General features: G+C 58.1%; 71 protein-coding genes (2 of these 71 running past the window's edge). 18 read left to right on the top strand and 53 right to left on the bottom strand.

Features of this window, described 5'->3' with window-relative positions; genetic code table 11:
* The 6 genes from HKK54_RS28570 to pstS all read right to left on the bottom strand — a co-directional run.
* Positions 1 to 271, bottom strand: partial view of a hypothetical protein gene (locus HKK54_RS28570; RefSeq protein WP_169388637.1) — the start only. It extends 374 nt beyond the left edge of the window; 271 of the gene's 645 nt are visible here — the first part of the coding sequence; it begins with the start codon at positions 269 to 271; its stop codon lies off the left edge, out of view.
* A complete protein-coding gene (locus tag HKK54_RS28575) occupies positions 271 to 969 on the bottom strand; it encodes a hypothetical protein (RefSeq protein ID WP_169388638.1) in 699 nt (232 codons plus the stop codon). Before HKK54_RS28575 ends, HKK54_RS28570 begins: the two co-directional genes overlap by 1 nt.
* A gap of 31 nt (positions 970 to 1000) precedes the next feature.
* Positions 1001 to 1762, bottom strand: a complete 762-nt coding sequence (gene pstB, locus HKK54_RS28580; RefSeq protein ID WP_010171496.1) for a phosphate ABC transporter ATP-binding protein PstB — start codon at positions 1760 to 1762, stop codon at positions 1001 to 1003.
* 76 nt (positions 1763 to 1838) lie between these two features.
* The gene (gene pstA, locus HKK54_RS28585) at positions 1839 to 2732 is read right to left on the bottom strand and encodes a phosphate ABC transporter permease PstA (protein WP_010171499.1); all 894 of its coding nucleotides are present in this window, start codon (positions 2730 to 2732) and stop codon (positions 1839 to 1841) included.
* On the bottom strand, positions 2729 to 3697 hold the full coding sequence (pstC, locus tag HKK54_RS28590) for a phosphate ABC transporter permease subunit PstC (protein ID WP_169388639.1): 969 nt from the start codon (positions 3695 to 3697) through the stop codon (positions 2729 to 2731). Before pstC ends, pstA begins: the two co-directional genes overlap by 4 nt.
* A gap of 74 nt (positions 3698 to 3771) precedes the next feature.
* Complete coding sequence (pstS, locus tag HKK54_RS28595) at positions 3772 to 4803, bottom strand: phosphate ABC transporter substrate-binding protein PstS (protein ID WP_029615931.1); 1032 nt, start codon at positions 4801 to 4803, stop codon at positions 3772 to 3774.
* 188 nt (positions 4804 to 4991) lie between these two features.
* Between pstS and ppk2 the strand changes: the two genes are divergently transcribed.
* The 5 genes from ppk2 (at position 4992) to HKK54_RS28620 (ending at position 8504) form a co-directional block, all read left to right on the top strand.
* Positions 4992 to 5909, top strand: coding sequence for a polyphosphate kinase 2 (ppk2, locus tag HKK54_RS28600; RefSeq protein ID WP_169388640.1), 918 nt, complete (start codon positions 4992 to 4994; stop codon positions 5907 to 5909).
* A 131-nt stretch (positions 5910 to 6040) separates the two neighbouring features.
* On the top strand, positions 6041 to 6586 hold the full coding sequence (locus HKK54_RS28605; RefSeq protein ID WP_237151011.1) for a phospholipase D family nuclease: 546 nt from the start codon (positions 6041 to 6043) through the stop codon (positions 6584 to 6586).
* Between the two features lie 543 nt (positions 6587 to 7129).
* Entirely contained in the window at positions 7130 to 7339 is a 210-nt protein-coding gene (locus HKK54_RS28610; protein WP_046383000.1) for a hypothetical protein, read from the top strand.
* A 93-nt stretch (positions 7340 to 7432) separates the two neighbouring features.
* A complete protein-coding gene (locus HKK54_RS28615) occupies positions 7433 to 7795 on the top strand; it encodes a hypothetical protein (RefSeq protein WP_169385835.1) in 363 nt (120 codons plus the stop codon).
* A gap of 28 nt (positions 7796 to 7823) precedes the next feature.
* Positions 7824 to 8504 (top strand): SOS response-associated peptidase, encoded by a 681-nt coding sequence (locus tag HKK54_RS28620; protein ID WP_169388641.1) that lies wholly within the window; start codon positions 7824 to 7826, stop codon positions 8502 to 8504.
* Here HKK54_RS28620 and HKK54_RS28625 read toward each other — a convergent pair.
* From HKK54_RS28625 to HKK54_RS28675, 11 genes are all read right to left on the bottom strand, one after another.
* Complete coding sequence (locus tag HKK54_RS28625; protein ID WP_169388642.1) at positions 8501 to 9295, bottom strand: DNA adenine methylase; 795 nt, start codon at positions 9293 to 9295, stop codon at positions 8501 to 8503. The two genes, HKK54_RS28620 and HKK54_RS28625, sit on opposite strands and share 4 nt — an antisense overlap.
* A 68-nt stretch (positions 9296 to 9363) precedes the next feature.
* On the bottom strand, positions 9364 to 9870 hold the full coding sequence (locus HKK54_RS28630) for a lysis system i-spanin subunit Rz (protein WP_169388643.1): 507 nt from the start codon (positions 9868 to 9870) through the stop codon (positions 9364 to 9366).
* On the bottom strand, positions 9867 to 10298 hold the full coding sequence (locus HKK54_RS28635; protein ID WP_169388644.1) for a lysozyme: 432 nt from the start codon (positions 10296 to 10298) through the stop codon (positions 9867 to 9869). Before HKK54_RS28635 ends, HKK54_RS28630 begins: the two co-directional genes overlap by 4 nt.
* A 41-nt stretch (positions 10299 to 10339) precedes the next feature.
* Positions 10340 to 11506 (bottom strand): pyocin knob domain-containing protein, encoded by a 1167-nt coding sequence (locus HKK54_RS28640; protein WP_237151012.1) that lies wholly within the window; start codon positions 11504 to 11506, stop codon positions 10340 to 10342.
* Positions 11507 to 11888: 382 nt separating this feature from the next.
* A complete protein-coding gene (locus tag HKK54_RS28645; protein ID WP_169388645.1) occupies positions 11889 to 12269 on the bottom strand; it encodes a hypothetical protein in 381 nt (126 codons plus the stop codon).
* Between the two features lie 327 nt (positions 12270 to 12596).
* Complete coding sequence (locus HKK54_RS28650) at positions 12597 to 16469, bottom strand: phage tail protein (RefSeq protein WP_169388646.1); 3873 nt, start codon at positions 16467 to 16469, stop codon at positions 12597 to 12599.
* A 59-nt stretch (positions 16470 to 16528) separates the two neighbouring features.
* On the bottom strand, positions 16529 to 17140 hold the full coding sequence (locus tag HKK54_RS28655) for a tail assembly protein (protein WP_169388647.1): 612 nt from the start codon (positions 17138 to 17140) through the stop codon (positions 16529 to 16531).
* Positions 17141 to 17202: 62 nt separating this feature from the next.
* Positions 17203 to 17553 carry a hypothetical protein gene (locus tag HKK54_RS28660; protein ID WP_169388648.1) on the bottom strand — a complete coding sequence of 117 codons (351 nt, stop codon included), beginning with the start codon at positions 17551 to 17553 and terminating at the stop codon, positions 17203 to 17205.
* Between the two features lie 108 nt (positions 17554 to 17661).
* Positions 17662 to 18435, bottom strand: a complete 774-nt coding sequence (locus tag HKK54_RS28665; RefSeq protein ID WP_169388649.1) for an NYN domain-containing protein — start codon at positions 18433 to 18435, stop codon at positions 17662 to 17664.
* Between the two features lie 91 nt (positions 18436 to 18526).
* The gene (locus HKK54_RS28670) at positions 18527 to 18682 is read right to left on the bottom strand and encodes a hypothetical protein (protein ID WP_166742166.1); all 156 of its coding nucleotides are present in this window, start codon (positions 18680 to 18682) and stop codon (positions 18527 to 18529) included.
* A 359-nt stretch (positions 18683 to 19041) separates the two neighbouring features.
* Positions 19042 to 19296, bottom strand: a complete 255-nt coding sequence (locus HKK54_RS28675; RefSeq protein ID WP_169388650.1) for a hypothetical protein — start codon at positions 19294 to 19296, stop codon at positions 19042 to 19044.
* A gap of 71 nt (positions 19297 to 19367) precedes the next feature.
* Here HKK54_RS28675 and HKK54_RS28680 point away from each other — a divergent pair, with 71 nt between their 5' ends.
* Positions 19368 to 19754, top strand: a complete 387-nt coding sequence (locus tag HKK54_RS28680) for an Imm41 family immunity protein (RefSeq protein ID WP_169388651.1) — start codon at positions 19368 to 19370, stop codon at positions 19752 to 19754.
* Here the strand turns inward: HKK54_RS28680 and HKK54_RS28685 are convergent.
* The 14 genes from HKK54_RS28685 to HKK54_RS28750 form a co-directional block, all read right to left on the bottom strand.
* Positions 19741 to 20541, bottom strand: a complete 801-nt coding sequence (locus HKK54_RS28685; RefSeq protein WP_169388652.1) for a C40 family peptidase — start codon at positions 20539 to 20541, stop codon at positions 19741 to 19743. The two genes, HKK54_RS28680 and HKK54_RS28685, sit on opposite strands and share 14 nt — an antisense overlap.
* Positions 20542 to 20543: 2 nt before the next feature.
* Positions 20544 to 21296: a phage minor tail protein L gene (locus HKK54_RS28690; RefSeq protein ID WP_169388653.1), complete on the bottom strand. Its 753-nt coding sequence runs from the start codon at positions 21294 to 21296 to the stop codon at positions 20544 to 20546.
* A gap of 11 nt (positions 21297 to 21307) precedes the next feature.
* Positions 21308 to 21646, bottom strand: a complete 339-nt coding sequence (locus tag HKK54_RS28695) for a phage tail protein (protein ID WP_169388654.1) — start codon at positions 21644 to 21646, stop codon at positions 21308 to 21310.
* Between the two features lie 3 nt (positions 21647 to 21649).
* Positions 21650 to 24691, bottom strand: coding sequence for a phage tail tape measure protein (locus tag HKK54_RS28700; RefSeq protein WP_169388655.1), 3042 nt, complete (start codon positions 24689 to 24691; stop codon positions 21650 to 21652).
* A 27-nt stretch (positions 24692 to 24718) separates the two neighbouring features.
* Positions 24719 to 24991 carry a DUF1799 domain-containing protein gene (locus HKK54_RS28705; RefSeq protein WP_169388656.1) on the bottom strand — a complete coding sequence of 91 codons (273 nt, stop codon included), beginning with the start codon at positions 24989 to 24991 and terminating at the stop codon, positions 24719 to 24721.
* A gap of 47 nt (positions 24992 to 25038) precedes the next feature.
* Positions 25039 to 25419, bottom strand: a complete 381-nt coding sequence (locus HKK54_RS28710; protein WP_169366786.1) for a phage tail assembly chaperone — start codon at positions 25417 to 25419, stop codon at positions 25039 to 25041.
* A 3-nt stretch (positions 25420 to 25422) separates the two neighbouring features.
* Complete coding sequence (locus tag HKK54_RS28715) at positions 25423 to 26079, bottom strand: phage tail protein (RefSeq protein WP_169388657.1); 657 nt, start codon at positions 26077 to 26079, stop codon at positions 25423 to 25425.
* Between the two features lie 72 nt (positions 26080 to 26151).
* Positions 26152 to 26568: a phage tail terminator-like protein gene (locus HKK54_RS28720; protein WP_169388658.1), complete on the bottom strand. Its 417-nt coding sequence runs from the start codon at positions 26566 to 26568 to the stop codon at positions 26152 to 26154.
* On the bottom strand, positions 26565 to 27149 hold the full coding sequence (locus HKK54_RS28725; protein ID WP_169388659.1) for a hypothetical protein: 585 nt from the start codon (positions 27147 to 27149) through the stop codon (positions 26565 to 26567). The genes HKK54_RS28720 and HKK54_RS28725 overlap by 4 nt, the downstream gene beginning before the upstream one ends.
* 1 nt (position 27150) lies before the next feature.
* Complete coding sequence (locus tag HKK54_RS28730; RefSeq protein ID WP_169388660.1) at positions 27151 to 27543, bottom strand: hypothetical protein; 393 nt, start codon at positions 27541 to 27543, stop codon at positions 27151 to 27153.
* 2 nt (positions 27544 to 27545) lie between these two features.
* A complete protein-coding gene (locus HKK54_RS28735; protein ID WP_169388661.1) occupies positions 27546 to 27923 on the bottom strand; it encodes a hypothetical protein in 378 nt (125 codons plus the stop codon).
* Between the two features lie 10 nt (positions 27924 to 27933).
* On the bottom strand, positions 27934 to 28239 hold the full coding sequence (locus tag HKK54_RS28740) for a HeH/LEM domain-containing protein (protein WP_169388662.1): 306 nt from the start codon (positions 28237 to 28239) through the stop codon (positions 27934 to 27936).
* A 55-nt stretch (positions 28240 to 28294) separates the two neighbouring features.
* A complete protein-coding gene (locus HKK54_RS28745) occupies positions 28295 to 29272 on the bottom strand; it encodes a major capsid protein (RefSeq protein WP_169388663.1) in 978 nt (325 codons plus the stop codon).
* 3 nt (positions 29273 to 29275) lie between these two features.
* The gene (locus HKK54_RS28750) at positions 29276 to 30013 is read right to left on the bottom strand and encodes a hypothetical protein (RefSeq protein WP_169388664.1); all 738 of its coding nucleotides are present in this window, start codon (positions 30011 to 30013) and stop codon (positions 29276 to 29278) included.
* A 122-nt stretch (positions 30014 to 30135) separates the two neighbouring features.
* Between HKK54_RS28750 and HKK54_RS28755 the strand changes: the two genes are divergently transcribed.
* Complete coding sequence (locus tag HKK54_RS28755) at positions 30136 to 30627, top strand: hypothetical protein (RefSeq protein ID WP_169388665.1); 492 nt, start codon at positions 30136 to 30138, stop codon at positions 30625 to 30627.
* Here HKK54_RS28755 and HKK54_RS28760 read toward each other — a convergent pair.
* From HKK54_RS28760 to HKK54_RS28780, 5 genes are read right to left on the bottom strand one after another with little or no spacing between them, the layout of a single operon-like run.
* Positions 30599 to 31096: a DnaT-like ssDNA-binding protein gene (locus HKK54_RS28760; protein WP_169388666.1), complete on the bottom strand. Its 498-nt coding sequence runs from the start codon at positions 31094 to 31096 to the stop codon at positions 30599 to 30601. The two genes, HKK54_RS28755 and HKK54_RS28760, sit on opposite strands and share 29 nt — an antisense overlap.
* Before the next feature lie 8 nt (positions 31097 to 31104).
* On the bottom strand, positions 31105 to 32217 hold the full coding sequence (locus HKK54_RS28765) for a minor capsid protein (protein WP_178121005.1): 1113 nt from the start codon (positions 32215 to 32217) through the stop codon (positions 31105 to 31107).
* The gene (locus tag HKK54_RS28770) at positions 32135 to 33595 is read right to left on the bottom strand and encodes a DUF4055 domain-containing protein (RefSeq protein ID WP_169388667.1); all 1461 of its coding nucleotides are present in this window, start codon (positions 33593 to 33595) and stop codon (positions 32135 to 32137) included. Before HKK54_RS28770 ends, HKK54_RS28765 begins: the two co-directional genes overlap by 83 nt.
* Entirely contained in the window at positions 33595 to 35085 is a 1491-nt protein-coding gene (locus HKK54_RS28775) for a terminase (RefSeq protein WP_169388668.1), read from the bottom strand. The genes HKK54_RS28770 and HKK54_RS28775 overlap by 1 nt, the downstream gene beginning before the upstream one ends.
* Before the next feature lies 1 nt (position 35086).
* Positions 35087 to 35608 carry a hypothetical protein gene (locus HKK54_RS28780; RefSeq protein ID WP_169388669.1) on the bottom strand — a complete coding sequence of 174 codons (522 nt, stop codon included), beginning with the start codon at positions 35606 to 35608 and terminating at the stop codon, positions 35087 to 35089.
* Between the two features lie 87 nt (positions 35609 to 35695).
* Here HKK54_RS28780 and HKK54_RS28785 point away from each other — a divergent pair, with 87 nt between their 5' ends.
* The 3 genes from HKK54_RS28785 to HKK54_RS28795 are packed head-to-tail and all read left to right on the top strand — an operon-like array spanning position 35696 to position 36711.
* Positions 35696 to 35905 carry a hypothetical protein gene (locus HKK54_RS28785; protein WP_169388670.1) on the top strand — a complete coding sequence of 70 codons (210 nt, stop codon included), beginning with the start codon at positions 35696 to 35698 and terminating at the stop codon, positions 35903 to 35905.
* Between the two features lie 58 nt (positions 35906 to 35963).
* Positions 35964 to 36164 carry a hypothetical protein gene (locus HKK54_RS28790; RefSeq protein WP_169388671.1) on the top strand — a complete coding sequence of 67 codons (201 nt, stop codon included), beginning with the start codon at positions 35964 to 35966 and terminating at the stop codon, positions 36162 to 36164.
* Between the two features lie 58 nt (positions 36165 to 36222).
* Positions 36223 to 36711, top strand: a complete 489-nt coding sequence (locus HKK54_RS28795; RefSeq protein WP_169388672.1) for a DUF6530 family protein — start codon at positions 36223 to 36225, stop codon at positions 36709 to 36711.
* Between the two features lie 64 nt (positions 36712 to 36775).
* On the opposite strand, the gene HKK54_RS28800 is transcribed toward HKK54_RS28795, so the two are convergent.
* The 15 genes from HKK54_RS28800 to HKK54_RS28870 all read right to left on the bottom strand — a co-directional run bounded on the left by HKK54_RS28800 (position 36776) and on the right by HKK54_RS28870 (position 44540).
* Positions 36776 to 37120: a hypothetical protein gene (locus HKK54_RS28800; protein WP_169388673.1), complete on the bottom strand. Its 345-nt coding sequence runs from the start codon at positions 37118 to 37120 to the stop codon at positions 36776 to 36778.
* Positions 37117 to 37455: a hypothetical protein gene (locus HKK54_RS28805; protein ID WP_003218335.1), complete on the bottom strand. Its 339-nt coding sequence runs from the start codon at positions 37453 to 37455 to the stop codon at positions 37117 to 37119. Before HKK54_RS28805 ends, HKK54_RS28800 begins: the two co-directional genes overlap by 4 nt.
* 196 nt (positions 37456 to 37651) lie before the next feature.
* Entirely contained in the window at positions 37652 to 37981 is a 330-nt protein-coding gene (locus HKK54_RS28810) for a hypothetical protein (protein WP_169388674.1), read from the bottom strand.
* A 143-nt stretch (positions 37982 to 38124) separates the two neighbouring features.
* Complete coding sequence (locus tag HKK54_RS28815) at positions 38125 to 38997, bottom strand: putidacin L1 family lectin-like bacteriocin (protein ID WP_169388675.1); 873 nt, start codon at positions 38995 to 38997, stop codon at positions 38125 to 38127.
* Positions 38985 to 39197, bottom strand: coding sequence for a Com family DNA-binding transcriptional regulator (locus HKK54_RS28820; protein WP_169388676.1), 213 nt, complete (start codon positions 39195 to 39197; stop codon positions 38985 to 38987). Before HKK54_RS28820 ends, HKK54_RS28815 begins: the two co-directional genes overlap by 13 nt.
* An 81-nt stretch (positions 39198 to 39278) precedes the next feature.
* Positions 39279 to 39635: a hypothetical protein gene (locus tag HKK54_RS28825; protein ID WP_169388677.1), complete on the bottom strand. Its 357-nt coding sequence runs from the start codon at positions 39633 to 39635 to the stop codon at positions 39279 to 39281.
* 120 nt (positions 39636 to 39755) lie between these two features.
* Positions 39756 to 40301, bottom strand: a complete 546-nt coding sequence (locus HKK54_RS28830; RefSeq protein WP_169388678.1) for a hypothetical protein — start codon at positions 40299 to 40301, stop codon at positions 39756 to 39758.
* A complete protein-coding gene (locus HKK54_RS28835; protein WP_169388679.1) occupies positions 40298 to 40888 on the bottom strand; it encodes a recombination protein NinG in 591 nt (196 codons plus the stop codon). Before HKK54_RS28835 ends, HKK54_RS28830 begins: the two co-directional genes overlap by 4 nt.
* Positions 40885 to 41355, bottom strand: a complete 471-nt coding sequence (locus HKK54_RS28840) for a hypothetical protein (RefSeq protein ID WP_169388680.1) — start codon at positions 41353 to 41355, stop codon at positions 40885 to 40887. The genes HKK54_RS28835 and HKK54_RS28840 overlap by 4 nt, the downstream gene beginning before the upstream one ends.
* Positions 41352 to 41702, bottom strand: coding sequence for a hypothetical protein (locus tag HKK54_RS28845; protein ID WP_169388681.1), 351 nt, complete (start codon positions 41700 to 41702; stop codon positions 41352 to 41354). The genes HKK54_RS28840 and HKK54_RS28845 overlap by 4 nt, the downstream gene beginning before the upstream one ends.
* Complete coding sequence (locus HKK54_RS28850; protein WP_169388682.1) at positions 41699 to 42136, bottom strand: hypothetical protein; 438 nt, start codon at positions 42134 to 42136, stop codon at positions 41699 to 41701. The genes HKK54_RS28845 and HKK54_RS28850 overlap by 4 nt, the downstream gene beginning before the upstream one ends.
* On the bottom strand, positions 42137 to 42943 hold the full coding sequence (locus tag HKK54_RS28855; protein WP_169388683.1) for an ATP-binding protein: 807 nt from the start codon (positions 42941 to 42943) through the stop codon (positions 42137 to 42139).
* The gene (locus HKK54_RS28860; protein ID WP_169388684.1) at positions 42933 to 43790 is read right to left on the bottom strand and encodes a replication protein; all 858 of its coding nucleotides are present in this window, start codon (positions 43788 to 43790) and stop codon (positions 42933 to 42935) included. The genes HKK54_RS28855 and HKK54_RS28860 overlap by 11 nt, the downstream gene beginning before the upstream one ends.
* Before the next feature lie 65 nt (positions 43791 to 43855).
* Complete coding sequence (locus tag HKK54_RS28865; protein ID WP_169388685.1) at positions 43856 to 44278, bottom strand: phage regulatory CII family protein; 423 nt, start codon at positions 44276 to 44278, stop codon at positions 43856 to 43858.
* 82 nt (positions 44279 to 44360) lie between these two features.
* Entirely contained in the window at positions 44361 to 44540 is a 180-nt protein-coding gene (locus HKK54_RS28870) for a Cro/CI family transcriptional regulator (protein WP_024075251.1), read from the bottom strand.
* 109 nt (positions 44541 to 44649) lie between these two features.
* On the opposite strand from HKK54_RS28870, the gene HKK54_RS28875 reads away from it, so the two are divergent.
* The 6 genes from HKK54_RS28875 (at position 44650) to HKK54_RS28895 (ending at position 49135) form a co-directional block, all read left to right on the top strand.
* Positions 44650 to 45306 carry a LexA family protein gene (locus HKK54_RS28875; protein ID WP_169388686.1) on the top strand — a complete coding sequence of 219 codons (657 nt, stop codon included), beginning with the start codon at positions 44650 to 44652 and terminating at the stop codon, positions 45304 to 45306.
* Between the two features lie 94 nt (positions 45307 to 45400).
* Positions 45401 to 45709 carry a hypothetical protein gene (locus tag HKK54_RS28880; protein WP_099547987.1) on the top strand — a complete coding sequence of 103 codons (309 nt, stop codon included), beginning with the start codon at positions 45401 to 45403 and terminating at the stop codon, positions 45707 to 45709.
* 22 nt (positions 45710 to 45731) lie between these two features.
* Entirely contained in the window at positions 45732 to 45953 is a 222-nt protein-coding gene (locus HKK54_RS33745) for a hypothetical protein (protein ID WP_237151100.1), read from the top strand.
* Positions 45954 to 46068: 115 nt separating this feature from the next.
* Positions 46069 to 47367 (top strand): STAS-like domain-containing protein, encoded by a 1299-nt coding sequence (locus tag HKK54_RS28885; protein ID WP_169388687.1) that lies wholly within the window; start codon positions 46069 to 46071, stop codon positions 47365 to 47367.
* Between the two features lie 666 nt (positions 47368 to 48033).
* On the top strand, positions 48034 to 48465 hold the full coding sequence (locus HKK54_RS28890) for a hypothetical protein (protein WP_169388688.1): 432 nt from the start codon (positions 48034 to 48036) through the stop codon (positions 48463 to 48465).
* A 418-nt stretch (positions 48466 to 48883) separates the two neighbouring features.
* Positions 48884 to 49135: a hypothetical protein gene (locus tag HKK54_RS28895; RefSeq protein WP_169388689.1), complete on the top strand. Its 252-nt coding sequence runs from the start codon at positions 48884 to 48886 to the stop codon at positions 49133 to 49135.
* A gap of 351 nt (positions 49136 to 49486) precedes the next feature.
* On the opposite strand, the gene HKK54_RS34090 is transcribed toward HKK54_RS28895, so the two are convergent.
* Positions 49487 to 49675 carry a DUF2188 domain-containing protein gene (locus HKK54_RS34090; protein WP_169388690.1) on the bottom strand — a complete coding sequence of 63 codons (189 nt, stop codon included), beginning with the start codon at positions 49673 to 49675 and terminating at the stop codon, positions 49487 to 49489.
* Positions 49676 to 49948: 273 nt separating this feature from the next.
* Between HKK54_RS34090 and HKK54_RS28905 the strand changes: the two genes are divergently transcribed.
* Positions 49949 to 50200 carry a DUF1654 domain-containing protein gene (locus HKK54_RS28905; RefSeq protein WP_169388691.1) on the top strand — a complete coding sequence of 84 codons (252 nt, stop codon included), beginning with the start codon at positions 49949 to 49951 and terminating at the stop codon, positions 50198 to 50200.
* Between the two features lie 663 nt (positions 50201 to 50863).
* On the opposite strand, the gene HKK54_RS28910 is transcribed toward HKK54_RS28905, so the two are convergent.
* Complete coding sequence (locus HKK54_RS28910; protein ID WP_169388692.1) at positions 50864 to 51382, bottom strand: DUF1993 domain-containing protein; 519 nt, start codon at positions 51380 to 51382, stop codon at positions 50864 to 50866.
* Between the two features lie 180 nt (positions 51383 to 51562).
* Between HKK54_RS28910 and HKK54_RS28915 the strand changes: the two genes are divergently transcribed.
* A protein-coding gene (locus tag HKK54_RS28915; protein WP_237151016.1) for a hypothetical protein crosses the window boundary here: on the top strand, positions 51563 to 51694 show its start. Its footprint extends 201 nt past the window's final position; only the first 132 of its 333 coding nucleotides appear in the window; its start codon is at positions 51563 to 51565; its stop codon lies beyond the right edge, outside the window.

The following is a 51694-nucleotide window of genomic DNA, read 5'->3' on the forward strand; positions in this document are numbered from 1 at the left end:
AGATACTGCAGCCCTGGCGGCGCAGCTCGCGGGTCAGGGAACGTGTGCCAATACGCAACGGCTCACCCAGCCAGCGGTGAACACAGTCCGGCAGCCAGCTTGGCTCGACGGCAGAATGATGGAGTTGGCAGGCCAGCGTGTCATCGATATCAAAGGAGATACGGATGCGCGGGCGCTTGAACACGCGCTTGGGCATGGCCTGCCGGACGGCTTGCAAGACGCTCCTGCCGGAGGTCCGGCATTTGCTGGCAAGCGTTGGATACCCGCTCATTAATGGCCTCCCTGATAGAGGGTCTGCGGTGCGTCGCTCAAGAAAAACACCTCGGGATCAGGAGCCTGTTCCTCCAGGAAGGCGGCGTATTTTTTCTTGATCTTGGGCAATTCATACAACGCCTTGACTCCATGTTTGGCAGAGTTGCGTATCACCGACGAGGGGTTGAAGTAGCCCTCGGCATTTTCAAGCGTCAACACGAACGGCGGCAAACCTGCGCGCATGAGCAAATAGCTGACGATCAGCGACCCGCTGCGGTTGTTGCCTTCGATGAACAATTGCGGCTTGCTGAGGATTCGTACATAGACACCGGCTGCGCGCTTCCAGACGGATTCACTGCGATACGCGCAGTACCAGTTGTACAAGTCCTTGATGCCGCCTTCAACGTTGTTGAAAAAGTGCTGCTCGGTCGCCTCCAGGTGATGACTGTACTCCTGGCGACGTGCCGGATCCGTGCCGCAGAGCACGGTGGCATTGATTTCCAGCATCAGGTCCAGGTGCTGAAGGTCAAACAGGTCGACACCCCGTGCGACATAATCGTCAATCAGCGCATAGCCCTCAAGCACGTTGAGCAGCACTTCGTCGGTAAAGGGGTCGCGCGGCTCGGTAAAGTGCCGGCTGAGCTCGGCAAAGCGGCGCTGTACCTCACGCAGTGCGCGTTCAATCGCAGGTAAATCAAGGCGACGTGGAGCAGACATTGGCAATCCTGGGAAACGGTAAAGGGGCCGGTCAGCTGAACTTGCCGCTGATGTAATCCTCGGTCATTTGTTCACGCGGGCTGCCGAAGATCTGGGTGGTCGGACCCATTTCAACCAAGTACCCGGTGCGCGTGCCCTGGGAGATGTCCACCGAGAAAAACGCGGTGGTGTCAGCCACACGAATGGCCTGCTGCATGTTGTGGGTCACCAGGGCGATCGTGTAGTCCTTCTTCAACTCGATCATCAGCTCTTCGACCCGGCGGGTCGCGATCGGGTCGAGTGCGGAACAGGGCTCATCCAGCAACAACACTTCCGGCTCGGTGGCAATGGCGCGGGCAATACACAGCCGCTGCTGCTGGCCACCGGAGAGCGACAGGCCGCTGACCTTGAGCTTGTCCTTGACCTCATCCCACAGCGCAGCGCCTTGCAAGGCGTGCTTGACGCGGTCGCCCAGGTCGCCCTTGTAGCGGTTGAGGCGCAGGCCGAAGGCGACGTTGTCGAAGATGCTCATCGAAAACGGGTTTGGCTGCTGGAACACCATGCCGATGTAGCGGCGGACGACCACCGGGTCTACACCCTTGCCATACACGTCCTGCCCGAGGAAATGCACATGGCCCTCGAAGCGAAAGCCCTTCACCAGGTCGTTCATGCGGTTGAGGCTGCGCAGCACCGTACTCTTGCCGCAGCCGGAAGGACCGATGAAGCCGGTGATCTTGTTTTTCTCGATCGGCACATGGCTGTCACGCACCGCCATGAAGTTGCCGTAGAAAATCCGGTCCAGCTTGCAGTCCATGACCACAGGTTCCTGGGTGACAAACGGAGCGGCTATTTGCGCAGTTGATACGTTCAAAATTCAGGTGCTCCCGTTCTCAATACTTGGGCTTGCCGAAAATCCGGCTCACGATATTCACGACCAGCACGATCATCACCAATACCAGCGAGGCCGCCCATGCGAGCTCGAGCTGGTTGTCGAAAGGCATGCCGGAGAAGTTGTAGATCAGCACGGCAAGGGATGCCGTCGGGTTCATGACCTCCAGGCTGCCGTCGTGGAAGATCCAGTAGTTGCTGAACAGCGCGGTAAACAGCAACGGCGCGGTTTCACCGGCAGCACGTGCCACGGCGAGCATGACGCCCGTGAGGATCGCCGGCATGCCGGTGGGCAGGATGATTTTCCAGATGACCTGCGAGCGGGTGCAGCCCATGCCGTAGGCGGCGTCCTTCATGATCTTGGGCACCATGCGCATCGACTCTTCCGCCGTCAGCACCACGATGGGCAGCATCAGTACCGCCAGGGCCACGCCACCTGCTGGCGCCGAGTAGGTGCCGGTGGTCATCACCACCAGGGCGTAGGCAAACACCCCGGCCAGGATGGAAGGCAGGCCGGTGAGCATTTTGGCGGCAAAGCGCGAGGCGTTCGCCAATTTGCTGTCCGGCCCCAGCTCAGCCAGGAAGATGGCGGCCATGATGCCGACCGGAACCGCAATGGCGGCACCGATACCGACCATCACAAAGGTGCCGGCCATGGCGTTGCCGAAACCGCCACCCGTCTCGAAGCCCGTCGGTGGCAGTTCGGTGAACACTTCCAGGCTCAGGCGCGCGCCGCCACGGGTGATCAGCATGTAGAGCACGGAAATCAGTGGCACGCTGGCCACCAGTGCGCCAAGCCACACCAGCGTGGTCAGCACCAGGCTGCGCAGGGCGCGACCTTCAAACTTGCGCTGCAGGCTGGGCACCGCGCTGAGGGGGGACGTAAGGTCAGTCATTGTTTGGTACCCCGCTGGGCGTAGAGCATGATCATCGAACCGATGACGTTCACCAGCAGCGTGATGAACATCAGCACCAGGGCGGCATACATCAACACCTCAATCTCGTTGGGCCCGGCTTCCGGGAAGTTCAGCGCCAACAAGGCGGCCAGCGTGTTGGCCGGTGCAAACAGGGAAAGCGAAATGTTGTTGGCGTTGCCCACCAACATGGCCAGCGCCATGGTTTCACCCAGTGCGCGGCCCAGGCCGAGAACCAGGGAGCCGAAAATACCGGTGGCGGCGGACGGCACCATCACTTTGAGAATGGCTTCCCAGTGGGTGGTCCCCATGCCGTAGGCAGCCTGCTTGGTTTTCATCGGGACGCTGGTGAGAGCATCCTGGGAAACGGCGGCAATCGTCGGCAGAATCATGATGGCCAGTACCAGCGCGGCCGGGAGCAACCCAGGCCCACTCAAGGACGTGCCGAAAAAAGGTATCCAGCCCAGCTCGCTGTTCAGCCAAGCCGTCAGTGGACGAATCGCCGGGATCACTACATAAATGCCCCACAGGCCGTAGACGACGCTGGGGATGGCTGCGAGCAATTCGACGATGGTGCGAAACACGGCTGCCAGCTTTGCCGGCAGAAAATCCTGGGTCAGGAAAATCGCCATGCTGACGCCAAAAAAGCCTGCAATCAGCAGCGCGATCAGGGCGCTGTAGAGCGTGCCCCAAACGGCCGGCAGGATGCCGTACTTGCCTTGGTTAACGTCCCAGACACTGCCAAAAATCACGTCAAAACCGTGCTTTTCCATGCCGGGAAGGGCCTTGCGTCCCACCTCGAATACCAAGGCGGCGACCAATGCCAGAATCAGTACCACCCCGATTCGTGCAAGCGCACGGAACGTGCGATCCACCAGGAAATCCTTTGCCGACGGTGGCTGGCAGGCAGAATCCGGGTTAACCGGTACGACGAAAGGTTTGTTCATTGGCTAATTCCGGACCAGGGGGGAAACGCTCCCGGCATGGCTGACAGCACACATCGGGAGAGACCTCACGCGCATTACTGGATGTTGGCGGACGCTTTGCGAACCTGTTCGACAACCGATTGCGGCAGAGGGATGTAACCCATCGAGTCGGCGATTTTCTGCCCCTCGGTCAGGCTGTATTCGACCATTTCACGCATGGCCTTGGCCTTGGCCGGGTTACCGTTGTCCTTGCGGAAGATCATCCAGGTGTAGGAAGTGATCGGGTAGGACTTGGCGCCGTCCGGGTCTGGCAACCAGGCCACCAGGTTTTCCGGCATTTTCACCGCGGCCAGTGCCTCGGCACCGCTTTCAGCGGTGGGCACTACGTAGTGACCGGCCTTGTTCTGCAACTGGGCGAAGTCAACCTTGGCCAGTTTGGCGAAGCCGTACTCGATGTAGCCGATGGCGCCCGGGGTCTGGCGCACGGTGGCGGTCACACCGTCGTTTTTAGGCGATTTGATGAATTTGTCACTGGCTGGCCAGTTGACGGTGTTGCCTTCACCCAGCGCCTTCTGGAACTCCGGGTTGATCGCTGCCAGGTGTTTGGTGAATACCGCGGTGGTACCGCTGGAGTCTGCACGCACGACCACGGTGATTGGCGTATCGGTCAGCTTCAGGTCCGGGTTGGCAGCGGCGATCTGTGGATCGTTCCACTTGGTGATCTTGCCCAGGAAGATGTTGGAGTAGACGTCCCGTGGCAATTTCAGCCCTTTTGGGTTGCCTGGCAGGTTGTAGGCCAGCACGATTTCACCCGCGGTCATCGGCAGCAACTGCACGCCTTCGGCAACCTTGGCGATGTCTTCGTCTTTCATGGCCGAGTCGCTGGCAGCGAAATCGACGGTTTTATTCAGGAAGTCCTGTACACCCGCGCCGCTGCCCTTGGATTGGTAATCCACCGTGACACCTGGGGTCTTCTTGCTGAAATCCTTGAGCCAGGTCAGGTAGATCGGCGCCGGGAAGCTCGCACCGGAACCGGTCAGGCGAACGCTTTCCGCAGCAAAAGCCATAGAGCTGGCACAAAGAGATACCGAAACGGCGAGTGCAGCGGACTTCATCAAGCTCTTCATTAAGGAAACTCCTTGTGATAATTGGCCTCCGCACTCTGCAATAGGGTTGTTACAGTTTTATGAAAATTGGGTGGCGACGCGCTTTTGTCCCCATTTGCCACCTCAATAGCCGGGATTTCCGATGTAATTACTTCGTAACAAGTTGCGACTAACACTCAGCCACTCCCCTCCCGACGCGAGCGCCTCCCATGTTTTCAACAGAAGAAGCCTTGATACAACGCATCCACCGTGAGCTGCTGGATCACAGTGACGAAGAGCTGGAACTGGAGTTATCCGAGGACGGGCATGACCTGAATGCCCTGTTCGATGAGCACGTTGAGGAAAGCAGCGAGATGGCCGCGCGACGGATCTACTTCAGCGAACTGTTCCGCCTGCAAGGCGAACTGGTGAAGCTGCAAAGCTGGGTGGTCAAGACGGGCCACAAAGTGGTGATTCTGTTTGAAGGGCGCGATGCAGCCGGCAAGGGCGGTGTCATCAAGCGAATTACCCAACGACTCAACCCCCGAGTCTGTCGTGTGGCCGCCCTGCCCGCCCCCAACGACCGCGAACAGACGCAGTGGTACTTCCAGCGCTACGTCTCACACCTGCCGGCGGCCGGTGAAATCGTGCTGTTCGACCGTAGTTGGTACAACCGTGCAGGCGTCGAACAGGTCATGGGGTTTTGCAACGAAGATCAGTACGAGGAGTTCTTCCGCACCGTCCCGGAGTTCGAACGCATGCTCGCCCGCTCCGGCATCCAGCTGATCAAGTACTGGTTCTCCATCTCCGACCAGGAACAGCACCTGCGCTTTCTGAGTCGCATTCACGACCCGCTCAAACAGTGGAAACTCAGCCCGATGGACCTGGAGTCGCGCCGGCGCTGGGAAGCCTACACAAAGGCCAAGGAAATCATGCTGGAGCGCACCCACATCGCCGAAGCTCCCTGGTGGGTGGTGCAGGCCGATGACAAGAAGAAGGCCCGGCTCAACTGCATCCATCACCTGCTCGGGCAGATGCCTTATGAGGAAGTGCAGCTACCGGTGATCGAACTGCCGCAACGCGTCAGACAGGAGGACTATTCCCGCAGCCCGACGCCACCGGAACTCATCGTGCCTCAGGTTTATTGAGGCAGGCCAAACACAAATCACCCAACGCTGATCACTACCTTCGCGGTACGCACCGCACTGAAGGATTCAAGTTGCCTTGGGCGGCACCTCAGGTAATCTCAGACGTGGCAGGTCCAAAGGGGGGCCTGCCCATGAATGCAAGGTCTTTCGGCATGATGAGATTGCGACACGTAGCCCTGGTGGCCCTGCTCGGCGCCCCCTGTCTTTCTTACGGGGAACCCACTATTCAAGTTGGTTTTTCCCCGGAAGGCTCCGCCAGGAAACTCGTTCTGGAAACGATTAAGGGTGCCAGGCACAGCATCCAGATGCTTGCTTACGCCTTTCAGGCGCCCGACATCATGCAAGCGTTGGTAGACGCGAAGACCCGTGGTGTGCAGGTACGGGTGGTGATCGACAAGAAGCGCAACCTGGGTAAAACGAGTAAAGCCGCCATGGACTTCGTGACCCGCAACGGGGTGGAGTTGCGAACCAACGACCAATTTCACCTCCACCACGATAAGACAATCATTGTCGATGGCAACACGGTCGAAACAGGCTCCTTCAATTTCGCCCAGTCCGCCGAGACGGCCAACTCCGAGAATGTTGTAGTCATTCGCGATAGGCCGGAGGTGACACGCCAGTACGTTGCGCACTGGCAATCGCGATGGGATCTGGGGAAGCCTTACCCTTCACGATAACGGGCGCGGGATCAAAAAGTCTTGCTGACAGGCGTACGTTCCTGAGACTTAGTTAGCCGCCCCTTCCGACCATCGCTCGCCATATCTTCAGAAACAGCAAAGCCGTTAGTGCGCGGAGCAGTCCTGCGAACAATCACAACTGAAATATCGCAGATGGCTGCATCCAGATAGGGTAAAAGGTTACGCCAACTAAGTAAGTTGCGGAGCAACAGCTGGAATTGCGGACCGAAAACAAACAAGGGCTTGCATCAGCTTTCGCCCGCAAACCCTTGATTTTAGATGGTGCCCGAAGCCGGAATCGAACCGGCACGCCCTTACGAGCGGGGGATTTTAAGTCCGCTAACTAATCCTTTAAATACATAGACATATAAGCAATTCCTTTCCGCACCAGAGATAAAAATGGTCTTCTGCAGCCCAGCAAATTCAAGGGCTGCCATTTTTTTGCGGAAAGGAATTCACCCCTCCCCGGCGTCCTGCCGACCGAACACAAACTCCCCAAATAACACCGACTGCTAAGCTGTTCACTCCACCAGAGGAACGCCGATGCCCAACTCAGACCTGCTCCCTTCCTTGCTCTCAAAGTTGTACGAAAACCAGCTGGCCCTTGAGGCGTCCATCATGGAGATCTCGAACTGGGTCGAACAGCGCGGCTCCGCTGACGTGGCGGAAAACGTGCGTGGCGCCCTGCACACCATCGACGAGAACGAAGAGTTCATCAAGCTGACCCTGGCGGTTCTCATGGCGCCTGACTGATCGTCGGGTAAACCTGCAGTTCGTCGCCTCAAGCCTTCAGCTTCGCCAAATCTCGAATACTGTATACACATACAGCATTCGGAATATCCAACCATGAACATCGACGAAGACACCGACTGGTGGCTTGGTAGCCCCACGCCCCTAGAAATGTGCAGGCAGCACGCGCTCATGCTGGAGAACGAGTACCAGGAGCAGAGCCTGCAATTGCGAAAAGCCAGGCAGGACATTCAGGGGCTGATCCAGATGCAGGCTGATGCTCTACGCGATAAGGCTACGGCTGAGCTCAAGCTCAAGAAAGCACAAGCCGAGATTGCCGAGCTAAAAAGCAAAGTGTCAGAGCTTGATGGCCAAATTGGGAGCCTGCTGGTCGTCAAAAACCAGCGGGATATCATTCTCCACCAGAACCAGGAGCTGCTGCGGCAGATCCGTATGGGGCAAACCACGATCAGCAACTAACCTGAGTTGAACCTCGGAGGTTATGACCATGTGCGGAAGACTTTCCCAGTACACCGGCATTCACGACTTCGTTGCGGCACTGAGCATGCCCAATGCCCTGGCGAATTCCGTCGGTGATCTGCCGCTGGAGCGCTACAACGTGGCACCGTCCACCCAGGTCGCCCTGCTCCACCTGCAGGGCGACCTGCTACACGCCGATCTGGTGCGCTGGGGTTGGCGACCCCACTGGGCAAAGGATCGGGCCGCGCCGATCAATGCCCGCGTCGAGAAGGTGGCCCACGGCCCGTTCTTCCGGGCGATCTGGCCACACCGAGCAATCACGCCCGTCGATAACTGGTTTGAATGGGTAGACGAAGGCGGGTCGAAGAAGCAGCCCTACCTGATCCGCCGGAGGGATGGCGAGCCGGTCCTGTGCGCCGCCATTGGGCAACTCCCCGACAGCGACGAAGGCCCGGGCGAGCATGACGGCTTCGTGATCATCACCGCGGACAGTGCCGGCGGCATGGTGGACATCCACGACCGGCGCCCGGTGGTGCTAACACCGGACCTGGCTCGGGAATGGTTGGACCCGGCTACGCCCAAGGAGCGCGCCGAGCAGATGGTGATGCATCAGGGCGAGCCAGCTGAGGCCTTCGAATGGTTCAAGGTCGATACGGCCGTGGGCAACGTCCGGAACAAGGGGCCCAACCTGATACAGCCTGCACCCTAAAACAGCCCGCCGAGGTCAGAGGGCTTCCAATTCATGATCACAAGCTCGCCGCTGACCTCGGCTTTTCCCTGGCGCTGATTGGTGGTGCTGTAGCGGATGTCCAGTGTTTCAAAGTGGAACCCTTCAAACACCCGCCGGATATCAGGGTGGTCGTTGATACTCACCATAACCTTGCCTTTGCAGCGGCGCATGAAGTCGGCCATCCGCTCGTAGTTTTCGAACGGAAAGTCCACCCCGTAGCCTGCGGTCTGCCAGTACGGTGGGTCCATATAGTGGAAAGTGTGGGCCCGGTCGTAGCGCTCGGCACATTCAAGCCATCCCAAGTTTTCGACATAGGTTCCGGAAAGGCGCTGCCAGGCAGCGGAAAGGTTCTCTTCAATTCGCAGCAGATTGATAGCCGGTCCCGTAGTGGCAGTGCCGAAGGTCTGACCGCTGACCTTCCCAGCGAAGGCATGGTGCTGCAGGTAGAAAAACCGGGCAGCCCTCTGGATATCGGTGAGGGTTTCCGGTCGAGTCATCTTCTGCCACTCAAATACCTGCCTGGAACTGAGCGCCCATTTGAACTGCCGGACGAATTCTTCCAGATGGTTCTGCACTACCCGATACAACGTCACCAGGTCGCCATTGATATCGTTGAGGACTTCAACCGGCGCAGCCTGGGGCCGCAGGAAGTAGAGCGCCGCGCCGCCAGCGAAAACCTCAACGTAGCATTCATGTGGAGGGAAGAGAGGAATCAGACGGTCGGCCAGGCGGCGCTTGCCACCCATCCATGGAACGATTGGGTTTGTCATTTTTGCAATCCTTTGCAAGGTGAATGTTCATTGGGGGTGGTGCTAATTTTTGCGACCTGAAATGTAGGTCAGCGCGCAATGGCCCTGATATAGGCCTGGCACGCACGCAGCGCGATCAATCCTTGGTCGCCGGCGTCGGTGATGCCGATAATTCGTTGAGCATGCGTTGGGTCAAGTTGGGCTCGACGGGCTGCATGAACCACGCCGATGGCGCCAGGGGTGGCAGGCACGTCGCAGCCACTGGCTGAATCCGTGGCGTCGAGAAGGACTGACAGCCGCACATCAGCAGTAGCAAGGCGGTCACGCAGAAGAGCCTGGTTGCGCTGGGCATCGGATAATTCCCTGGTGTGTTGTTGGTCAGAAGCGGCCAGCTTCTGCTCGGTGGCCAGTCGCTTGTCCTGCTCGGCGCGGGCCTGGGAGGTAGCGACGTTGCCGATCGCGTCGAGGTCCGTCTGGAACTGCCCCGCCTGCTTTGCCAGCTTCCCGTCATACCGCCAGTCCTGTACCTGCCAGGCGGCGCCGAAGCTCACGGCCATGACCAGCAGGACCACGGACAATTTCTGCACCGGCGTCATGCCGCACCCAGGAACATCACCCGTTCAGCGGTGCGGCGCTTAACGAGGCCTGCCAGCACCTGGCCGCCTGCCTTGTTCCAACGAGGGAACTGCTCGGCAGCTCCGCCATAGTCGCCGGTGTTGAGCAGCCTCAGCAGCGTCGAAGAGGCGAGATTGGCCGCGCCGAGGTTGTAGGTGAAGCTCATCAGCGCATCCCATTGCGCTTGGTTGAGGTTCACCTTTACCAGACGTTCAACCTCAGGTTCAAAGCGCGCGATGTCGTTCAGCAGCAGCCGCTCGGCCTGGTCGTTGGTGATGGCCATGCCGGCGGTGATACCCCGCGTGGCGCCGTAGCCGATCGTCCAGACGCCAACCGAGTCTTGGTAGGACTTGAGGCGCAGGCCCTCGAAGGATTTGATCAGGCTCACGCCCTTTTGCGATGTGCGCATAATTTTCTCCAGGCAAAAAAATACCCGCTTCGGGCGGGCAGTTACTCTTCGATCGTTTCGGGCGGCGGCGCCTCGACAATGGGCATCTCGAGCCGCACGTCGATCCAGCTATTGAGGGGCACGTCAATCGGCACACCTTTGCCCAGCACCATCTCCCCGTCATCGGTCAGGGACCAGCGCTGCTTGTAGAGCCGGATCGTCACGCTTCCGTCGGCAGCCTGCTCGCACTCGGTAATGCCAAGTGTGCGGCCGCCATCAGGCGAGCAAGGGTCTTGCGTCCGCCACCCCTCCAGCGCCAGGCCAAGGCTGCCAAGCAGTTGGTACTCGCCCACAGCGGTGCGCTCTACTTTGACGCCGTAAGCCTCTTCGTTCGCGACACCCCACGCGCCAGCAGGCTGAAACGTTTGCTCCTGCAGGTCTCGGCGCTCGCTGGCAGTCACGCTTGCCACACGCACGATCGGCGATGCAGCGGACAGGGCGCCGCCAGAGCCCCGGGTTGTGTTGGCGGTCGTGTAAACCTCAGTCCACGTCGCATCCCAGCCCAGCTGATTGCCGCGAAAGTACATCCGCTTGTTGAACGAGATGGCCAGCTGAGTGGTGATGGCATTGCCGTACGACTGGACGGCGACTGTCCCGTAGTTCATCCCGGCAGGCCGATTCAGCGTCGTGCCGGTGTCTTTGTAGAAGCCTGTCTCGAGCGCCGAGTTAAAGTTTGACGGGGATCCGGGGATGGCAGGCGTGTAGCCCCCGAAGCCATACGCCCCCCACGGCAGCAAGTTCCCGTCAGCCAGACCAGCATTCAACGTAGCGGCACTCCCAAGGCCCAAGCCATTACGCGCCGCGGCTTGCGTCGTGCCGCCGGTACCGCCCTTTGCTACAGGCACAACGTTTTCCGTGGATACCGTGCCCAGGCCAGCAAGCGTTGAACCCCACTGCTGAAGCAAGGCCCTGACCTGGTCAGCTAGTGATTTGGTGTACCCCTGCACAGGCATGAGTGCATATGCGCCGGCGCTGGTAGAAGCACTACGATAGGGGGGCGCGATCGACATAGCCGTGTCGCTGGCAATATTGGTGACCTCGTATTGCCCGCCGTCGGGACCGACGAATGCATCACCTACCCGGCTGTTTGCGAGAAAGGCTGTTCCATTACCAGTTACCGCATTCGAATTCAAAGTAACGGCAACCGTGCCGGTTCTGTACCAAGGCATACTTTTCTCCAGATAGAGTTGAACCCGCCAACGAGTTAGGCGAGCGCTAGTTAGTTAAGTGTGAAAGGCGTGGCTCAGTTACTGCACGATCCTTCCAACCATCACGGTTATGCCGGTGACAATAGCGTTTTGGGGGGAGATCATTCCGAGAGTAAGAATTCTGCTCGGATAGTTCCACATAGCTGCAATCTGGCGGCTCGTTGTACCGGCGGCGATCGTCACCGCCCTCATAGCCAAGTTATTTATGAGCATGTATTCGTCCTCAGCCATGTTGAACTGGGAATTGAAGTAGGCGATTGAAACGCCCTGCCCGGTCGAGCCACTGCCCGCGTACGTCCAGTTGTTGCTAGACCGGACAAACAGAGCGGACGGGGTGCCGGAGTCAAAGATGACATTGCGGTTTGCATCCCGCGTAGGTAGCCAGAGCCTGAGCAACGAAGGTCGCAACAAACCAGCGCCCCACCGGCTTGATCGTGTACATATTGAAGATGCGCACACGAAACCCGGTCCAGTTTCCCGGCGAGCCAAATATTTCAAGGTTGCTCATCCCGATAATGCCCGCGGCACTGTCGGGCCTGATGAAAACAAGTGGCTGCTCTTGAGTTGTAATTGGTGATGGGAAGTAAGTAGATGAGGAGTCTCCATTCTCCTCGGTGCCTACGTACCGACCTTTGTAGAGAACGACCAGCCTGGAGAATTCGGAATCGAGAATAATTCGATCGTCATCGGCAGACTTGAACATCAGGCCATATGAATCCGCCATGTTATTTGAACCTCGTAACGACCAATCGCTGCCGCGTTGTTGTTATTGCAGAGTTCCCGTAAGGATCACCTCTAATCGTTCGCCACACCCTGACGAACCCGTTAAAAACCTCGGGCTCCAGCTGAGCATCCTGCAAAGCATTCAGGCTCTGTACGGGCATCACAAACGCGGCCGCGTTTTGAGGGGTGATACCCGCAACAGCAAGGTCCACATACTTCGTAGACCAGAACTGCGGCTGCATTATTTCGGAGTACACAACTCTCATCGTGAACGAGTTTTCATCGATCTCGATGGCCCCAGTTGGTCCTTTGACCCGCATTCCGAAATTCATACGGAAAGCCTCCCGACCGTCACCCGATCAATATCGTTCGCGTCATAGACGGTGAGACCGTTGTTGTTGAGCAAGGTAGATCCGTCAGCGCCCGTGCTTCGAAGCGTGAAGGTGCCGGCCTTGACGTTGATCTCCAAGAGCGGACGACCTTTAGCGTCAACCGCCTCAGAGCGCAGCGTCATGCCCAGCACGATTTCCTGAATAAACGCCCGACTGATCAGCGCGGTGTCGATAACCACCTGCCCGTTCTGCACCACAAACGGCGTAACGAACCCGCCACCGGCTAGGGTGTTCACCACCGCGAAACGGTCAGCACTCACCAGGAACTGGCTTTGCAGCAGACCATCAGCATTTTGCTCGATACCAAGCCCGATGCCGGCGGCCACGTACTGGCCGTTTTGGTTGACCTGCATCTTCACCGCCCACATGGTGGACAGCTTGCCGTCGGTGTCCGCCTGGGCTTTGGCCGTGATCTGGATCGCTGCCTGGTTCTTCCACTCGCTGAGCGCGCTGGCCAGATCACCCTCATCTGTGCCGTCACGCCCGCCACCGATCACGGCCTGCAACGTGGTGGTTTGGGAGGCGATAGCGCTGTTGGTATCGGCCAGAGACTGGGTGACCGTCTGAACGGCTGCCGAGTTCTCGTCGACCTTTGTTTGGATCAGGTCGGAGCGTGCTGCCTGAGCGGAATCGCCGTCAGCCCTAGTGGTCGCCTCCGAGCTGATAGCCGCCGTGTTGCCGTCGACATCGCTTTTCAACTGATCCAGTCGAGTCGCTGTCGCCAGTTTGTCGGTGGCCACCGCCTGCTCCAGCGTGGTCAGCCCGGCCTTGTTCGCACCCACCGCCGCATCGAGCGAAGTCGTGCGCTCGACCAGCGCCAGGTTGTCAGAGGCTTGCACCTTCACCTGCTGGGCGAACTTCGCCGTGGCATCCCAGCCTTGCAGGGCGTCAGTCAGCGCACCCTCTCCGTTATCCTCCCGCCAGCTTGCCTGAAGCGATTGCAGCGCAGATGCCTGGGCAGTGACCTTGCCGTCCACGGTGTCGATGGAAGTTTTGTTCTGCTGGATCTGAAGCGCCATGGCCTGGGTTGTCTCGGCAATGGTGCCGATATCGAACCAGTACGCGGCGTTTGGTGGCGCGGTGTTCTTCGGTACCGGTGCGGTGGCTTGGTACAGGTGCTGACCCTGCCGCACCACGTCGCCGGCGGCGTAGGTTTTGGTCGGATCGTAGACCAGCGCATCCGTGATCTGGTCGATCAGGTCTTCCAGTTCCTGCTTTGCCTGCTCCAGTCGGTCATTTACCGACCCGGGCCCGTCGCCCGAAATCAGCTCGATCTCCTTGACCAGTTCCTGGGCCAGTTCGGTTTTGCCGATCTGCCCGGCGATCAGGTCGAGGATCGGCCCGGCCTGTGAGCTGGCCCGGCCCATGACCCCATTCACCACCGGATAGAACGGCCCGATGTTGCCGGTGCGGTCTACCAGGCGCGCCCAGAAGAAGAACTGCGCGCCTGCCAGCAGCGACTGCATGCGGTAGTCAGCCTGCGGATAAGCCAGGTCGGCCAGCTTCAACGTCGTAATAGACTGCAGGTCGTTCGTCGGGCCATACCAAAGCTCGGTGCGCTGGGTATCCTCGGCGCCAGGTGGGAAAGCCCACTTGATGCCGATGCCGAACAGCTCGCTGGTGGTGGTCAGCGACGACACTGCCGGCGGCAGGCCGACCTTCCCTTGTAGATTGGTCAGGTTCGAGCTTTTCCAGATCGACGAGATCTCGAAGGCGCTCACCGAGCGGACCCGTGCCAAGTAGGCACCCGAGTAGATGCCAGTGACGTCCACGCTGGTAGAGCCGGTGCGCTGCACCTTGATCCAGTTGCCGCTGTCCTTGCGCCACTCCACGTCATAGGCGGTCGCGCCATTCACGGCGGGCCACGAGATGTTCATGGTGCTGATGGCGATGCCCTGGTTCACGGCGTAGCTGGATGTCAGCGTGACGCTGGCCGGCGCCGGAACCACGGTGATCGGAATAACGCTGATCGGCCGCTCTTCCAGCCGAGCGCCGGTGTCGATGTGCGCGAACTTGCTCGGATCGTACTGCACGGCCGAGATTTCGAACACGCCAGGCTCTGGCCGGGAAACGCTGGTAACCCGGTACAGCGGGATGGCCAGGTCGTCAGCGTCGAGCGCCCACACCAACTCCCGCTCAGGCGCCACGGAGTACGCCGTGGTGACCGTGACCTGGCGGCCGCTGACCAGTTGCACGGTGCGCCCCTCGCACTTGCCGTCAGGCAAGTTGAGGATCAGCCGGTCGCCGGGTTTGGCCTGGGTGTCGCGGTCCAGGGTGATGACCTTGCCGTTCACCGCAGAGATGCGCCCACCCACGGGCCGACCGGCCAACAGCTCGTCAGCGATCGGGATGACGTAGCCAGGCAGCGGGATACGACCGTCCAAGCCAACCCTGAAGGTGACAACCCGGTCCTTGGAGTTGGTGAGCAGAGCCCACTTGCCACGGCGCTGGGCCTCCGATTCACGCGTGCAGCCGATCGCGCTGATCTCCAGCGGGTTGTCGCCATAGCGCCGCTGCAGCTTTTGGTCGGTCACGGCCGTGACGTCGGTGTCGTAGTTGTTCAGCGGGTTGTCGTAGCTGATCAGCGCCCGGGTGTACCGGGTGCGCTCCGACGCGCTGGAGTATGTGAATTTGCCGTCTATGACGTTCGCCCGGGTATAGGCAAAGTCGAAGTCGGCGGCGCGCGGCATATCCGACAGCGTGAACACCTGGCCCTGGGCCCAGTAGGTCATGCCCCGGTAGATCGCCGAGATATCGCGCAGAAGCGACCAGGCATCAGCCTTGCTTTGCAGGTTCAGGTTGCAGATGAAGCGCGGCTCCATGCCACCTTTCCCGTCGGGCACCAACTGGTCGCAGTACTGCGAGATGCGATAAAGCTCCCACTTATCGACCATCCACGGCTTGATGCGGCGGCCCAGGCCGAAGCGGTCGGCCGTGGTGATGTCGTAGGTCATCCAGACCGCGTTGTCGGTCCATGCCTGCTTGAAGGTGCCGTCCCAGATCCCGGTGTATGAACGCGACACCGGGTCGTAATTGCTCGGCACCTGCATTTTCTTGAGCTTGGTCTCGACGGTCACCGCCGGAATGCTCCGGAACTGCTCGGCGGAAAATTCAATGTAGAGCAGCGCGGTGTTCGGGTACCGCAACTTGGCGTCGATCACCTCTGTGAAACCGGCGATCTGCATCGTGTCGGAGATTTTGTTGTTGTTCTGGTTGATCGTCAGGCGCGTGATGCGCATCAGCCAGCCAGAAGTAGCCTTCGGCAAATCGATGCGGCGGGTGCGCTCGTACACGCTAGTGGTCTTGCCGTCGACAGCTTCGCTCAGCACCTGCTGGTACGCACCGCCGTCGGTTGCCAGTTCGACCTTGTACTCAATCCGGTACCCGTTGATGTTGCCGCCGGCGTCCACAGACTGGAGCGCTGGCCAGGCGAAGCGAACACGCACAGCCGAAAGCTGGACGTTGTTGATCGCACGAACCCACGGAGTACCACTACGCAGTTCGGTGCTGATGGTGGTTTCGTTCTCTACCGAAGGGATCCCCTGGATATAGGTCTGGTCCACCGCCCCGGTGCGCCATTCCCACTTCACGTTCGGGAAGTTCATATTGCCCTGAGGGTCTTGCAGCGGGGTGTTATCGAGATAAATGTCCTGGGCAGTTGGCATACCCTCGAACTCACCCTCCCCTATAGCGATCAACATTTTGGCGATGGCAACGGAGCGCAGGCTGTCCGGAGCTTCCGTTGGCGTTTTTGGTTTCTCTTCGCCGCCCTTAGCGCCGTGGATATCAATCTTGCGTGCTGCGCCCATGCTTTTCTCCAAGCAATAAAAAACCGCCTCATGGGCGGCTGCGGTGCTTCAGGTGTTGGCTACATCTGGTCTTCGGCGTAGATAACGGCGCTGATGATCGCACCCCCTACCCGCCGCTTGCCGTAGCAGAGCGGCACCGGGTTACCGGATGCCGTGGTGTTCTTGGCGCTGCCGAAGGCGTAGCCGGGCGTGTTCTCAGGCGCGGCGCTGGTCTTCAGGCCGCCGGCCTGGGGGCTGAGCATCTGGATAACGCCGCCCAGAACCATCGAGCCCCCCATCATGATCAGGGCTGACCCAAACGGGGCGCCTGCTCCGAATGTGCCCCCGGTAATCACCGCGCCGACAACGATCAGTACGGCCCCGATGATGGTCTGGAGTGCCCCGGCACGCTTGCTGCCAGTGATAACCGGTGCAATGCGGATATCCCCCTCGCCGACAAACCCCAGTTCCTTTTCTGCCAGGTTCGTCGCCCCGCGAAATACGGCGAACTCGATCCCCCGGGATTTGGCATTGGACAGGAAGCGCTCGAAACCCGGTATCTGCACACACAGGGCCTTGACAGCCTCGGCCGGCGTCCTCACTGCCATCCGGAAGGACCGGCCAAACTGCCGGAGCTGGCCATAGAGCAGAATCGTGGTCATGGGCTGATAATTGATGGCAAGTGCCGTCATGTGCTTTTCTCCAGGCAATAAAAAAGCTCGCCGAAGCGAGCCTTGAATAATTTGACGTACTGCTACAGGCAGCCTTGCAGCGCGGCAAGCCTTTTATTGGCGATCCAGTTACCGACCACCACATAGTATTTCGCTTCGGAGCCTGAGCTTCTGGGCTGTATATCAACGAAGTACTGGGAGCCCTCAGTGAACACCGTATATCCGGTGTCGCGTCCTGGCTGAAGTGTGGCCCCCGGCGTGCCGCCGAAAATTGGTTGGTTCTGCCATTCGTACTGAACGCATTTGGCCAGCGCGGCGTCGGACTTCTGCGAGGTCAGCACCCTGTATGGCCCTTCCTGGCGAGCCTCGTTCATCGTCGGCGCCATGCACCCCGCCAGCATCGCCACAGCTACCGCCGCTATCAAAATCCGCATGTCGTTCCCTCTTTGATTTGGCGGGACTGTAGCACTGAGGGGAGAGATGCAAAAAGCCCAGCGCCCGGCAGCCCTACTCTTGCGAAAATAGGGAGCAATAAAGCCAGACTATTTATGACGCGCATACATGACCGCCGTCCCTCCTGCCACTGGCCGTGCCTGCAGCTCAAAGGCCTGGGGGTGTCCTTTAATCAAGTCACTCAGCTTTTTGAACCCATGAGTACGCGGATCAAACTCGGGCCGCAGCTTTGTTATGTTCGCGCCCAGCGTTCCTAAGTTAGCCCACCCGTCTTCGTCAGCGATGTCGTCCAAGATTTTGACGATGAATCGTATAGGTACCTTGGGTCGTTTGCGTGCCTGGGAAGCCGCTGCCGATTTACCCGCTTCAGACTCGGCCTGGCCACCTTCATTGCCAGCCACCAAGACATCCTCACGCAGCAACTCTGTGTAGATGAATTTATCGCACGCAGCCACGAATGGTTTGGGTGTTTTCTCTTCGCCAAAGCCATAGACCGTCAGACCCTCCTCACGCAATCGGGTCGCTAATCGAGTGAAGTCGCTGTCGCTCGACACAAGGCAGAAACCGTCGAAGCGACGGGTATACAGCAAATCCATAGCATCGATAATCAGCGAACTATCCGTAGCGTTCTTTCCTTTGGTATACGCAAATTGCTGTATTGGCTGGATGGAATAGTCGAGGAGCACTTTCTTCCAGCTCCCTAACTGAGGAACGGTCCAGTCACCGTATATACGTTTTACGCTAGCAGTTCCGTATTTTGCTATCTCCTCGAACAAGCCTTCGACGATAGCAGCAGGCGCGTTATCGGCGTCAATTAGGACAGCTAGGTGCTTTTGGGAGTAATTAACTAACTGAGTTGCCATTGTTCGTCCTTGAAAATACTCACAGTATCCAGGTGCGTCCTGAGTGCCTCACAACTTATGCGAAGAGCCCTGCGCGGGGCTGGGCTATGTCTCATTGCTGGCGGACTTCTAAAATCGTCGCGCCGGGATACTTAGCGAGTATTTTCCGTTCAGCCTCCCGCTGATCCACCCCGTTCTGAAGCACATTGCTCATTCCGGAACCGTTGCTCGCTTTCAACTTGAACACAAATGTCTTCACTGCTGCCACGTTGCGACTCCTTCGCTTTGATTGAAAACCGACGATAGCACTTTGCCTGGCCAGGCATCCAGCGTGGATGGAATGCCAGTAACTCGCCTGACGATTGCCGTAGTAGCGTTGCGCCTTCAATTACCAAGGAATGGCCATGTCAGTCAGAAGTCTCGTGAAAAATCTACCAGCAGACCCGGATATGCCTGGATGGGTGCTGGGATGGGCAGTGGGTCGTAATGATCCATGGAGCTTTGTTGACATCTACGCCGACAAAAATGTCGCAGAGATCGAGGCTGAGCGCCTAGGTGACGGCCACACTGTGAAGTATGGGTCGCACAGGCTAGGAACCGATGAGTTTATGGGTGGCGGGGAAGATCCTAGATAGCGACCGCTTGCGCCAAACCAAAATCAATTCTGCCAGGCCCTAATACAAGCGCCGCTTGAAGCCCTGACTTGCCACAGTAGCTGCGGCTGTAGCCACCTTTGCTCTGGCACTTGCCGGAGAATTTCACGCGATCCATCTCGACACCGCCATCAAGAATGGCGACTTCGGCTTCAGCGCCGCAGATACCGACGTCAGTGATGGTGAAGAGGTCGTGAATGGTCAGCATGTAGCGTTGTATGATTTGCATGTAGCCCTCCGAGCTTAAATCATCGGCGTTGATAAAGGACTGTCTGGCACGCAGACATAAGGAACCTCGTGATGGACCCTCGACTTGTAGTTCAAAGAAACTTCCCGCGCTGCGATGACTACGACGAAAACTCATTCAATGGCCAGCTACACGAGCACGCGCTCTGGGCACAAGATGAATACTGGCTCTTAGAGTGGGCTCTCTACCAATTGGCCAAGGAAGAGGAAGTCGACCCTGAGCTCTACTGGCAGGTGTTTCGCATCTTCAGCCACTGTTTCCTGTCATTTGGCTGCCACTTCGATCCGAATGACGGCTACAAAATACGTAACCTCAAGAGAGCACAGCTATACGACTGTCGGGAGAGATTCCAGGTGGTATTTGAGGGTTTTTTCTCCAGAAATATGCCTGAGCAAAACATCTTTGAAGAAGAGAACCCACTGCTGCTCACCCTCCATTAACTTGCTGAAGCGCCTCCTTCACATAAGATGATTCGTGCCGGTCTTTGTGCCTGAGGATCAGGCGTGTTCGATCATGCCAAGGCCCGCCGTAGACGATGATCTCGGACGGCCTGCCGTACAGGTGATGCAGCAGGAATGGGCCCGGGCCGAAGGTGCCCGACTCTTCGCCGGGTAGAACCGGATCAGTGCCCAGGTAGATCCCGGCATGATTCGGGTGAACCGTGCGCCCAACGTGCATGACGATCAGGTCGCCGCGTTCTGGCCAGTCGACACGGACGAAACCGGCTGCCTCATAGTGTTGCTCGTACAGGCTGACGTTCTCCGCACTCTCCCACCAGCCATCAGTGCGCTGGAAGGCCTCAAACTCAATCCCCCATTCGCGCTGGTACCAGTCAGCGCAGACCTGCCAACAGTCCCAGGCGCCGTGCACGAACGGGCGCCTGAGCAGCGGCGTGCTGCCCGTGGGAGTGATCGTGCGCAGGTCGCCTTCGGGCCACGACAGGATGTGCCAGGGCAGCGCCGTGGCCTCGCACATGGCCAGGTCGTGCGGTGACGGTCGGCTGGTCGCGTCCGGGTGCGAGTGGACAATGCCGATGACTTCTCCCAGGTCTTCCGCCGCGGCGTAGTCCTCAGGATCGAGCCGAAATTCTTCGTTCGGCTCCGTGGCGATGTTCCGGCACGGGAAGTACTTCTGTTTGCGCCCGATGGCCAGCAGCAGGCCACAGCACTCTTTCGGGTACTCCGCTGCCGCATGCGCCTGGATCGCCGCAATGATGTACTTGCGCATGGTCAGCTCCTGGCTATCAAGGACACGGCAGGGAATCCGCCGAAGGAAAGTTCGTTGTTCTCGCCGAAGCGCAACTTGCAGGACGACAGGCAACCCTTGCACTGATCCTTGGCCGGGTCATCCGTGGGGTTGTCCTCGTCGTCGAACATGGCCGCGCCGGTGTAGCCGCAGTCTGGCCCCCGGTAACCATTCGTCATGGCCCAGTGGCACAGCGTCGTCATCTGGCGCCCGGGCAGACCGTGGTTATCGATCTCGCCTGGTGAGGACAGCTCCCAGACTACTGCTTCACCGTCCTCGCTGGTTTTCTGGTCGATGTACCAGATCTCCAGTCCTTCCTGAGTCGGATCGGCAGCTGGGTTGCCATCGGGGAAGTTGGCCGCGTCCAGGTACTGGGCCAGGGTCTCGCGAACAGTCAGCTTGAACTTCAGCATGTCCTCGAAGTGCAGGCACAGCGCCGTGACGCGCCCATTGATGTTGCCAGCGGCGAACGTCGGCCTGGTGGCCGTGCCGTCGCTATTGGAGCCGATGCCCTCGATCTGTACGGGCCAGGCGGCATACTCGGCACCCTGCCACCAAATCGACTTGGCCGGCAGATCCTCCTCCGAATGCTCATATGCCAGCAGTTCCTCCGGCGTGTGCGGGATGGCGTGACCGTGGAAGCGCAAGTAATCCGCGCCGTATTCGGTCCCATCAATTTCGAACAGGCGAATTTCGGCGCCGGGCTCCAGTTTCTGGATGTCCGTGATCAGTGCCATGGGTGGTTATCTCAGGGTGAAAAGGTTTGTTCGAAGGTCGCGGTGATCGCGTAGACCTGGCCGCCGCGGTGCACTGGCTTGTAGCCGTTGCACTTGTAGAGGCCCAGGTCTCCCAGGGGCGGCTCCCAGAGGAAGCCCTTTGCACCCTTGTGCCGGTCGATGAAGTCCATGATGTCCTTGATCCGGCCCTTCATGCCGGTGAAGGTGACTGGCCAGGACTGGGATTTGTTGTTGATCCCGTCCTCGGTCGACTGCGCGTAGCCGTCGGCAAACTGCTTCGTGCGCACGCGCTGCTTGATGTCACCCTCGACGCCCTTCTCGGTGGCCCAGGTAAATCGCTCGATTGCCATAAATCATCCTTTTACGTTTCGGCTGCTCACGCCGCCTTGGCGCCAAGACTTGGCGATCTCTTCTGTTGCGATTTGTCGGGTGCGCGACTCCATGTTGCGCTGGAACAGCTCGGCGTCGAACTCGGCCCCGTCTGGGCGGCCGGCCTCCTGATCCGTCAGGATGATCGGCATGCTGAGATTGAGGTTTACCCCGCCACCGCCGCCGCCAATCGCGGAAACACCCAGCTTGCCGTTGGCAGTTCGGGTGAGCGGCATGATTGCCTCTGGCCCGGCCTCGCCAAATAGAGCCATGGGCGCCAATGTTGGACCAGTGGCGATGGTGTTGGTGAACGCGCCGCCGTCGGCAAACATCTGCACACCGCCCGACCAGGCGCCGCCCTTGGCCTGAATGCTGCCCGGAGTGAAGTTTGAAAGGTCAGTTCCGGTGTAGCCGGCCTGACTTGCCCCGCCAGAACCACCGCCGCCGAAGTAGCTCAGACCTGCGCCAAACAAGCTGCTGAGTAGCTGTGAGCTCGCTTGTCGAGTGGCAATCCGCGCCATGTCCGCAAGGATCGATTTGGCAAAGTCAGCAAACGACAGCTTCCCGGTCAGCGCGAAATTAACCACCGCATCTTCCATGGAACTGAAGGCATTGCCGAACAGGGTTTTGGTCTTCCCGGCAATGTTCTTCGCCGAATCCAGGTAGTTGGCCCAGGCCGACGTCGCGCCCCTCGTCCAGTCGCCCTGGGCGTTCTCCACATCCGCATAGTTCTGCCGGATCTGGTCTGTAGCAGCCTTGTTCGCGTCTGCGAGCGCCTGCGATTTACGCTTGAACTCCTCCTCCGACATGTTGCGCGACGGGTCGGACTTCTGGTTGGCCAACTCCAACGACTGCTGAGCAAACCGGTCTTGCTGGCTGTTCAGTTCGCCATTGAGTGCATTCTGGCGGTCACCCTGGCCCACGCCGAGAACCGCGCGTTGGCCAGCAAGCTCCAGTGCTCGTTGTTGCTGAGCCAGGGCCTGCACGTAGGTGGTGATCGACCGTTCCTGCTTGGCCAGACGCCCGGTCTCGTTGGTGGCCAACACCTCAAGCTGGCTGTCAGCCTCCTTCTGCGCCTTGACCATCCCTGCGCGCGCGTCAGCGATCTTCTGGTCCAACTGGATGCTCTGGGCAGCACTCGTGGACTTCTTGCCTTTGACGGCCTCCAGCGCGGCAATCTCGGCCTCGTAGGCTGCGGTCACCTCGTCGCGCTGGTTGCCGATCAGGGCTTCACGCTTCAGCGCGTATTCGGCCTGAGAAATAAGCCCGGCCTTCTCCGCCGCGTCCAGTTGCTTCTGGGTGTTTTTGTACTCATCAACGATGGCGGCTAGGTTGTTCTTGGCGTTGTTGAAACCGGTCAGGTCGACCTGATTGGCAGCAGCTTTTGGGTCTTTGAACTTGTCGCGGGTCTGTTTTTCTAAAGCCGCTTCCTCCGCGGCGGTGAACGTGTAGCCTGCCTGTCGCGCAGAAGCGATACGCCTTTGATTTTCCTCAAGCGCTTTGGTCAGCTTCGTGGACTTTGATGCCGTCGCTTCGAGGTTGCTTTGCAGCGTTTCATAGGCCTTCGTGCCCTCACGAATATCTTGCGCTTGGAACATTTCACGCCGGGCCTTCACCTGATCATCCACTTCCTTCTGCAACAAGGAGGTGATGTCGCTCTGGGCTCCGGCCTCGCCGCCACTGAGCATCATCATGTCCGGGTTGTCGCCCAGGATCATCGGGTTAGATTTAGCGTTACGTAGCGTATTCAGGCGGTCGGCGAGCTTTTCGAACTTCTCGTCGAAGGTATCTTCGCGCCCGATATCAAGCACTGCGTCCCAGGCACCTTTGGCGGCCCCCTTAACTGCATTCCATGCGCTTTCGACCGTACCCAGGTTGCCGGTGATGGTGCCAGCACGCTCGATCAGCGCATCAGCGTATGCACCCTCTGCCACCTGCTGGGCGCCCAGCGTATCGCCTTGCTCCTGCAAGGCCCGAATCTGGGTGTACACGGCGGCGGTGAGAAAGTTGTACTTGTCATTGAGCGCAACGACCGACTTTAGCGGGTCATCAGCCAGCTTGGTAAATTCCTGAACGGTTTCAGATGCCGCTTTGCCGGTGGCTTTCTCGAACGAGAGAGCTGCAATAGCAATCTGTTCGAAGCTACCGCTGACGATCTTCCCGGAGCCCGCCAACTGCGCCAGAACCGCCGCTGCCGAACCAGTAGTGCCAATGGTAGTGCTGACCTGCTTCGCCATGGCCGCAAGCGATGACGAGGTTGTGCCAGCGGCATTCCCAGTGGTTACCAGGGACTCACGGAATTTGTCCTGCTCCTCGCTACCTTTGTAATAGCCAACGGCCAAGCCGCCCACGGCTGCGGTGGCCAGGGCCAGCGGCCCCAGAATGGCAAGCAGCCCAGCGGCGCCCGCTCCAGCCCCAGCGCCCAGTTGCGCAACCGCACGTACACCACTCCCCCAGTCGCCCGAGGAAAGAGCATTGCCCAACTGCACGACGTTTTCCTGCGCCTGGCGGGTGCCGAGGCGCAGCTTGTCAAAACCGGTGGTGGTCTTTTCGAGCTTGGCGTAGTCCTTGTCGATCTTGCTCAGGGCAGTGTTGTACTGGTCCTGGCTGATGCGGCCGGCGTCCAGGTGTTTTCCCAGTTGCTCGACCTGTGTGTCCAGCTTGGCCAGCGCCGCGCGGGCCGGGTCAATCGCCCCCAACAGGCTGTTCAAGGCCTTCTGCTCATCCATCGCAGACTTGGCCAGGGCGATCTGCTGCTTATCGAGCTGCGCCGAGATCTTCGCTGCCTCGGCCTCACCATAGGCGCCGGTCTTGGTCAGCTTCGCCAGCGCGTCACGCTGCTTTGCCAGGTCCTGTGTGGTCTTGGCACTGGTGGAAAGCGATTTCTCCAGCGCCTGCATTTCGTTCATCAGCGAAACGGCGGACTGCTCGGCCCGGCCGCCGGCCTTCGCCATTTCATCCAGACTCGTTTTCGCCTGGATTGCATCGGCCGAGTCGATCTTGACGCCGAGTTCTGCAATGTTCATCGACTCACCTTGAATAAGTGCCCGTAGTTACGGGCTGTTTTCCCTTTCCTCCGCCATAACGCGCAGGGCTTCGCCTTCCAGCACCTGAAGGTCAGGGAAGATTTCAGCGAGTTTCTTTTTCTTGATGCCGAGGAAGCCGGCCACGTCGCGGATGCAGGTGTAGTCGAGACCGATTGCGCCACCGGCGCCAGCCCGCCACTGAGTCGACATCCTGTTGAACAGGTAGAACGCCGGCCAGTTGCAGGGCCAGACCTCGGTCACCTCTTCAAGGTCACCCGGGGTGAGCCCGAACAGGCCCATCAACTCAGCAGGTGCCGCCGGCGCGTAGAGTGCGCGGGCAGCGTCCGTCAGTTTCCCAAGCGGGCCTGATTGAATGCGCTCTGGTAGGCATTCACGACCGCCTCAGCAGCGCCCTGGCAGGACGTCACCAGCGCCCGAATGCTCTTGTCGTCGAACTTGTCGTCAAAGCCCCAGCCGACTACCAGGTCCTTGATCTGCTGCGACTGCTGCTCAGTGTCAGCAGCAACGATTTCGGAAAGCGTTGGGCTTTCGCCCAGGGCGGTCCGAGCTTCATCGCGCTTCAGGTTCCACTCATCAAACAGAGCGGCAAGCCCCGGGCGATCCCGATACTTAAAGGTGAACTCGATTTTCTCGGGCTCACCCCCAACGATAGGGATCGACACGAAGGCCTTGAACGTCGGGTTTTGGGCAATTCTGATCTTCGCCATGGGTTACGCCACCGCTGTCAGGTAACGGGTCGGTTCGCCCTGCAGCGCCAGGTTGACGGTGCGGGTCAGCAAGTTGCTGCGGGACACAGTCGGCTGATTGGAGAAGGAGGTGAAGGCGCCGTAGAACAGCGTGTCGTTGCCCGGCAGGTTCAGGCGCGCGGCCTGAATGGTCTGGCTGGCATCAGCGGCGCGCAGGATGGCGTTGAACGCCTGCCCCGGGTCATCCGCAATGGTCAGCGCCAAGCTGGCCGCCGCTTTGTCGGTTGGCATCTGGCGGCCCTGCTTGTCTTCCAGGAACACCACGTCCAGATAGTTCTGGGTGCCGCCGGCGAAAGCCACGTCAGTGATTTGCGGAATCTGCACCCAGGTCAGCACCTTCTTCAGCGAGCCGATGCCGGAGCCGGCCGGGTAGACCTGCACGTCTGTGGTGTCGATGCCTTCGAGGGTGATGGCGGCGGCAGTGGCAGCTTTCACACGCACAACCCGATTACCCAGGCGAGTCCAGCCGGATGTGATGATCACGATGTCGCCAGCCGACAGCGTGCCGCCAGTCACAGTGGCCACAGCCTCAGCCGCGTTGCTCAGCGCCGAAAACGGGATGTCCGGGCCATAGGTGGCACCGTGTTGGAAGGTGCCGCCGTCCGGAATTTTGTAGCCCATGGGTATTTCCTCTTTGCAGATATGAAAAAACCCGCTCAATGGCGGGTTCGTAGGTTTGCCCAGTGGGCGGGATCAGTTCGTGTCGGCTCGGTACAAGAACGAGACCGGGACGGTGTAGGTGGAATCGCCGGTGATGCCGGGCCCCGGGTCGACCGGAGACATCGTCACCACGGTGACCGAGCCCTTCGTGTCCCTGGCGTACAACGGGAACAGGGTGGTCAGTTCGCCCACTACGGGGTTCGTCTGGGTCTTGCCGGTGCCCGCCGGGGCGATGACGCTGACTTGGAACACGCCGGTGAACAGCCGGTGATCACCGCCGAGCGTGTTGCTCGCGGTGTCGCCCGGAATAGTGAAGGCTTGCAGGTAGGTTTCGCCCGCCGCCGGCGTATAGGTCGTATTCTCGAAGACGATCTTCAGCTTCTCCGACCTGGTAGCGTTCCAGGCGATGAGCTTGGCCTCGTAGATCGAAGCAATAATTGCGTGACTCATACCTGGTTGTTCCTGATGGCCTCCAGCACGATCTGCTGAAAGCGAGCCACGGTTACCCGGACCATGCCACCGGGGGCCTGGGTGGAATGGCCGAACTCCAGCGGGATGGCATAGGGCAAATTGTTGATGATGTAGGCCATCTGGCCGGCGGTGAAGTCGCTCATAGCAGCGACCAGCGCGGCCGTGGTTTCGGCGCCGCTCGGGTCTACTTCGTCAAAAGTGACGCTCTCGACCACGCCGAGCGATATGTGCCAGTTCGCCCGGAACCGTCCGCCGACGTAGCCTTCGGGCGCTTTGATGTCCATGCCATCGTTGAGCTTGCGGCCCTTCTTCAGCCTGCCACCCTTGGTGAGGTTGGCCGGATCACTGCGCAATGCGCTGTTGTGGTCGTCGACGGCCTTGTTGTACTGAGTCGCCACTGCGTTCTGCGCCCAGATCTCCGGGTTACCCACGGGTGACATACGAATCAGGCTGCTGCCGACCTCGATGATGATCTCGCGCACACTGGCGTCGATGGCTTCGCTGGTCTGGGCTGCGAACTCGGCGAGACTCAAGGCGAAACTGCCGGATTGGGTCGCCATGTCATTTCCTCAGTTGCGCCGTCCACGTTGCATCAGCCGGATCGGCTGACACGTTCATCACCCGAAGCCCGTTGACGATATCGCCAATAGCCGGGGCAACCGGTACCGCCGTCGGAACACCGGCCTCCGACACGAATAGCTCGTTTTGCAGCACCAGCAGCTTCTTGTCGGTGGTCTGGATGAGGGAGCCGTCGATTTCTTTGGACAAGTAGCTGCCCAGAACGCCGCGCCCCGAGTACGTCACGATGGTCTCCGGCGTTTCGCCGCCCAGTTCCGGGTCATACTCGCCAGCGACCTTGCGCACGCCTGTCACCGGTTTGACTGCATCGGCCAGACCATCGGGATCGTCGAACGCCTCGGCCAGATCGGCCTGAATTTCTTCGCGCATGCCCATGATCAGATCCTTTTCAGCATCATCACGCCGGAGCGCTTGATCCAAGGCTCCAGCAGCGCCAGGGCGAAGTTCACGCCGGCCGACTGATCGGCAGAGCCTGCCACGTAGGCCTTGCTCACCGATGTGCCGGACTGAGCCGAGACCGTCTTGCTCTGCACTTCCTTCTGCGTTGCCGTGTATAGCTTGCCCGCCGCCGCCTCTTTGGCAACCTGGGCGCCGGCTGTTTTGATCTCGGTCGGGACCGGATCGGGAACAGGCCGCTTAATCTTGGCCGTGAGCCAGGCGTTGGCCATGGTCACAGCAAGGACCGGATCACCGGTGCCGGCCCAGTCAGGACCGAGCTGGGCGTCAACATCGGCAACGGTGATGAAGTCGGTCATGTGCTTGTCCTTATTCCGCTGGCACCAGGGCCTGCAGGTCTTCTTTCTTGGCGGTCGCGTCGAAGGTGATGCCCTTCGCGGTCAGCCACTCTTTCAGCTCCGGCACCTTCATTTTCAGAGGGTCGGTTTCGGGCGCTTCCTGTTCCTTGCCATCGGAAACCTTGATGCCGGCAGCCTGGTAAGCATCGAAGATATCCGGTGCATCGCCATCAACGACCACCTCGGTCGCGGAGCCTATGACGCCGAAAAACTCGCTTAGCAGGCGGTAGCACACGCCGCGCTCTTTGCCAGGCTTGTCCGTGTAGATCACTTTCATAAGTCACCTCAAAAGCATCCCGGCGCCATACGGGCGCCAGGCTGTGTGGGCCGAATTACGGCGTGGTGGTACCGCTGATCACAGCGGCGAACGGAACCTGCTTGCGGCTGAACACGCGCTGCCAGTTCGCAGCAGCGGCGTATTGAGTGGCGGTCGGGCTGAGGTTCTGAGCCTCGGAACCCTTCCAGCTGAAGCCGGCAGGCTGGAGGATGTAAGTCTTCCGCTCCCAGAGCACTTCGGCACCACCACCATTGCCGCCGCCCGGCTTACGCTCGAGCTCTACCGGAACCTTCGGCGTGCCTTCGCCGTAGCCGAAAGCGCCCTGGCCGAAGAACACCGACAGGTACTTGCCGGCGCCATACACCAAGGCATCGTCCATGAACACTGGCTTGCCGAGGTAGGTGGCCAGGATGATCCTGCCGTCTGAGTCACGCAGGTACTCGATGAGGTCCTGCTTGACCATCTGGTTCATCACCACGGAGTGCACGCCGATCGCGCCGAACTGGTCAGCGGCATCGCCGGCGGTGAATGCTGCATCCTGGAATGCGTTCGCACTGATGGTCGCACCCGCGTCGATGACCATGTCACCGCCGTTGTTCGCGATGTTCGAGGCGATGATGCCGCGAGCCGCGCCCAGGGTGTAACGCTGCCACTGGCGGGTCCAGTAAGTGCCGAAGCGGTTGCGGATCTGCTGCTGAGGTTCAGTGTTCGCCAACTCAGCGGTCAGGTCGGTGACGCCGTAGCCTTTGTTGAGGTACAGAACCCGGGCACGCATGCTGTCCTGGGTGACTTTGCCGACTTCACCCTGGTCGTTCGGGTCGTCGTTACTGATATTCGGGGCTTCATCAGCGTTGAGATCCTGCCAGTAGCTGATCTCGGCGGTGCCCTGGCTGCCGGAAGCGATCGCATCCAGCACAGGAGAACGGGTCACAATGCCCGACTCGTACACAGCGGTCTTTTCCGGGCTGTTAACCGGCGCCAGCGAGGCGTAGTAGTCACCGACGAAGATGTCGGTCAGTTGGGTAGTTGCCATGGATTAGGTTCCTTTGGTGGCCTGGATTTTCTTGAAGAGCTCGGGGTTGTCACGGGCGATCGCAGCGCGCTCGGTTTCCGTGTACTCGCCCCACTTTTTCGTGGCCTTGCCACCGTTGTCGCCGGTCTGCCCGGCACCCTGAGCCCTTGGCCACAGGTGTGTTGCGGTTTCACGCAGCGATTCCGCCCATTCGAGCGGCGACAGCGGGGTTTTCCCGTCCTTCCCGTAAACGACCTCGCCGTCACGGTCGGTGGCAATCGCCTCGCCGTCTTCACTGAGTTTGAAAGTGCCCCGGGCGCGCAGGATGATGTCCTCGGCGGCCTCTGGGAGCGCGCCGGCCTTAATGGCAGCAGCGCGGATGGAGTCGGCCAGCACCTTGTCGCTGTACTTGGCGGCAAATTGTTCGGCCTTATCGGCACGGGCCTTTTCGGCGGCCAGCTTGGTGTCGTAGTCGGTGCGCAGGCGCTCGGTACGGCGGGTGATGACCTCGTCCAGCTTGCCCTCGGCAATCAGCTTGGTCTCTTCATCCTGGCCCACCTTGGTCAGCAGGCCCTTCACGGCTGCGATGTCCAGGCCTTCAAACTGAGATTTGAAACCGTCCAGCTCAGTTTTGGTGGTCCGGAGCGAGCCAAGTAGCTCGGTATTTTTGTTCTTGAGGCCCACGGTCGCCGCCTCTACAGCTGCAGCAATGGCGGTCTGAACTGCTGGGTCTTCAAGATCAATCTGGTTTTCGTCTGCCACTTGGTGCACCCCTTGGGTTTGGTCGGCCCGCTTTGCAGGCATAAAAAAACCCCGGCATGGCCGAGGCTTGGAATTTTGCTAATGTTCGGTACGTGCTGATCACTCAACGATAGGAGGCGGTTATGAGCGAAGAACGGTATTCAATGTCGCAGGATGAATTCGTCAGAAGCTTCATCAACGGATGGATCGTCGACGCCCGAGACGGCGGACTTATAGTCGGGCGTACTCACGAAGAAGGTCACATCCTCATGTTCCAGGGTACCGACGTTCTCGGAGAATTTGAGCATATGGGCTTTGTAGAGGGCGGCGAGTACATCATGAGTACTGACGCGACGGCGCACCATTACAGCCGACTCGAAGAAATCAACAGCGACAAGTCGCCATGCGACGCAGAGATTTTCGTGACCACCAGCAGCCAACTGATCAACAGCAGGGCGGAGCCGCACGATAAGTTTTTGATCATCCACAAACAGTTCATCATCAACAGAAATGCCACAAAGAGGCACTTTGATGAACTGGAAAGACTAAACAGATCTCATCGATATCATCGCGGCAGAATCCTTGATGACGATGTAATTGCCGCCATTACTGAGCCTGGGTTCGTACGATACTGAGGCCACGCATCACCAAGTAATCGGCGAACTGCGTCCTGCTCGGAGCGTATGGTGGCGGACGCATGCGAAACCCGGGCGTATCGCGGTTGAGCCGCGTGCGCCGTCCATTGGGCTCATTGCAATGCGTCGGCTCCTCAATTTGGAAGCCCTGTTCGACAGCGTACAGCTCGACAGCAAGCCGCACCTGCCCCCATTCAAGCTCAAAGGGCACGAACGTCTCTGAAAGCGTCTGGTATTCGATCTTGCAGTCACGCCGAGGCCAGGCCATTGCCTGATCTGGATTGGCCTTGCGCCCTTTCCACTGCCGGGCGTTGATGTCCGCCGCAGCACGCAGCAGCAGCGCGACCTGATCAGCCTCTGTTTCCGGGATCCGAAAGCCGTAGTAGTCGCGGTAAAAGGTCAGCTTCTCCAGCGGTACGAAGCTATTCGCGTCTGGCCTTCCCTTCCCATCCTCAACAATGATCTGCATGTGCTATCTCAACCTGGTTGAGCGCCGAGTGTAACGCCTGCTCGGGTGAACATGTCAGGCTCTGCATCCTTCAGCTGCGCCAAGGTCAGCGGCTTGAACGAATTGTCGAGCTGCAGCTTGGCAAACTTCTCCGGAGTCAGCCCGCCATCGCGGAACAACTTGCCCCGGACCGGCCCAAGAGCATGGTCTTGGAAGCTCGCCGGTTGCGTTGCCAGCCACTCGTAATAATTCAGGCCGGCGTCGACCTGAGCCCCGCCGTTATCGCCCACCGAGGCGCGCGTGGCGTCCTTGGCGAACATCTCCGAAAGCCTGGTGGTCGGCACCGTGGTTGACCGGCAGTTGATGTGCGCCGGCGGCAACGGGCCTTTGCCTAGGTCGAAGCGCATTCCGTCCAAACCCTTGCATTGCTGCGAGGTCTTGCGGTCGAGCGTCGAAACCCAGCGATAGCCCAGCACCACGTCACTGTTGGCCTTTAGCGTCTCCATTCGCGCCGTGGTAGCCACGTGCTGGATTGCCGTCTGCACCATGGAGGCGGCGTTGCGGTTGCTCACTGCCAAGACGCCGTCTGTGAAATTCTGCGCCGCAGTACCGCGAATCGCCTGAATGATCTGGGCATTGGTCTGGCCCTGGCCGAAGCCGAGCCGGATAGTGTTCGTGACGCGCATCGTCTCGGTCCGCGTCCAGCCGCTGACGAAACTCTTCAGCAGCTTGCCGCCGTCGATACCCTTTACCTGAAGCGGATAGGAGAACACCGCCGCACGGATCACCGTGTTGGTCGGCACCACCGCATCGATGGAGAGTGCATTGCTCAGGCTTTTAGCCTCGAAGCTTGACTCGTACAGCGCGATATCGACCAGATCGGCCTGCACCATGTCGCCGTAGGCCTTGTAGATCTCCAGCAGCTTGCCGTCCACCCGAGCCAGGAACTGCTCAAGGCGGTCCCGGCTGTAGGTGGTCAGTTCCTTGCGGGTGAGTTGGTCCCGCACCAGCTTGTCGATCTGGCGCAGGTACTTCTCGAACTTCTTGACCTCGCCGGCCTTAAGCCGCTCCAGCATTACCGAGTGGCGGGTCGTCTGCTCCAGCAGTTGGCTGTCCGCCTGCGCCAGGTTTGTCGTCGGCATCGTCTTTGTCCAAGTTGATGCCGGCCGACTCGCGCTCATCGCTGATCAGGTCGGCCTCTTCGTCATATGGGCGGTCCGGCAGCTTGCCGGTGGTGAGGTACTGCCAGTAGGTGTCGGCGCTGATCGTGCCGGCCATCACACCCTTGAGCAGCTCGGCGAGCACCTGGGCGTCGACCACCGGAGTCACGAACTCAGGGTTCACCTTGAACTTGACCTGCTTGGGGTCGTAACCCTTCCACTCGGCGGCGTATCGGAGACCTTGCTCCACTGCCTCGGCCACCGTGATGACGATGCTGTGCAGCGTGGCATGCTGGTCGTTTTGGCGTGTTTTTCGCGCCTCACCCGACTCGGTGCCGCCCACGTCCATGACCTTGGCGCCGGCCTCAAGCGCGGCGTTCTTCTGGTCATCCATGGCCTTGCGCACTGCTTCGATGCCGGCGCCTTGGAACTCCAGGTAACCGCACTCGCCATTCGGACCAAGGTCCCATGCCGCCGATGGGCCGGTGACGCTCAGCTCCACCGCCTCATCCAGGCCAGATACCCACGGCTGCGGGTGGCTGGTCTGGTGCAGTGATGTGAAGTAGTCAGCGCTCAACTGGTAGGACTTTAGCGCGGCCCGGGCCATGGTCAGCAGCGGTACCTCGTCGACGTCCGGTGAATTGTCGGTCGAGCCGCAGTAGATAACGGGCAAATAGGCCAGGCCTTTAACGAGACGGTTGTCGGTACCGGTGGTGCCAAGCGGCTTCTCATCCTCGACCAGCTCACCGCCTTCATTCCGCACAGCGGTGTAGCAGACCTCGTTGAGCATGAAGAACTCACGGAATACCGTGTCGCAGTCATGGCTGTAGCGATCGCCGCCCTTCTTGCGGAACTCGCGGAACACAGAAAGCACCAGGTCCTGCCGGCCGCCTTGATCAGCCGTGTCCCAGTTGATCGCGTTGCGGGTGGCGTACGTCGAGAAGTACGGCTCGCCGCTTTCATCGATGTTCACCACCAGCGGCACCCGGCCGTGGGAGATCGCCTGGCGAACCATGCGGAAGAACAGCTGCTTCAAGCCGAAGCCGTCCGCCGTTGCGTTGTCTTCCAGCCCCTTCAGGCCGCTGGGCAGTTCTATCTCCGGGATCAGACGAGAAACCAGGCCCATCATCGATCTCAGCGAATCCCGCACCCAGTGCTCATACTGAGCCCGGGCCGTGTAGTTCTCGTACAGGTACTTGTTACCCGCAGCGTCGAGCTTTTCAGCTTCGACCATCCCGCTCGGCTTGGGCAGATTGCGCTCATTGCGCTTCACGGCGCACTCACCCTCGAGCGCGTCGTCCATCATTTCCCACTCGGCGATGTGTGCGTCGTAGTCGGGGTTTGTCGATTGCACTGGCATCAGGCCAAGCCTCCAATTCGGCGTGTTCCGCCTGTGCGTTTGCGTCGGCCCATCGAGACGGCGAAGTAGCGGAAGGCGTCCGCGCCGTGCGATGACCAGTCGTGAAGTGGTTTGTCTTTCCAGCAGCCCCGCTTGTCGTCCCACTCCTTTCGGTAGTTCTCCAGGCAGGAAATACCCAGTTCGCACTTGGACTCATCGAAGGCACAGGCCGGAAGGATCTCCCGAACCTGCTCAATGCCTTCGTCGATGCCGAGCTTCGGAACAACGCTGAACTTGAGGCTGTATTTTTGTCCATCGATCTCGTAGCCCTCCCGGGCCAGTTCGCGCCGGGTCTTGCCATCACTGCCGAATTCGCGGTTGTCGATGTCGTGCGGGCCCCAGTGATCGCCGTACGTGTACTTGCGGTCCTTGAGCACCTTCATGTAGTGCCGTAGGCCTTCACCGCTGTTCTCGTAGAAGTCGATGATGTGGTACTCCTCGCCGACAATCCGGACGAACCAGATGGCCGTGGAGTCGCCGACGCCGATATCCCATATCGTGTGCACCGGCAGATGACCGTTGTCCGGTAGCGGGCCGATCCTCTGCGCGCCATACAGCTTGGTGAACTGCTTGGCGTAGTAGGCGCCCTCGATCGACTGCTGGAAGGCTTCCGCCGGCAGTGACGGGTATTCCCGCTTCATGTCGTCGCCGAGAGTCTTCTCCTTGGCGGCGTACCAGGCGCGCTGGCCTGGGTTCGTGTCAATGCCGTGCTTCGCGAAAAGCTCGTTGAAGTAGTCGGTCAGGCGCTGCGGGATGACCACGTCAGTCGGGTCAAGCCAGTAGGCCTTGTTCTTCCACCAGGAGAAGAAGAAAAACTTCCAGTCCAGCAGGCCCAGGGGCACGCCGGCCAGTTGCTGCCGTTCCGCGCTCTGCGAGTAATCGAAGAAGTATCCCGCCCTGCCCTCCGCCGTCGATTCAATCGTGACGAAGCAATCGGTGGCGACAGCCTCGAAGGCTCCGGTGACGATCTCTCTGGCCTTGTGGGGAAACTTGGCGCAGATCTTCCCGAACTCGGATACGTGCAGATACCGTAGAGTCCCGCCCCGGAAGGACGTGGACACGTAGAGCGATCCGCCCTTGCTGAACACGAGCTCACCAGCAGCATCGTTAGAAGCAGGATTGGCGGCGCGTATCTCAGCAGGCAGGTTGTCGTAGGCATATTTGACCTTCTCCCGAAACAGGCGCTTGGCGTCGTTCAGGGTGTGGGCGATCAGGGCGCACTTGGCTGATTCGAACAGAGCCGCGTCCAGTTGGATGATGCAGCACTCGGTGGTGAAGCCAAGTTGCCTGGCCTTCAGGATGATGTTGCGAGTATGCATCCCATCGAAGTATTCGATCTGCTCGTCCGTCATCCGGAAGCGAACCTTCTTTCCCTGCTTGTCGGTAATGAAGTAGAGGTTGTTCAACCGCCAGCGCTTATCCCGGAGCAGCTTCAAGTGCTCGGGCTTCATGTCAGGCTTCCTTCGATAGATCGTCCATCAGTGCAGCCAGGTCGCTGACTGTCTTGTCGCCGGTCTCAGTGTCGAGGTTGTAGGCCTGGCGCTCACCCTTGATGACCTTGAGCTGGGCATCGACACCAGCGTTCAGGGATCGAGCGAAGTCACCGGCGTTGTCTGGGGTCACTTCCATGTCGGACAGCACGTAGCTGAGTTTGTCGGCAATGCCGCGCCACTGCGCCAGCCCTGAGCGATGAGCCAGGATGACAGCTGCAGCCTGATCGGACGCCTCTTCGATGATCTCGGCGTCGGTAACCACTTTCGACTGGTTACTTTTAGTGGTTACCGCCGTGGTTACCTTCTGCTTGGTTGCCGCTCGAACCTGGTCTGTCAGGTCGCGCTTCCAATCTTCTTTCTTTGCTCGCTTCAGGATGGTCGCGTGGTTCACACCGTGCGATTCACCTATGGCGCGCACTGAAATCAACCCGGCCCGGTAGGCACGTTCGATTGCCTCCCAGTCGGGTTGCTTGGTTGCCATAATTGCCTCAGGTAGTTTCAAAGGTGGTATTGAAATAGTGGCGCGATGCCGGTATGAGTTAGGTTCATTCAATCAAAGGAAGTGAAAATGTCTGATACCGGCCCCAACACAATTTTAAATGTGCCCGCTTATTTCAAATCCGATGCCGATGGGAAGCGTCACTTTGCAGTGGCGTCCGCACTCGACATCATTGCCAAAAAGATTTCGGCGAATCCAGCCACAACCATCGAGTACGAGCTCGATAAGTTGTCCAGTTATGCCGATAAAATTCAGTCGGCAATTGCCAACAATAAATAAGTAGTCCGTGCCGCACTCACCTGCGGCACACCCACTCCGCAACTGGTAGAGAAGAACGATGCATAAGTACGAACTGACCTACGACCACATGAATGCTCCGCAGACAGAGCACGGAGAAGCTCCTGAGCGCATAGATGCTCATGAGCTTTTGATGGAGCTGAAGCTTGGCGGAAAAGGTGGTCAGATCATAGGCACCCAGACGACCGAGGAATCTCTCGCGCGTATGCGTTTCACTGACGTCCGGGTCACTTGGCTGTAGGCTGCTCACTTTTCACGTCTCGCAAGCTCACACAAAACACGCAAAGGATCAGCACTGCATGCCCATTCAAGAGTTCGACGCCAAGACTGAGTACATAGTCAAACCCGCGCTGTCACATAGCCTTGCGCACAAGCCCGTTTACGCGATGCCCTATTGGCACTTCGATGGCATGCACAAAAAAAATACTGATGCAAAATACCTCTCCGTTGGTTTGTCTCAGTGGGGTGATACAGATCTTTCTCTGAAAATTATGCGCCATGACAAACAATGGTCTCCCCAATCAGAGGAGTTACCACTTCACCGAGTCATTGATTCAACGATATTTTTAGCCAAGGTTTTGTTGGACCGAGAAGACCAAAGCGTGGAAATAGAACGCAACCTTTTCGTAGAACAGGAGAAACGCTTTCTGGTTAAGCAAGAGTCTGTCACCTCCAGCGAGCAAGACCGCTTTGATAACTTCCTGAAAAAGTACGACGGCGACCTGAAAGCACGCTTTGACACGCTCTACCGGCTTCTGAGCAGCCTCAAAACTCAAGGAAAGTTTTAGGCTCCCCCCTTTAACTCAATCAGCGTCGCGTCAAGATTTGGCGCATTCGAAAACGTGGCGCGGATTACTTGCCCCGGCCCTCGACACCACCAGGCGCCTTGTCACAGTGCAAGCAGTGCTCGCAGTTCAGCGTCCGGCAAAGCCAGGCTTTAACCCGCTGCCAGTACGTGACCATGAAGATGTGGCGGGCGCCGGCCAGGGCCAGAGACACATGCAGCGTCAGGCCGGCACTGGTCGGGCCGAAGAAGATGTTTTGACTGCGCGCCATAACGACGAAGCCGCTGATGGCGATGGCCGAGTAGATCAGCTTCCCAAGGATGCCGTCCCTCACCTTCCCGCTCACTACGCACCAGGCCGCCCACAGCGCGATTAGGCCGCAGGCGACGGAGTTGATCAGTTCAAGATTCATGGTGGATTGCCTCCCCCAAACCGTTGGCGAATAAGCGCCCAGAGGTCAGCGGATTTGATGGCTCGATTGATGGCCGCCAGGAGCGAGCCGCCGAAGGCCCCCAGCAGGAAGCCGATGCCTGCGACGATCTTCGGCTCAGTCACACCCAGGTAGGTGCTGACCATGCTCGTCAGGTAGATCGAGCAGGCCATGCCGGTGATGAGGAAGATCATCCAGGCACGCCAGTCGTTCAAGTCGTCCTTGTGCCACCAGCTGGCGATCACGGCGCCAACGAGGCCCGCGATCAATAATTCAAACCTGTCGATCTTGTCGAGCAGGCGCTGTAGATACTCCATGCGCTCGACTCCGTGGGGCATGTTTGAAATAGGTCAGCCCCGACGGCACTCCCAGCTCGGGGCAATGGGTGTGGCGGGGCCGATAACGAAAAGGCCCCGATCAATGTCGAGGCCTTAGAATGGTTGCGCGACGTAAGCCGCGCGGTGTTTCTTGGAAAACCCACACTTAACTAGGGTTCCCCCGCTTGAGCGTTACTTACGCAACGGTGCCGTCAGCGTTGAGCACGTCCCAGGACATTTGTACCGTGTTGGCATACTGGTTCGTAAAGTAAACGAATACTCCACTGCCAGCTGGAATCAAAAGGTCGTCGTACTGCGTTCGACTGGAAGGAATAATCGGATATTTCACGTAGTTATCGGCGCTAGCAGGAGGCGTCGTGGTACTAATAATCACATTCCCGCTTGCATAAAGTGTTCGCAAAATCACGCCATTAGGGTTATCGCCAGGTGCAATCAGCGGGTATGCGATGAAGGGGTTGTTGATATTCACGTTTTTGAAGCTTTTACCAAGTGCACGTACAGTCATTTTTTTACCTATTGAGTCGAATGATTTGTCGCGGAGGATTCCGCTTTCATGTCGCTCAGAGGCGATGAGGTGAGGTTCTCGACCTTCTTGCAAACAGGCCCAATGCAACGCGTTGGGCCTGAGTTGAAGCAGAGCGCCAGAGATCAGAACTCGTAGCCGATTGTGCCGATCTGAGTCGGGAACGGCTTGGTGCTGTGGGTCAACGGATCAGAGTTGTCTGGGTAGTACACCTTGCGTGCGCGGATCGAAGGCGTATAGCCAAACCGCGCCCAAACTGGACGTGGCTGAGTGATGGTGAAGCGGCCGTTGAGCTGCAAGCTCAGAACTGCATCTGGATTCCCAGCTGTGTGGGTGTGCCACAGAGCAACACCGGCAGCGTTGTAAATCACCAGGTTGCCGTCACCCTGCATGACACAGGTGGTGCCGCCCTTGCCCTGGGTGTAGCTCGCCCAGACAACAGAGCTGCCAGGGCCGTAGACAACCAGGTTACCGTCGCCCTGGAACACCACACCATAGCTACCAACGGTGTAAATCTTGCCGGGCTCAAGGTACGTGCCAGGCGGGAAGATGTATGACGGCTGACCGTAGAGCAGCGGCAGGCCAGAAGTCGTCCAAAGAGGTGCCGACTCAACGATGACCATGTTGCCGTCGTCCTGCACCTGAAGATGAGTTCGCACAGCGACGTTATCGAAGTTCTTGTCGCCACCCGATACGTCGCTATTTGTGGTCTGCCAAATGCGCTGACGGCTGAAGTCGTTGAGCACAAGGCTGTAGTTCATGAAAACTTGAGGCGCGGTAACGGCCTGCCACTTGTAAATTAGCTGAGTGGCATACGCACTGTTCGAGTCTGCAACCCATACGGTTTTATCACCATCGTAGAGCGCAAGATTCTCATCTGGCTGATAGATCAACCGGAAGCGCTTATTCGGCGACTGCAGAAACTGGCCAGCGCTCATGACGTTTCGCGGAGGGAGCACAGAGCCGCCGTTCGCTGTGAAAGGGGTCAAGTAAGACATGTATTCACCTTTTGAGTCGGACAATTGATTGCGGAAGATCCCGCGTTCGTGTCGCTCAAAGGCGATTGCTCGAGGCTCGCGGCCTTCGCATGATTCAACGTCCCGCATCGGGAACATTTGATCTGGAGCTCTGTAAACCCACCCGTACGGGCGAGAAGTCTTTTGCAGTTACCGCATCTGAATTCTTTCAACATCTGCAAATTCCTTTTGCTAAATCGCCCTTTCCGTGGGCAATAAAAAGCCCAGCGCGAAGGCTGGGCAACTTTGTTTCGTATGGTGTTTTAACTGCGCATCCTGACCATCACCCGCCATATTTTCATTAACAGAAGAGCAGTCAGTGCGCCGAGCAGACCTGCAAACAATCCCAGCGAAAAAATTGCAGATGGCTCCATCCAGCACAGGCCCATTGGCTTCGTAAAATAATAATGGCACGGCTCAGGGAGCAGAATCTGCCATGCGGGCAACGCGCCAGCGATAAACAATAACCCTATTCCGAATAGCGCTACGGCTACCCAGCGAGAAATGGCGGGGAATCTTTTTCGAGCCCGCGATAGAGCAATCACCAGGGCAACGGAAACGAGTCCAGGAGCGAAAAGAGCCGCAAAAATAACCTGGCTATACTTATGGGCAGTATCCATATCACCTCAATAAAAAACCCGACACGTTGGCCGGGCTTTTTTATGTCAATCCCTAACGCGCAAGATCGACAGGATGGATAAATACTCTCTCACTTTCTCACTCATTGCAATGGCTATTTGCTACGCCGCGCAACTTTCGATTAAGCCCTCGGCGTCGAGCAGTTCCTGAGCGGCCGTCAGCGCCTCGTTTACCTGGTCATTCAACGCTTTGCGGATAGACGAGCGCCACCGATAACGGGTCGACTCCGGCTTGCCGTCATTGTCCCAATTGGTGATGTCGTACCAGGCGGCCGGCAAAACTGCGGAGGAACGTTTGCCCTCGGCACCGGCAACCTGCGGAATGGCCCACGTCAGCACAGCACACTCACGAAACCGTTTCGGCGCCGGCGACTTCACCGAATTCAGCAGCTCCAGGATCGCGCCGTGCTTGCGCTCCTCGTGGGTGGAGTACTTGGCCACCAGCGCCCGCCAGTGAGCCGGGGTCAGCGCCTTATGCAGCCGACCGAACACCCAGCAGTCTTGGAGAAATGCCGCCTCCTTGCCGACTATCTCCCCCTTCTGCTTCGCGCACTGCACCTTGGGCTCAAAGTCGCAGCCGCCGGCGGAACTGATGGTCTCGGCCGCGAGCGCCCGAACTACTGCTGAAACAACGTTGCGATAGGTCATGCTGCAGCCCTCTTCAGTTCTCTGGTCTTTGCCCGGTAGTAGGCCTTGATGCCCTTGATCTGCTCGACGGAGTACTTGAGCACGCTCTGGTCGGCTTCCAGGGCGTCAACCGCTTCCTGGCCGACTCGCGCGATCAGGCCGATCCGGTAATCCACGGCATTGCCCGAAAGGAATCGGTTGTCCTGCTTGCTCTGGGCGTGGCAGTTGCGTTCATCGAAGCGCAGGTGCGGCGCGGAGCCAACGCTGCGGTAGTGGCCGGCATCGACTGCGTTGCCGCTCCAGTCCAACGGCTTGCCGCTGGAGATGCAGAGGTGGCCGGCGGCCTGGTCCCGGGTGCGGACGTACTCGTTGAACGCCTGCTGAGCCTCACGCATGTGTTCGCCGCGGCTCTTCAGCTTCTCCTTTCGGACCTTGATCTCGCGGCGCTCAACCTGATCCAGCGACTTGCGCGCCTTCGCCTGGTTCACGTCCTTGATGGCCAGGCCGCATTTCGGACTGCACACGGCTTGGCCCAGGCGCTGCGGCGGGAAGCTGATGCCGCATGCCGGGTTCTTGCACTTTTTCGGTTTGGGTTGCTTGGCGATCATGCAGCCTCCTTGCTGAGTAGATCAGTGAAAACCACACCTTGGCCTGTGAAATAGGCCGCAATGCGATCGGTGTAATTGATGCCCTGGGCGCGATTGAACAGGCTGGTCACCGGGAAGCCGTCGGGGCCGAACAAGTGGCACTCGCCCATCATGGCCAGTTTCGTTTCGTAGGGCAGATGACGCATTACCCGGTACCACTCGGCCTGAAACCCAGCGTCCTCGTTCAGCAGGATCTGCACGCCGATGTGCAACTTGCAGTACTGCCGGGCGTCGGCGGCGTCTCCGATCTGGGTCATCTCGGCGATGCGCTTGTACATGGCGAACCACAGGCGGTTCTGGTCGAGGGTGCGGTCCTTGCCCGGGCGAAGACTCACCACCACGAAGTGCTTGTCCTCGAACATCTTGGACATGCGGGTGATGGCCTCGGTGAGCATGGAGCGGCAGTTGACGCTGATCTTGTCCGTCATGACTTCACCTTTAGGCCTGCGGCCTCCAGTGATGCCCGGTCATAGACGGGTGTCTTCGTGCACACGCGGTCATCTATCTTTGCCGCATACTCGACATCCCAAACTGACCGGCCTCCACCGCATGCGGCGTAGTCGCCTACCACGGCATACGGCTCAGGCAGCTCAATCACCAGCGCCTGGCGAGAGGCCGTCCAAACCAGCCAGCGATTCCCACAAGCGGCGTCGCGATGATCGACAAAGCCGAAACGCCGGTGGTGCCAGATATTGAATTGGGTCAGCTCCGTGTTCTCGCCAGTTAGCGGCGCCCAATGGGCCTCAGCCCAATCTTTCGTGGAATCTCCGCTCATGACTGCTCTCCCTTGCCCATGGCGGCCCCAGAAAGCTCGCCAAGCACCAGCGCAGCAATACCGAAAGCCTCGACGCCCATCGGGGTTACTCGCAGAATGTCGTTCAATGCGGAAACCAGCGCCTCGTTCTCGGCCTTGATCCGTGCGATCTCTTCGCGCGCAGCATCGAAGCCAGCAGCTGAATACACAGCCTCGCTCTCAAGTCGTTCGTTCTCAACCTTGAGCTGGTCGCGCTCAGCGGTTGCGCGGGCATAACCCATTCGCAAAAGAGCGAGTTCGGTGGTGCCAGGAGGGTTTTCGAGCAGGCTAATGAATTCGCCGAGCGTATCAGCGGCCGCATCGAGGTTTTCGTAGTGGTGTCCGCAGTCGGCTGCAACCTCCGCGTCCTCTCTCAACTCGATGATCAACGCCTTAAGTTTCTGGATGCTTGCCATTCAAAAGCCCTCCTTTCCGCGCTGCGATTCCCACTCAAACGGAATGACGATCACCCCGCCCTCCCGCAGCCGATCAATGCAGCGCTCGCCAATGGCGGCCGGCAGCGACTGGCCGTCCAGGTTGGAAACGATGACCGTCGGGCGCAGCTCTTCGTACCGGCCGTTGATGATTGCGAACAGGGTCGTCAGCTCGAAGTCGCTGGGCTTCTCCTTGCTGACGCCGATCTCGTCCAGGATGAGCAGCGAGGGGCTGATCAGGCTCGACAGGATCTGGCTTTCGCTTTGGTCGCTGGAATGGTCGTAGGTCGCGCGGATGGCCTGCAGCACAGCGCCGATAGTGCGGTACACCGCCGTTGCGCTGGACCTGGCCATGATCTCGTTGGCGATCGCCACGGACAGGTGCGTCTTACCGGTACCGGGTTTTCCCAGCAGCAACAGGCAGCGACCAGTCTCGGCGATCTGCGCGAACTCAGCGGCATACCGGCGGCAGGTATTCAACGCCTTTCGTTGCTCCGTAGTGGTGGCAACGTATCCATCCAGCGTCTTGCTGGCGAAGCGCTTGGGGATCAGCGCGGCGCCGAGCTTGCGCTCCATGGCCATGCGCAGCTCCATCGCCTTGTTGGCCAACTCCGCAGCTTCAGCCTTCTCGCGAATGATTCGGCTGCACTCAGGGCAACCGCTCTTCAGCTCTTTGCCCAGAACCGGGAAAATCTTCTGGTCGTAGTGGCCGTGTGTCTCGCACTCGGCGGGCTGGATACGGGTTCCGGGCGGTAGTTCAGGAGTTTGCTGGGCGGGCTCAGATCGCATAGGAACCGTCCTCTCGCTGAATCAGGCCATCGGTGTAGTTGCGCTCAGCAAACCCGGTGTGGCGTGACTGAGGGGCTGGTGCCGGCGCGGACTCGGCCAAGCGCTTGATCACCCAGGAAGCCTTGAAACCCTGCCAGCCGGAATTCAGCGCTTCGGTGATGGCCTCGTCAGCGGTGATCCCGGCCTCGGCGCATTTAGCCAGCTCGGTGTTCACGGTCGACCAGACGGTGGCGGTCACGGCGGCACGTTTGGCCTTGCGCTGGGTCAGCCAGTCAGCCAACAACTGCTCAGGGACGTTGTGCGGGTTGTCGGCCAGCAACTGGGCCATGCCGAACGGAGTTTTGCGATCAGGCTTCGGCGGTTCGGCTGGCTCTTGGGGCGGATTAATCTCTTTCGAAGAAAGAGTTAATAGGGGTTCTTTCTTTGTATAAAGAAGGGAGTGAGCAGTTTTGGTCTCACTCGCAGGACGTCTCAGTGAGACGATATTGTCTGAGTGAGACGTTTTGGTCTCAGTGAGATTCGCTTGTTTTTCTTCGAAGAACGACCACTCGCGGACCGGCGCGATGCCGATATCCCCACGGCTCCCGCCAACGCGGAAAATGATGCGGCGCTCAAGGAGGTGGCTGATCGCCTTCGACGTAACGTCGCGGCGCAAGTTGGTCTGCTTGCCGATGTCGTCGGCAGTTAGGCGTTTGGTTTCCAGTTGATAGCCGATGGTCTGGCGTGCAATGGCCATGAGCACGCGCAGCTCACGCGCTGGCAGGTCAACCGTAGCCAAAGCCTCCATAAGGCTATTGTCCATACGGGTGAATCCCCGAGGGTTGTGTAACGGAACAATGTTTGGCATGATTTCTCTCGCTTAAAGCTGTTGAAGAAGCCGACCTCGTACGTCGGCTTTTTTGTGTCTGAAATTCAGGCGGCCTTAACCGACGCATCCATCACGTCCAGGCTTTGCCGAACATGATTGATCTCCTGGCGGATCAGGCTCTTCTCGAAAGTGCTGACGTGGTTGTCGTCCAGCGCTTCGTGCACCGCGATCGTCAGGTCGGCAACTTCCTTACCTACGTTGATCAGCGACTTGGTGAGCGCTTGCGGCTCCGGCGCCGACTTCGATACCAAGTCAAAGCCGAATTCATTGGCCAGGGCCATCAACGGGCGCATGTCGCTGGTGTGCAGCAGGATCCCAAACAGATGCTCCACGGTCAGGTGATGAGCCTCGTTGTCAGGGTTGGCGCGCTGAAGCAGGCCAACGTGCGGAATACCCATCTTTGCAGCCAGGGTCTTGGGCTCGTTGCCCTTCACTGCGGCCTGACATGCATCCAAAAAGTCTTCCATTCGTAAAACCTCAAATTTGTTTCCGTGGCGCCCTGCCGATGCAGAAGCGATCATTTGCTCAATGGATCGGCGGACACGGATGTCAGGCGGCCTGAGCCTTCTTTGCTGCCTTGAACCTGCCCTTGGAGAGAACCTGAATCTGGTATTGCCTGGATTCAGGGATTGTTTCGCCCCACATGGTCACTGCGCTTGGGCGGATACCCAGGGCTAGCGCCAGCTTTGTCTTGCTGCCGAAGAATTCGGCGACTTCATGCGTGTTCATTGCGCATCCTCGTTCGAGCCTGTCGCAATTTAAGCATGCTTAAGTTATGGCATCAACGGTGTTTTCTGCCTACTGCATGCTTAAATTCAGTTAACTTAATATTGAGTCCATGGAAAGACACGAACGCATCGCCCGCGCCATACAGGTCAGCGGTAAAAAGAAAGGAGAAATTGCATCGCTTTGCGGCGTTGCAAATTCTGCCGTTACTCAATGGATTACTGGTGAGAGCAAAAGCCTCAGACCGGAGAACCTTTACGCGCTGGCGAAAGCGACTGGCTTCCGGGCCGAGTGGCTTGCTATCGGTGAGGGTGAAGAGCGCGAGGTTTCAGAGTCGAATGTCTCCCCCGCCGTCCAGCCCACCAAATCATTCCGCTACCCAGTAGTGAGCTGGGTTGCTGCAGGCGCCTGGGCGGAAGCAGTGGAGCCCTACCCGGCCGGGATCTCGGACACCTACGAGTTTTCGGAGTACGACGCCAAAGGCCCGGCGTTTTGGCTGACAGTTAAAGGTGACTCAATGACGGCACCCGCCGGCCAGAGCATCACCGAAGGCACGCTGATCCTTGTGGACACCGAGGCCGAGGTCGCACCAGGTAAGCTGGTAGTGGCCAAGCTACCGGACAGCAACGAAGCTACATTCAAGAAGCTGGTCAGCGACGGCGGCCGGCTGTTCCTGAAGCCGCTGAATCCGAGCTACCCGATCGAAGCAGTGGACGAGAACTGCAGGATCGTAGGCGTGGTTGTGCAGGCGCTGCAGAAGTTTTACTGATCCGCAAGTGTGCTGGGGCGGATATGCCCGGGCGGTAAGCTAAATCGAGATATCGCGAGCTGACTAGAGCTCGTATACACAAGGGAATGTGGTAATGAATGCCTTTCGGATCGCGACTTTAATAGTCGCCCCGCTTTTCATCTCCGGCTGCTACAGCACGCCAAAAGAAAAAACTGAGTACGAAAAACAGATCGACGCAGTACCGATGCCTGTAACGGAAGCTGAACGGGTTGAGCAGTGTCGTAACTTCAAGCAAAGCGCAGATTACCAGCGGACTTTGGATATTTTGCAGTACTCACAGCGATCCAAGCTCGGCGCCTCGTATTTTCAATTTACAGAGTCTCTAGCGCTTTCGCGTCGCCTTAGAGCCATGAAGTGCCCTGGGTATGGGTGGTTTTCCTGATGCTGTTGCCTTGGGTGAACCAATGACTGCATGGCGAGAGCAGACCTTCTGGAGCAAGGTAGGGGTCATTGTTTGCCTGGGTCTCCTTATGATGCTCCCCGGCTATTCTGACGTCGCAGGTCTGGGCGGAGGCTCTTCCGGCCACAAGCGGGTGTTCAGCCCTGGATTCGTTGTACTCTGTGTTTTCGTGGCGGTGATTGAGCTGATAGCGCTGAACCACTTCTATGGCGTGCGGATTAGGTGACGGCGGGGAGGTTGTTTGATAGAAACGAAACAGGCTTGCCACAAAATCATTTTAGATGCACATTTATGGTCTAGGGCGATCTGACTGTAACTTTCACAAATTAAAGGGACTTAGAATGTTTCACGAAGGATTTGCAGGTTTGAGAAAAGCGCTCGAGGAAAAACGTGAAGTGAAACTACAACTACCATCACGATTCTCGTTTAAAGAGCATGATGTTTATGACTTTGACAGGCTTATCAAATTCTTCGACTGGGACATATCCAACTCCCCAGTAGAAATAGATCTAACCAAATGCCACACTGCAAACTATCAAGCACTATCTTTACTCGCAATCTATGGATGGAAATTGAAATCCCAAGGCTGCAGAGTAACTTTTGTTGAAAACGATAAAACCACCGGCGCCAGCGAAATGTGGCGAACCATGGGGGCTAGAGGTTTGTTCGCAGTTTTGTTTAACAGCGGCCAGCAATTCAAAGGCAACCATTTCAAGCCGCTTTTTGCTGTTCGAGACGCTAAAGATTTCGGCACAGTAATCCAATCAGCCGAATCTTATACCGACGGATTCAACGTAGAGTATGAAGGAACACTACGTTACGTTTTGAGCGAACTGCTTTACAATACGATGGAGCACGGAGCGTGCTTCTCCGGCCCGGCAAACACTAGAATACCCTCGCTGGTTCAGTTCACATGGTACAAACAGAGAAACGAAATTCAATTTATTATTGCGGATCTTGGAATAGGTATAAAATCCCATGTAGAGCAAGCTTTTTCTGCGCTTGAAAGCGACGAAGAAGCAATTGAGTTCGCGTTGCGAGCCAAAGTATCTGGGACTTTTGGCAGAAACGACCCATACAAGAATAAAAATAACGCCGGAATGGGTCTATATATATCTTCAAATATCATTCGGCGCCTAAATGCTGATATGCATATATTGTCAGGCAATGGCTTGGTTCATATATCTCCGAGAGATGTAACCCGTAGAAGGATGGATACTCGCTGGCCTGGAACTCTTGTTCTTGTATCTTTGCGCCTTGATAAAAACTCAACATTCATGCTTCACAAGATAATGCAAGAATTCAGAGAGGCGGCAGATAAAGAGCAGAAGACCGGAGATACTCAAGAAGCCGGAACCAAATACGTAATTGGCGTGGAAAACTTTTTTGGCAAATACGCAGAGGATAAAGAGGCAGCAATTAAAATGCGCGACAAAAGAATTTTCCCTGCGCTTGAAGAAGGAAAAACAATTCTTATAAATTTTGATAACGTTGTTAGTTCCCCGCATAGTTTTCTGAGCGCGCTGCTTGCCTCTCCAATCAAGGGTTTGGGGATGAATGCGTATAAAAGAATTAAGATTGTAAATGCAACCGCCGAGATTAGAGAAACCATAGATTTTATATTGGAAGACAACACTTGATCAGCGCTTGACATTCCTTCATAAGCGGCATACAAATACTATGTCGATGCGAATGGAGTCGCATTAGTGTCGATTTCTAGGACCGCCTCACAAAAGTGGGTGCCGGCTTCCTCCCGTAAAAAGCCCTCCTCGTTTTCTTGGAGGGCTTTTTTTATTGTCAAAATTTCTTGGTTTACTGAGCCGAGCCTCCGCTACGGACACCTTTTTTGAAGATTTCCCACTCGACTATCGGCCCAAACCTGATGCCTGATCAGCAGCTCGCTCAAGCGAGAGCGGCGACCAATGAGCGGAAGCTTTCACATCCCTTTCACAGGGGAGCGGCTAAGGCTTACCCCGACTCCTCGTGAACACCCCTAAGCCCGCTACCGCCCATCGTGGGCTTTTCTTTGTCCAAAATTTTCCGGCTTTTCTGATCAAATCTAGAGTTCTTTGTCGAGATATTACTCCCTGAATAATCGACTTCAGCCCACATACGCGGTTTTTTTGTTGCCCTTAGGCGATTAGAAAATCGTCTCGCTCAAAAGCCAAATCCATCGACTAATACCTTGTTACAACTATTCGCGCTTGGGCGGTTCCAGCATAGAACTTCGTGCTTTTGTTCTAATCCTTATGCTAGGCGTGCTTTAAACCGTGAGCGCCTGCTGACAACCCATAGAGGTTCAAAAAATGAAAATGACACTACCCGCCCTAGCTTTGGGTGTCCTCATTTCGCAAGGAGCGATGGCAGCCGGAGATGGCACAGCCGCTCTTGGAGGCGGCGTTGGTGGTGCACTTGGAAACATCGTAGGTCAACAGCTCGGCGGCTCTACAGGCGCGGCGGTAGGTGCAGGCGTAGGTGGTGCTGCAGGCAGTGCTGTCGGCGCTCAAAGAGGTAACAGAGCGGAAGCTGCATTGGGCGGCGGTATCGGCTCGGCTGGCGGGTCACTTATTGGCAATCGCCTCGGCGGAACAACTGGCTCGACGATCGGCGCAGGTCTCGGCGGCGCTGCGGGCGGTGCGCTAGGAAACAACCTAGCGGATGATGAGAGCAATCATCGATCTGATGGTAAGAAGCACAAAGGCAACAATAAGCATAAACACAAGAACAAGCATCGTTAGTTCCTGGCGCTGTTACATCGAAGCCCGGCCTAGCCCCGGGCTTCTTGCTTCTGGCCTTCGTCGAGACACCATTGAGCTGGCAATCCGCGAGATTGCACACTGGCAGTGCTGACGGATCAGCTCCCCCGGTGTTACAGAGAGCCCGCCCCGTGCGGGCTGTCTGCTTTTGCGACATCCTTTTCACCTGGCATTTACAGGACCGGAGCCAAACTCCCCCTACTCCTTTGAAGAATTCCCTTTAGGCCCGCCCATAAGCGGGCTTTTTTCTGCCCGCGGCAACGTGTTCCACTCACCGAAATGGAGCCATGTCCAGGCCTGCCAGGAGGTTTACCTCACTCCCGACATAAACAGGCTGTCGGACTGAACTTCTAGACACCGCGTAGAATCGAACTGCCATCACGCCACCTTTCGTAGTGCTATGTACATCGACGAGAACGCCCATTTGATCCAGGCCCTGCTAGAGCAAATTCATGCTGTGATGAAAATTGACTCCGTGAATCTGGTCGGCGATCAGGAGCTGGTTTTATTTGGTCTGCGAGAGATGATCACGCTAGGGATGGTCTCAGGGGCTTATCACTACAGCGCGGATTGCGACCCTATTGGTCCGCTCCTGTCATCTGTATCGGGAGTTTCCCTGACAAAGCGCGGCCTCATCTTCACCGAGCGATAGGCCACCATTTACACATTTCCCCTGGCAGCTAGGCTTAGGTGTTGACGCCTATAATTACGGAATCTTAATGGACGCGCTAAGCAAGCTCGATCTCGAACACCTCCTTTCTGATCGGCTTCCGCAGTGCACTGTCACATGCTCGATTAACGAAGACGGGTGCTTGTCGATCAACGTGGCTGGACCAGGCACAAACCAGTTCACCATCTCACAGGTAGAGCGCAGCCATTATCAGGGAGAAGAGGGAATCAATAAGCTTGTCCGCGAGATCCTGGAAGAGATGGTGATGTCACGACAAGCTACTCATCTGCTCGACTAGTGAGCCCGGCCAACCGCCGGGCTTCTTGTATCTGCCTAAAGGCGCAGTTCCTGGAAAGTACCGTTTGCGTTGTGCACACGCACTGCGACTTTGGAGCCGGCCAAGATCTGAGCAGCCACTTTGATCAATTCCTCCTTCGTCTCCGTCTCGGCAACCGGGCGAAATCTACGTGCCCTGAACAGCGCCCACCCCTTGCTAGTTTTCTCGATTCGATAAGTGACCATCGGCTTCCATACTGACAATTTCGTACTGACCGTGGATTGTAGACTTGCGCATAAGGATCCACGCTATGTGCGGACCGTCCTTGCCTGCTGCTAAGCACCCTTGCAGCTCCCCTTCTGCTCGATTTCGGCCCGCACACGCGGGCTTTTCGTTGTCCGTCGAAAACGCCTCTCCTTCAAAATATGCATTTATGCATGAAACTTCCTGCCGACCTATTGCCAAGATATGTCAGTGCAAATACTGTGTATCCATACAGCACTCGCAAGGAGCGAAGCATGAACCAGGCACCCTACTCCGCATCAAAACCGCGAAATTCCTACGAGCTTGTGGGCCACCGCCTGCAACGCATAATCGCCTCTCCTCGAGTACAGAGGATTCAGTTGGTGGAGGTATCCAGGCGCGAAGACGAAAGCCCTGAAGCCTGGCGCCAGGTCATCCAGGATATCGGCGACACCGCCGGCATAAGGGTCGAGCACCTGGAAGGCGGAGCCGTCCGGATCGGCTGGCGCGAGTACTGCGACTCATAAAAGAGCCCGCCGATGAGCGGGCTTTTTATCGCCTGTAAATTTCAGCAATCTGAATTATTTAATTAAGCATGCTTGACACATTAATTTCAGTTTGCTTAAATTCAACTCAAGCCAGCTACGAAGAACGCCGGCCAGCAGCGAAAGCTGCGCCGCTCTTTAGCGACAGCCCTTGCCGGATCACCACCGGCCCAGATTCAAAGGCAGCGATGAACCGGCCTAAACGGTTCAGAGGGTTGGCAACTGACCCGGGCGTGCAGCGTAAAGCGCCAAGAACAGTTATCCAGCGGGAGAACAAGCCGAAAGGCCCGCGGCTGGAGGAACAATTGATTCAAGCCGGTGACCGACGCCAGTAGCGGGTCACGGCCAGATCCAAAAGATTTGAATTAGCGAGCCCGATAGCTTCGGCTGGGCGCGCCGGACCTCATGCACCCTGCCCCACTCAGCCAGGGCATTCAGAGCTGTAGCGTGCATGTTGTAAGGACCTGTGATCCATGGCGAACAGATGCTGTTTGACGCTGTGAGTAGGAAGCTCGAAGCCCACACCGAAGACGATCGGCCTGCCCTGCAATCAGCAGCGGGCAACGGGCCACACCGCTGACGCAACAAACCCAGGCCGACGCCAGTAGCGGGCCTGGGTGTTTTACCAGGCTTCAAACAACGAGGTTACGGACGCAGGTAAGCAAACATGTGCTGTACATAATCGGCTTTCCCGAGAGGTACACCGTTATGGCGCAAGATGTTGTATGCGGTGATCAGGTGGAAGTAAAACTGTGGAGTTACCCAGTTCACAGCATATTCGTTGCCGGTAATATCGAAAGCCATGCCATTCGGTAATTCGATAGCTATTTCGCGCTCGGCCCCTTCCTCTATTTGAGCGCGGTCCGCCGAATCAAGAACAGCCAAAGTGCGTTCGATCAGCTCCTTCGCTGCCACCAAATTTTCCGGAGGAGTGAGCGTGCCAACCGGCCGTTGTGTAAGTCGCTGCACCGCCTCCTGGGCTTGAGTGCAAGCGTACTGAATTTGTCGGGCCAGATCGTGCATATCAGGTGCTAGTCGAGCGCCAAGCAGAATTTGAGGGTCATAACCGCGCTCCAGAGCTGCGGCCTCACCCTTAGACAAAAGAGCCGATAACGATCGCAGCATTTGCGCGAAACACGGGATGGTAACTTTGTAGACCGACATGTCTTTTCCCTAAGTAGTCATTCATAGCGGGTAAAAAAGGATCTGCCTTTCTCCCGGACAGCAGCCTGAATCCTAGCAGACTGTTGACGTTCTTCCGCCGGCATTCCCGTGGCCCCTTCCCCACCTCTATTACGTCAGCACTCCTCCCCCGCGCCCATCGGCAACCAGCGGGAGGCATGAGTGTTGACGAATACAGGTGAACAACCCGCCACCTTGGAGGTGACCATGGAACACGAAGTGATTGTTGAGGGCTTTGTCCTTCAGGTGGAGGTGACCCATTGCATCAATGAGCCGCCAAGCCCAGGCAACTCG

It is taken from the genome of Pseudomonas sp. ADAK13 (genome assembly GCF_012935715.1).
In the GTDB taxonomy this organism is placed as follows: domain Bacteria; phylum Pseudomonadota; class Gammaproteobacteria; order Pseudomonadales; family Pseudomonadaceae; genus Aquipseudomonas.

Coding starts and splice junctions, on each gene's coding strand:
- HKK54_RS28890 (WP_169388688.1), top strand. CDS start 48,034: ATGAAAATGACACTACCCGCCCTAGCTTTGGGTGTCCTCATTTCGCAA.
- HKK54_RS28610 (WP_046383000.1), top strand. CDS start 7,130: ATGCCCAACTCAGACCTGCTCCCTTCCTTGCTCTCAAAGTTGTACGAA.
- HKK54_RS28615 (WP_169385835.1), top strand. CDS start 7,433: ATGAACATCGACGAAGACACCGACTGGTGGCTTGGTAGCCCCACGCCC.
- HKK54_RS28650 (WP_169388646.1), bottom strand. CDS start 16,469: ATGGGCGCAGCACGCAAGATTGATATCCACGGCGCTAAGGGCGGCGAA.
- HKK54_RS28775 (WP_169388668.1), bottom strand. CDS start 35,085: ATGAAGCCCGAGCACTTGAAGCTGCTCCGGGATAAGCGCTGGCGGTTG.
- HKK54_RS28630 (WP_169388643.1), bottom strand. CDS start 9,870: ATGACGCCGGTGCAGAAATTGTCCGTGGTCCTGCTGGTCATGGCCGTG.
- HKK54_RS28715 (WP_169388657.1), bottom strand. CDS start 26,079: ATGGGCTACAAAATTCCGGACGGCGGCACCTTCCAACACGGTGCCACC.
- HKK54_RS28800 (WP_169388673.1), bottom strand. CDS start 37,120: ATGAATCTTGAACTGATCAACTCCGTCGCCTGCGGCCTAATCGCGCTG.
- HKK54_RS28695 (WP_169388654.1), bottom strand. CDS start 21,646: ATGGCAATCGAGCGATTTACCTGGGCCACCGAGAAGGGCGTCGAGGGT.
- HKK54_RS28840 (WP_169388680.1), bottom strand. CDS start 41,355: ATGACGGACAAGATCAGCGTCAACTGCCGCTCCATGCTCACCGAGGCC.
- HKK54_RS28645 (WP_169388645.1), bottom strand. CDS start 12,269: ATGGCGGATTCATATGGCCTGATGTTCAAGTCTGCCGATGACGATCGA.
- HKK54_RS28770 (WP_169388667.1), bottom strand. CDS start 33,595: ATGCCAGTGCAATCGACAAACCCCGACTACGACGCACACATCGCCGAG.
- HKK54_RS28865 (WP_169388685.1), bottom strand. CDS start 44,278: ATGGAAGACTTTTTGGATGCATGTCAGGCCGCAGTGAAGGGCAACGAG.
- HKK54_RS28755 (WP_169388665.1), top strand. CDS start 30,136: ATGAGCGAAGAACGGTATTCAATGTCGCAGGATGAATTCGTCAGAAGC.
- HKK54_RS28785 (WP_169388670.1), top strand. CDS start 35,696: ATGTCTGATACCGGCCCCAACACAATTTTAAATGTGCCCGCTTATTTC.
- HKK54_RS28675 (WP_169388650.1), bottom strand. CDS start 19,296: ATGCAAATCATACAACGCTACATGCTGACCATTCACGACCTCTTCACC.
- HKK54_RS28870 (WP_024075251.1), bottom strand. CDS start 44,540: ATGAACACGCATGAAGTCGCCGAATTCTTCGGCAGCAAGACAAAGCTG.
- HKK54_RS28635 (WP_169388644.1), bottom strand. CDS start 10,298: ATGCGCACATCGCAAAAGGGCGTGAGCCTGATCAAATCCTTCGAGGGC.
- HKK54_RS28655 (WP_169388647.1), bottom strand. CDS start 17,140: ATGACGGCACTTGCCATCAATTATCAGCCCATGACCACGATTCTGCTC.
- HKK54_RS28805 (WP_003218335.1), bottom strand. CDS start 37,455: ATGGAGTATCTACAGCGCCTGCTCGACAAGATCGACAGGTTTGAATTA.
- HKK54_RS28710 (WP_169366786.1), bottom strand. CDS start 25,419: ATGGCGAAGATCAGAATTGCCCAAAACCCGACGTTCAAGGCCTTCGTG.
- HKK54_RS28740 (WP_169388662.1), bottom strand. CDS start 28,239: ATGAAAGTGATCTACACGGACAAGCCTGGCAAAGAGCGCGGCGTGTGC.
- HKK54_RS28625 (WP_169388642.1), bottom strand. CDS start 9,295: ATGACAAACCCAATCGTTCCATGGATGGGTGGCAAGCGCCGCCTGGCC.
- HKK54_RS28875 (WP_169388686.1), top strand. CDS start 44,650: ATGGAAAGACACGAACGCATCGCCCGCGCCATACAGGTCAGCGGTAAA.
- HKK54_RS28690 (WP_169388653.1), bottom strand. CDS start 21,296: ATGGCACTGATCACGGACATCCAGAAACTGGAGCCCGGCGCCGAAATT.
- HKK54_RS28830 (WP_169388678.1), bottom strand. CDS start 40,301: ATGACCTATCGCAACGTTGTTTCAGCAGTAGTTCGGGCGCTCGCGGCC.
- HKK54_RS28720 (WP_169388658.1), bottom strand. CDS start 26,568: ATGAGTCACGCAATTATTGCTTCGATCTACGAGGCCAAGCTCATCGCC.
- pstA (WP_010171499.1), bottom strand. CDS start 2,732: ATGACTGACCTTACGTCCCCCCTCAGCGCGGTGCCCAGCCTGCAGCGC.
- HKK54_RS28620 (WP_169388641.1), top strand. CDS start 7,824: ATGTGCGGAAGACTTTCCCAGTACACCGGCATTCACGACTTCGTTGCG.
- HKK54_RS28760 (WP_169388666.1), bottom strand. CDS start 31,096: ATGCAGATCATTGTTGAGGATGGGAAGGGAAGGCCAGACGCGAATAGC.
- pstC (WP_169388639.1), bottom strand. CDS start 3,697: ATGAACAAACCTTTCGTCGTACCGGTTAACCCGGATTCTGCCTGCCAG.
- HKK54_RS28880 (WP_099547987.1), top strand. CDS start 45,401: ATGAATGCCTTTCGGATCGCGACTTTAATAGTCGCCCCGCTTTTCATC.
- HKK54_RS28680 (WP_169388651.1), top strand. CDS start 19,368: ATGGACCCTCGACTTGTAGTTCAAAGAAACTTCCCGCGCTGCGATGAC.
- HKK54_RS28735 (WP_169388661.1), bottom strand. CDS start 27,923: ATGACCGACTTCATCACCGTTGCCGATGTTGACGCCCAGCTCGGTCCT.
- HKK54_RS28790 (WP_169388671.1), top strand. CDS start 35,964: ATGCATAAGTACGAACTGACCTACGACCACATGAATGCTCCGCAGACA.
- HKK54_RS28895 (WP_169388689.1), top strand. CDS start 48,884: ATGTACATCGACGAGAACGCCCATTTGATCCAGGCCCTGCTAGAGCAA.
- HKK54_RS28745 (WP_169388663.1), bottom strand. CDS start 29,272: ATGGCAACTACCCAACTGACCGACATCTTCGTCGGTGACTACTACGCC.
- HKK54_RS28855 (WP_169388683.1), bottom strand. CDS start 42,943: ATGCGATCTGAGCCCGCCCAGCAAACTCCTGAACTACCGCCCGGAACC.
- HKK54_RS28825 (WP_169388677.1), bottom strand. CDS start 39,635: ATGGATACTGCCCATAAGTATAGCCAGGTTATTTTTGCGGCTCTTTTC.
- HKK54_RS28795 (WP_169388672.1), top strand. CDS start 36,223: ATGCCCATTCAAGAGTTCGACGCCAAGACTGAGTACATAGTCAAACCC.
- HKK54_RS28850 (WP_169388682.1), bottom strand. CDS start 42,136: ATGGCAAGCATCCAGAAACTTAAGGCGTTGATCATCGAGTTGAGAGAG.
- HKK54_RS28835 (WP_169388679.1), bottom strand. CDS start 40,888: ATGATCGCCAAGCAACCCAAACCGAAAAAGTGCAAGAACCCGGCATGC.
- HKK54_RS34090 (WP_169388690.1), bottom strand. CDS start 49,675: ATGGTCACTTATCGAATCGAGAAAACTAGCAAGGGGTGGGCGCTGTTC.
- HKK54_RS28605 (WP_237151011.1), top strand. CDS start 6,041: ATGAATGCAAGGTCTTTCGGCATGATGAGATTGCGACACGTAGCCCTG.
- pstB (WP_010171496.1), bottom strand. CDS start 1,762: ATGGACTGCAAGCTGGACCGGATTTTCTACGGCAACTTCATGGCGGTG.
- HKK54_RS28640 (WP_237151012.1), bottom strand. CDS start 11,506: ATGCCTTGGTACAGAACCGGCACGGTTGCCGTTACTTTGAATTCGAAT.
- HKK54_RS28910 (WP_169388692.1), bottom strand. CDS start 51,382: ATGTCGGTCTACAAAGTTACCATCCCGTGTTTCGCGCAAATGCTGCGA.
- HKK54_RS28815 (WP_169388675.1), bottom strand. CDS start 38,997: ATGTCTTACTTGACCCCTTTCACAGCGAACGGCGGCTCTGTGCTCCCT.
- HKK54_RS28705 (WP_169388656.1), bottom strand. CDS start 24,991: ATGGGCCTGTTCGGGCTCACCCCGGGTGACCTTGAAGAGGTGACCGAG.
- HKK54_RS28700 (WP_169388655.1), bottom strand. CDS start 24,691: ATGAACATTGCAGAACTCGGCGTCAAGATCGACTCGGCCGATGCAATC.
- HKK54_RS28725 (WP_169388659.1), bottom strand. CDS start 27,149: ATGGCGACCCAATCCGGCAGTTTCGCCTTGAGTCTCGCCGAGTTCGCA.
- HKK54_RS28660 (WP_169388648.1), bottom strand. CDS start 17,553: ATGCGGATTTTGATAGCGGCGGTAGCTGTGGCGATGCTGGCGGGGTGC.
- HKK54_RS28845 (WP_169388681.1), bottom strand. CDS start 41,702: ATGAGCGGAGATTCCACGAAAGATTGGGCTGAGGCCCATTGGGCGCCG.
- HKK54_RS28575 (WP_169388638.1), bottom strand. CDS start 969: ATGTCTGCTCCACGTCGCCTTGATTTACCTGCGATTGAACGCGCACTG.
- HKK54_RS28860 (WP_169388684.1), bottom strand. CDS start 43,790: ATGCCAAACATTGTTCCGTTACACAACCCTCGGGGATTCACCCGTATG.
- HKK54_RS28765 (WP_178121005.1), bottom strand. CDS start 32,217: ATGCCGACGACAAACCTGGCGCAGGCGGACAGCCAACTGCTGGAGCAG.
- ppk2 (WP_169388640.1), top strand. CDS start 4,992: ATGTTTTCAACAGAAGAAGCCTTGATACAACGCATCCACCGTGAGCTG.
- HKK54_RS28730 (WP_169388660.1), bottom strand. CDS start 27,543: ATGGGCATGCGCGAAGAAATTCAGGCCGATCTGGCCGAGGCGTTCGAC.
- HKK54_RS33745 (WP_237151100.1), top strand. CDS start 45,732: ATGACTGCATGGCGAGAGCAGACCTTCTGGAGCAAGGTAGGGGTCATT.
- HKK54_RS28665 (WP_169388649.1), bottom strand. CDS start 18,435: ATGGCAACTCAGTTAGTTAATTACTCCCAAAAGCACCTAGCTGTCCTA.
- pstS (WP_029615931.1), bottom strand. CDS start 4,803: ATGAAGAGCTTGATGAAGTCCGCTGCACTCGCCGTTTCGGTATCTCTT.
- HKK54_RS28780 (WP_169388669.1), bottom strand. CDS start 35,608: ATGGCAACCAAGCAACCCGACTGGGAGGCAATCGAACGTGCCTACCGG.
- HKK54_RS28685 (WP_169388652.1), bottom strand. CDS start 20,541: ATGCGCAAGTACATCATTGCGGCGATCCAGGCGCATGCGGCAGCGGAG.
- HKK54_RS28810 (WP_169388674.1), bottom strand. CDS start 37,981: ATGACTGTACGTGCACTTGGTAAAAGCTTCAAAAACGTGAATATCAAC.
- HKK54_RS28885 (WP_169388687.1), top strand. CDS start 46,069: ATGTTTCACGAAGGATTTGCAGGTTTGAGAAAAGCGCTCGAGGAAAAA.
- HKK54_RS28905 (WP_169388691.1), top strand. CDS start 49,949: ATGAACCAGGCACCCTACTCCGCATCAAAACCGCGAAATTCCTACGAG.